Origin of the sequence: Methanoregula sp., from assembly GCF_052325125.1 — an archaeon.
Classification (GTDB): Archaea; Halobacteriota; Methanomicrobia; order Methanomicrobiales; family Methanospirillaceae; genus Methanoregula.
On the sequence record NZ_JBKQWO010000020.1, the window covers coordinates 1 to 55,397 of the forward strand.

Consider the following 55,397-nt stretch of genomic DNA (forward strand, 5'->3'; position numbering starts at 1 on the left):
CGGCTCGCTAATCTTTTAGTTGTCTCCTTGCTTTTTGGACTCACAATCGAATGTAAGGAGACAATGTACCTTAGATCTTTCGGTCATTGGTACCGTCTGTTTTGGATAGGATTTCTACAGAGCAGAAGAAGATTGTCTTGGCAACAGGCACATCGGTAGATTCCTATCCACCATATAACGAGCCCTCCCCGCCTTAGGGCCCCCTCACGGGGCACGGCAGGGCGAGGGACTGCGTGCGGCAATTTTAACGTCCCTAATCCGCCGCGGGGGCGCCCCGTCGGGGGCGGCGGCGTCCATCGCAAGGGGGTATGGGGGCGAAAGTCCCCATCTGCATGTCCCGCTAAAACTTACCCAACCGGTTCCCCTCGGTACCCGCGCACCACAAGAATCCCCCGGACCCGCTCCACCCACGCGGGATCGCTCGCGGGGGTCGCCGGGCAGGGCAGGAGCCTGACCTCATCGTTCCAGATCCGGGCGAGCACGGGATCGGTAGTCTGGATATCCGCTCTCCCCACCATCCGGCCCGCGATCTCCCCTCGGGAGTCAAAGATGATCATGTGGTAGCACCGGAATTCCCGGCAGATCTGCGGAAGGGTCGGGTAGATTGCACATACCGTGCCCGGTCCTTCCGGATTTTTGCGCATGAAGATGCACCCTTTGGGGGGACCTGCGGCCTCCCGTTGGCCCGAGGTAAATTCCTCATCGATCGCATCGGCAAACTCCGGGCCTACGTGCACCGGGAAGACCTCTCCTGTGAGGGTATTTTTGCAGTAATAGTCCTGGTCCGAAAGCTGCCGCTCAATCCGGATATACGCGCCAAGGCTGGTGCAGCACTTCCCGCAGTGATCGCAAACAAAAGATACCATAGGCATCGGAACCGTGCCGCCCGTAAGAATACCAGCGGCAAAAAAAGCGGAGTGGAGGGGTTATTCTCCTTCCACGCTTTTTGCCCGCTTTACGCGTTCCTTGGTGGAGAATCCTGTCGCAGCGTCCAGGAATTTTCTGAACCGCCGGTTCGTGTCGATAATGACGTCATCGCTTGCCGATGTGTCAGACTCAGTATTCACGCGAAGGGTCTTTCCCCCGGCACCGCAGGTCGCCTCCAGCCGTTTGAGGGCACCGAACCGGATCCGGTAGGAATGTCCGTTTTTTTCCGGCTCCACCCCGAAACAGTTCCTGAGTTCAGCAGCAATTCTTGGTTCGAGATCTTTGGTCAGGCCTCTCTTAATGGGGTACTCCTGCATACACTACTTTTTTAGGTAGTGCGTGTATGTTAATTTAATGACGACAGATTCATCGCATGATCTCCAGATCTTCTCTAAACCGCTTCCCAGCGAAGGCGCTGCGGTGCTGATGGGGTTTCCCGGGAGCGGACTGGTCGGTACTATTGCACTCCAGTACCTCGTCGACCAGCTCGAGTTTGAGCTGACGGGCACCATGACCTCCCGGTACTTTCCCCCACTTGCCATGATGAACAAGGGCGTGATAAACGACCCGGTGCGGATGTACACGAAAAATGATATCACAGCCATCGTGGCCGACATCCCCATCCACCCCATGATCTGCTACGAGATCTCAAACGGTATCCTTGACTGGCTCGCTCCTTACAAGCCAAAAGAAGTGCTTACCATTGCCGGGATCGTGACCAACGAATCGGAGAAACGCGTATTTGGCGTCGCGACAACCGCCGAGGCCTTGAAAAGGATAGAGGATCACACGCTAGTGCTTCCTATCGGGAGCATCTCGGGTATCGCATCCAGTATTCTCACGGGATGCAAGATCCGGGGCATCCCGGCGTTTGGCCTCCTTGGTGAGACGGTCAACGCCCCGGATCCGCGCTCCTCCGCGGCAACCATCGAAGTGCTCAATAAAATGTATAATCTCGGCCTCGATGTCAAGCCGCTCCTGGAACAGGCAGAGGAGATCGAGCAGAGCATGCACAGGATTTCCGAAGAAGTCCAGCAGTCAGCAGATACGTCACCGAAAAAAGATCTGCCGATGTATGGGTGACCTGACATGAGGTGCGCTGCATTAACCGGTATATCGCCTGAAGTGATCCGGGACCTCCGGACGGGAAGACCCCGCACTATCGAGCTTCAGAGTACCCATAATGTTGTAACGATTTCCGGCGTCGAGCCCGGGTCAGAGGTACAGATCTTCATGACCTCGACCGACATCGAAGACCTGGGCCCGGGAGACACCGGGATCTGTGTGGATCTTCTCTCTTCGGTGATTTCCATGAAACGGATCGTGGAGTACTCCCAGGGAGTATATTACGAGGAACGGGAACGGATGTCGGCCCGGGTGCAGGTGAAATACTGCTTCTCGTCCGTGGTAAAGGAGGTTTTCCACGAAAGTCTCTGTGCCCCCACCAAGGTGGAAACGCTCAAGTCTTCGTGTTATCATGCTGGGTAAAGAGAGGATCCGGGAGGATTTTCCCCGGGTACTTTTTTTTTTAATAATTTTTACGAAGGATAAGGATTCCAACACCAACCGCTCCGATAACGACGAAAGGTTCCTCCGGGGACTTGGCGGGAGTATTCGTCGGCCAGGGAGTAATCGGTGTATACGTGGATTGTTTTGTGGTGCCGACCGTCTTCGGTGTTGTTGTCGGCACAGTTGTTGCGGAGGTCACGTCCGTTGCAACCGCCTTCAGGGTGGCGTATTCGTAAGTAGTGTTCCCGGATGTTACCGTGACCGTGTCCGACCAGGTGCTGTATCCCGATAATAACAGGTTGATGGTATGTGATCCCGGGGTGACGTTATACAACGTTGTTGCGGTTTTCCCCAGGTTCACCGAATCCACATAGACAGATGCACCAGAAGGGCTGGACTGGACATAGAGGGTGCCGTTGACCGTGCCGGGCGTGTTTATTACAAATGAGAGCCCGCAAACATACGTGGCTGCATCATTTGAGACACATATCTGGTAGGTACCGGGGGTCTGGCTGTTCAGGTTAAATGTTCCGGTAAGCTGGGTTGCGGAGTATGAGGTGATAGTGCCGGGTATATCGTTGTAACCGGTCCGGGAAAGCTTCATGGTTGCTGTATTTAAAAAGTTGGTCCCTGAAAGGCTGGTGATGGATATGGTAGTGTTGACCAGTCCGGAATTCGGTGTTACCGATGACAGGGTTATGGTGGACCCTGCATTGTTGATGGTAAATCCGGACGTGGCGGACTGTCCGTCCGGATTGGTAACAATGACAGTCCAGACTCCGGCAGGTTTTCCTGTGAGGGGAAACTGGCACGAGATCGATGTCGTTCCCGTTACTGATACGGATGTTGCGGTGATATTTGTCTGTCCGGATTGTGCCAGAACGACTGAGGGAGAAGCTGAAAAGCCGGTTCCGGTAATCGTGATGGTGATGATGCTTGAGTTATAGCCACTCGTTGGGGAAATCCCGGAAATAGTAGGAGCGGAAACAACAGCGGTCAGCGATGCTGAAACGACACTGGTCTGGTTATCGATAACCGTGACGGCTTGGGAATAGTCCTGATACCCCGAGAGCCGTAACAGGATCGTATGGGATCCGGATGCGGCATCGATCACCGCAGATGTCGTTATCCCGGTGCCGGCACCATCCAGATAAATGGTTGCCCCTCCGGGTGTTGAAGTCACCGAAATATTACCGTCCGCGGAAACCCCGGCTGGCAGGAGAAGAATCATCGAAAACAGGAATAACAGGAGAAACATTCTTTTCATCAGGAGGCTCCATCTTGTCAAAGAGAATGAAAAATATCTTCAAACTGTCATGAGATATATTTTTTTAAATGATATTTGGATCGAAAATGAAAATTACCCGATATCTGGGATCACCTTCAATTTTTCGGATATTTGTCACACCATGCCATCGTTCTCAAGAGGTATTTGGCTCCGTTAAAAGAAAACCGGATCTTTTTATCCAGAACAGGCCGCCAGCACATAACACAGATTAATTAGCCCGGAACACGAACCTAAGAGGCATCACGAGGGCTTGTGGCTTAGCTTGGACATAGCGCCGGGCTTCTAACCCGGATGTCGGGGGTTCAAATCCCCCCAGGCCCGTAGGATTCCCTTTTTCATCCCTAGGAAGAGGTGGTCACACGGCTGATCCCTGTACCGTCAACACCGGGTTTGTCGAAAAAGGGATACGGATCTGCAAAAAAGAGAGAAAATAGATAATAGTTACTGGACTGCAGCTGACTCAGCTTCATCCGCCGGTTTTTGGAGGATCTGCACATCCACGATGTTGTGCTGCCGCAATGCCAGTTTCTTTGCCTTGAAGATATTCTTGCCGTCTTTTCCGATTGCAATGCCCCGGTCCTCATCGCGGACATCGACCGTGGCCGACTGCGCACCGGTTTCGCCGGTAAAGATAATGCTCGTTACCTGCGCGGGCAGGAAACAGTTCTTTAAGAACTGCTCGGGGTTGCTGTTGTATTCCACAACCTCAATCTTCTTGCCCATCACTTCGGAGGCCTTCTTGATGGAAGCTCCCTTTTTGCCGATTGCAAGCCCCATGTCCCCGGGGTTTACAACAAATATGAGTCTCCCGTTGCGCTCGTCAACGACGCAGTCGCGGCTTCCCGCGCCCGTTAGTGACTCGAACTGGGAGATCAGGCGCATGCAGTCTTCGGTCAGCTTGACTTCGACCATATCATGCCGCCCTCTTCAGGGAGAGTATGTCTGACTCGCCAGGTGAAACAATAGCAAGAGTGCTCACCATAAAGGGCTTGCCGCATGCCTTGCCGAGTGCGACGCTCGAACCCTCAAATGTGTGGATGAAGAGGTTCTCATACCCGCCAAGCTGGTTTTTAAAGTTCTCCGGGCAGTTTGCCGCGACGACGACCATCTGGGCCTTGCCCTCTTTAATGCATTTTTCCGTGTTGTTCTGACCGAGAATGACGTTTCCGGTCTTGATCGCTCTTCTCAATGAAGCATTAAAATCCATCTGCAATTCTCCTGAAATGTTGTTGGTTTTTCCGGGTTGGTTTTTTAGTTATCTAGTTGTTTGACGGCCACAAGTCTTACATCGCCGGTGCCAAGCTGGATCGGCTGGCCGACGATGACATTTTCGGTGACACCGCTCAGTTCATCGGTCTCGTTTGCTACTGCGGCATCAAGCAGGTGGTTAACCGTTACTTCGAATGCTGCACGGGAAAGGACGCTCTCCTTCTCCCCGGCAATACCGTGCCGGCCGATCTGCTTGACTTCGCCTTCCATACACATCATGTCAGCGACAAGCATGATGTGACGGACATCGACAAGGATACCCTGTTCATTGAGGGTTGACTGGGCCTCGTGGATGATCGCATTTCTTGCCGCTTCAATACCGAGTACCTGGGCGATCTCACTGATGTTGTTGGTGCGGGTCCGTGTGGTATCCACGCCGGCAACGTCAAATACATCTTTTAGGTTGGATCCTTCAGTATAAAGTATATACTCCCCGGTCTCTTTCCTGACGACGACCCGGAGAATGTCGTCAATGCCCTGCACGATCACGTTTCGCACGTGTTCGGCCAGCTGGAAGAGGTTCTGGTAGCTCTCCCGGTCCTTGGGTGTAAAGATAAGGGTCGCCTTTGCCTCATCGATATCATGCTCGAAATCGCGGTAGTGCCGGCGGTCGCGGATCTTCTTGGGCGCAACATCCATGATCTCTGCAGGAGAAATCTTGCGCTTCTCGCAGACCTTGGTGTTGAGGTGGACGACTACCTGCATGTTCTCCATGTCCGTAGTAATATCCCCGAATTCATGGAGCGGGGCCGCCTCGATCTGCCAGCTGACTTCACGTGCCTTGTCGCGGTCGACTCCATACTCGGTTTCGAGATATACCGTCATTGTCGGCGTGCTTGGCTCTTTTCGCGCATCCATGATCTCGATAAGCCGGGGAAGACCCAGCGTTACGTTAATCTCCGCGACACCTGCGTAGTGGAAGGTACGCATCGTCATCTGGGTACCCGGTTCGCCGATCGATTGCGCGGCGATCACGCCGACCGCCTCGCAGGCCTCGATGCGGGTCGAAAGGTACTCCTTTACGACACGGTCCAGGATTTCTTTAAACTGCGCATCGCTGAGCTCTTTTCCGTCAAGGAAGGTACGCAGCTGATCCTTGGTCTTCTGCGGGAGATCTGCAGTCCCGATCTTTTTTTCGTACTTATCCGGTATCATGATCTTTCAGACCTCCTCTTTTAACACGGCCTCGACAATACCTTTGACATCGACCGGATCGCCGAATGCACTCTTCGTCGGGTCGGTGCTGTCTTCGCCGTACTGGAACTGGATGATCCGTCCCCCGGTAGTCCTCACGGTGCCATCGTAGGCAACCTTGAGATCCTGCAGCGCGTTGATCATGCGGCGCTGGAGGTATCCGCTCTGGGACGTCCGGACTGCGGTATCCACAAGCCCTTCACGGCCACCGATGGCATGGAAGAAGAACTCGGTCGGGTTTAAGCCACCTTTGTAACTGTGCGCGATGAACCCATGGGCATCAGCACCCCGTTCGCCCTTTCTGAAATGCGGGAGCGTACGGTCGTCATAGCCTCTGACGATCCGTTCACCGCGGACAGACTGCTGGCCGATACAACCGGCCATCTGGGTCAGGTTCAGCATCGACCCGCGGGCGCCGGAAACGGCCATGACGACCGCGCTGTTCCCGAGACCGAGGTGGCGGCCAGCGATCTGACCGGTCTGGTCACGGGCTTTTCCGAGCACCTGCATGATCTGCATCTCGAGTGTTTCTTCGACGGTGCGCCCGGGCATCGGCTCCAGCTGGCCATCTTCATAAATCTTGATCCGGCGGGTAACATCAATTGTCGCATTGTTGAGGACATCCTCGATCTGGCCGTACTCGGTCTTGGAGAGATCTTCATCATCAATGCCGAACGAGAATCCGTCAATCATGATGCCGCGGATGGAGAGTTTTGTCACCTGGTCGATGAACTCTGTCGCCCGTTTCATCCCGTACTGACGGATGATACGGTTGACGATCTGCCCATCGAATGCTCCGATTGCTTTCTTGTCGATGGTGCCAGATTCCAGTTTTCCTTCGATAATACGGACATATGCATCACGTTCGCAGAGTTCTTTCTTGCACGTGTCGCAGTTCTGGCAGGAACTGGCTTTAAAAACCATGTTGAGCGCAGTGGGGAGGATTTGTGAGAAGACCTGCTTGTTGCTCCAGTACTCGATGCCGTCCTCTGTTTTTCCGGCCAGGGGCATGTGCTCAATCTTTACCGGCTTTAAGAGATAGAGCGCCTCTTCCTTGGTAAACCAGCGCATATCATGGGTCAGCATGAAGATGCCCGAGATATGGTCATGGATACCCCCGATGATCGGGCCGCCGAAACGGGGCGACAGGATATTCTCCTGCACAGAGCAAAGGATAAATGCTTCCGCCCGGGCTTCCTCGGTCTGGGGAACGTGGAGATTCATCTCATCGCCGTCAAAGTCGGCATTGTATGGCGGGCATACCGCCGGGTTAAGGCGGAAGGTCCTGCCTTCCATGACTTTTATCCGGTGAGCCATGATGCTCATCCGGTGCAGGGAGGGCTGCCGGTTGAAGAGCACGATGTCGCCATCGCGGAGCTGCCGTTCGACAGTCCAGCCGGCTTCGATCATGTCGGCGACCGTGTCCAGGTTATCCGCACCCAGCCGGAGACGACGGTTGTCCGGCCTGATTACGTAATTTGCGCCGCAGGGCGCGTTGACATCGGGCCGGATCGGGCCGTTTCTTGCGATCTGCTTGAGCTCTTCGATATTGTATGACGTAACCCTCACGGGAACTGTCATCTCATTTGCGACAGCACGTGGGATTCCTACTTCGGCGACCGAGAGGTTGGGGTCAGGGGAAATGACCGTACGCGAGGAAAAATTCACACGCTTACCGGACAATGAGCCACGGAACCGGCCGTCCTTACCTTTAAGCCGCTGCGAAAGGGTCTTGAGCGGCCTTCCGCTGCGGTGGCGGGCCGGCGGGCAGCCGGCGACTTCGTTATCGAGATAGGTCGTCACGTGGTACTGAAGCAGTTCCCAGAGGTCTTCGATGATCAGCTGGGGTGCCCCGGCATCCTGGTTCTCTTTGAACCTCTGGTTGATACGGATAATGTCCACGAGCTTGTGGGTGAGGTCATCTTCCGACCGCTGCCCGTTCTCAAGGATAATGGACGGGCGCATAGTGACGGGCGGGACCGGGAGCACGGTGAGGATTGTCCACTCGGGCCGGGCGACTTTCGGGTTGATCCCAAGGGAAACCAGATCCTCATCCGGGATCTTTTCGAGACGTGCCCTGATATCTGCAGGTGTGAGCTTGTGCTCGACCTTCTTCCCTTCCTCAACAACCACTTCGGAGAATGTGGTCGGCTTCTCGAAGTTTATCTTAAGCTGCTGTTCGCCGCAGTGCGGGCAGATGCGCTCCTTTTTCACATCTTTTTCAGAGATCTGGTCTCCGGTCAGATCTTCATCGGTCCCGACAACCTTTTCCACCTCATCCGGTGACAGGAGCACCCTGCCACACGATCGGCAGGTAACACGCAGAAGTTTCCGGATCAGCCGCGTGTAGCCGACATGAATGACAGGTTTTGCAAGCTCGATGTGCCCAAAATGCCCGGGGCAGTCGCTTGCTTTCTGGTCGCAGGTCTTGCACCGCAGCCCCGGGTCAATAACCCCGAGATTGAGGTCCATAAGTCCCTGCGGGTAGGGGAAGCCGTCATCATCATAGGTGTCCGCCCAGATGATCTTCCTGACACTCATCTCCCGGATCTCTTTGGGAGACAGCAATCCAAATTCAATTTTTCCAATTCTCTTTGGGCTTGGCATGACGCACCTCCTATACGACGTCCTCTAATCTCAGGCGGGGTGCTATCCCCATGCTCTTCATCTCATCCAGCAGGAGCTTGAATGCGTAACTCATCTCGACGGGGTAGATATCGGTCTCGTTGCCGCAGGCCAGGCACCGGGTCATGTTGCGCTTGCGGTCAAGCATCGCCACCATCCCGCAGTGGGCGCAAACATATTCCTGCACCTTGTCCGACTCGTCGAGCAGACGCTCTTTTAATGCCATGGCGGCGCCGTGGCCGATCATGACATCGCGCTCCATTTCACCGAACCGGAGACCACCTTCACGGGCACGACCTTCGGTTGGCTGGCGGGTGAGCACCTGGACCGGGCCGCGGGACCGGGCGTGCATCTTGGAGCTGACCATGTGGTACAGTTTCTGGTAGTAGATTACACCGATGTAGATATCGGCCTTAAATGCCTTGCCGGTGATACCGTCATACATCACTTCACGGCCGGTATGAGAATACCCGAGGCTCTTGAGCGATGCACGGAGGTCGGCCTCGCTCTCACCGGAAAATGCAGTACCATTGATGCGGCGGCCTTCCAGCGCGCCGACCTTGCCGCCGATCATCTCGAGCATATGCCCGATAGTCATGCGACTCGGGATCGCGTGGGGGTTGATGACGAGGTCGGGTGAGAGCCCGCTCTCGGTAAAGGGCATATCTTCCTGACTCGCAATCAGGCCGATGACCCCTTTCTGCCCGTGCCGGGATGCAAACTTGTCGCCGATCTCGGGCACACGCAGGTCGCGGGTCCTCACCTTGACAAGACGTGAGCTGTTCTCACCTTCGGTAATAATGACCGTATCGACAATGCCATGCTCGTTGCTGCGCATCGTAACCGAGGTGTCGCGGCGCTTCTCCACCGCGATGAGCTCCCCGGATGGCTCCTCCAGGAACCGTGGCGGGGAAGTCTTCCCGATGAGGACATCCTTTTCCGCCACAATTGTCTCGGGGTTGATAACGCCGTCTTCATCGAGGTTCTTGTACGACTCCGCACCGTGGGCACCGCTTACGTCCTCGTCAGGTACCTCGATCCGGTCGATCTGGCCACCCGGGTACCGGCGCTCTTCCCCTTCGTAGGTCCTGAAGAAATGTGAACGACCGAGACCCCGGTCAATTGAGGCCTTGTTGAAGATGAGCGCATCTTCAATGTTGTAGCCTTCATAAGACAGGATAGCTACCACGAAGTTCTGCCCGGCAGGCCGGTCGTCCGACCCGATCAGCTCGGAGGTCTGGGTGTGGGTGAGCGGCTTCTGGACGTAGTGGAGCAGGTGGCCCCGGGTATCGGGGCGGAGCTTCATGTTCGCTGAGCCAAACCCGAGTGCCTGCTTGACCATCCCGGCACCCATCGTAACACGAGGGCTTGCGTTATGTTCCGGGAACGGGACATGCGCAGCACCGATCCCGAGGATTAGGGAGGGGTCGATCTCCAGATGCGTGTGCTCGGGTGTAATGTCAGCAGGGTTCATCGCAATGTAAAGATCTTCTTCTTCCTCTGCATCGACGAACTCGATCAGTCCGCGCTGCACGAAGTACGAGAAGTCGATCTCCTTCTTGGCGAGTTTTTTGATGTCCTCATCGGAAATAAGGCTCTTGCCGTCTTTTAAGACGATCAGGGGGCGGCGTGCACGGCCGCGGTCGGTGAGGAGGATGACATCGCCATTAAAGTCCTTGAACGAGACATTTACCTCGGGCGAAATGGCACCCTGCCGGCGCATAGAACGGATGTTTGCCACAAGGGCTTTGGGGTCATCAACAAGACCGATCAATGCCCCGTCAACAAATACGCGTGACTTCTTCATCTGACCTCACCCCTGATGTGCTCGACATCAAGCGTATGCAGGAGGCGCATGATCTCCTCTTCATCATTGACGCCCTTGCTGATCTCGACCATCTGTGCAAAGTTTTTCACCAGACCACAGTTCGGCCCTTCAGGGGTCTCGCTCGGACAGATCCGGCCCCACTGGGTCGGGTGAAGATCACGGGCCTCGAAATGAGGTTGTGAACGTGAGAGCGGGGAGATGACACGGCGCAGGTGGGAAAGCACGGCCATGTGATCGACACGGTCGAGGAGCTGGGACACACCGGTCCTTCCACCCACCCAGTTACCGGTGGCAAGCGGGTGCAACAGTCTCTCGGTGAGCACATCTGCCCTGACTGCTGTTGCAATCGACAGGTCGCGGTGCCGCATGCTTGCCCGTTCGAGCTGGTACTTGATATCCCGGGTCAGGCGGTTGAGCGAGATACGGAACAGATCCTCCATAAGGTCACCGGCCAGTTTGAGCCGTTTGTTTGAGTAATGATCCTTGTCATCGATCCTGCGCTTGTTTAAGACAAGGTCAAAACAGGCTTCGGCCATACGGCCCAGGAAGTGGGCCTTTGCCAGCCGTATGGACGCAACTGCCTCGGCATATCCCTCATCGCCTTCCTTTAGGGTGGCAGGCAGCGCATAGTTAAGGTGAGGGAGCAGGTAATTATCCAGAACGAACTCGGCGCGTTTCTTCTGATAGTCCTTGGTCTGGTTAGGTGCGAGTTTCTTACCCACGTACATGACGCCGCCCTCCACCGAGTCGCACTCGCTCTCTTCGAGGTTCTGCATCATGAAGGTGAGGATATCCTCATCGGTCGAAACTGCATTGACGACTTCCTGGTCGTTGGTCATGCCAAGTGCGCGCATCAGGTCGACGAATTTCAGGTGCCCCGCAACGGACGGGAACGAGACCTCTAACAGATTCTTCTTGTTGCGTTCGACCACCACGAGCGCACGGTAGCCCCGGAACTGCGAGAACACTTTTGCGACGTAGATCCGTTCGTTGTACCGCTCGGTAAACTCGGTCATGATCTTGTTGGAGGCAAGATCCTCTAATGTCATGAGCACGCGCTCGGTACCGTTAACGATGAAATATGCACCCGGATCGAAGGCATCTTCCCCATGGGAGACACGCTCGTCATCGCTCATGCCGTACAGGTTGCATGCGACAGAACCGACCATGATGGGCAGCTGTCCGATCGTCGTGACAATGGGTTCCTGCCGGTCCTCTCCGTGTACGAGTGTCAGCCCGAGCTGGATGGGTGCCGCGTAGGTAAGGTTGCGCAGGCGCGCTTCGCTTGGGTATAATTCACCCTGCGAACCATCGGCTTCCCGGACAAGCGGTTTTTTAACTTCGATGGTTCCGAGTTCGACCCAGACCGGGTCGTTGTTCTTGCCCCGGTTCTCGATGTCGGTTTCGATGATCTTTTGTTCATTGACCACTTTCTGGAGATTTTCTGTCAGGAAATAGTTAAAGGAGTCAAGCTGGTGGCGCGCAACATGCTCCCGTGCAAAGTATGCCCTCGATAAAACACTTCTGTCAATCAGATAGACCACCCCCGGCCTTTATTTTTTGGGTCTCCTGATCACAAGTCGGTACGCTTCGGCCCTGCCAGCGGTATGACTCTTCCGGATAATCCGTATAACATCATCGACTTTTGCGTCGATTGCCTTCACAGCAGGATCGTCATGGTAAATTTTTGGTAATTGTTCCGTAGTAATATGGTAGCGGGAGAGCAGTGCTGAAACCTCCTCCTCGCTCATGAGCTGGTGATCCGGCACCATTACGTGGCTCAACACATTCAGTTTGGTGCTCAATGAAAAACCCCCTTAAAGATGAAACGATTGCCTCTCAGATGCATCACCGCAAAAAATCCACGATTGGATCGTGGTAACGGGCCCGGAGGGATTTGAACCCCCGACCACCTGGTTAAAAGCCAGGCGCTCTACCGAACTGAGCTACGAACCCCGGGGAATAAGATGTACAGCATTATAACAATGCCAGAAAACTATATAAATATTACCTCATTAATAATCAGGATTCAGTATCCGATACCGGTTCATGCAGTTTTTACCAGCAGGTCATCAATCTCCCGCAGCCGTCGTTCAGACCGGTAAATTTTATCTTCGAGATTGCGGATTGCATCCACATCTTCACGGGGAACCTCGCGCCCGGGGATATCCAACCCGCTTGAGGCCTTCAGAACCACCAGAAGGTTCCTGTCTACTTCCACATTTTTGCGGAGTGCGCGGTATTCATCGATCACCGCAGGGTCAATTCCCTTATTCTGTGCAGCGAGGGTTTGCAGGGTTATATCATTTCTACGGGAAAATATCCGCTGGATCGAGTCCAGAAGCTGCGAGGGGCTCACGGGCTTTGAGACGAAATCATCGATATTCATGCTGTGCTCCTGAGCTTCCGCAGGCGTGATCTTCTTTGCCGAGAACATAAGTACCGGGATCTCTTTTGTCACGGGATTTTCCCTGATCTTTTCCAGTGTTTCCCATCCGTCCATCGGTTCCATCATAATATCAAGGAGGATAAGATCGGGTATTATGGTCCGGAGTATTTTGAGGCATTCATCACCGCCAAGGGAGGAGACAGGTGTGTATCCTTTACGGGAAAGAATAGTTGCAAGTCCTTCAACGATAAAAGGACTGTCATCAACAACCAGAATAGTTTCATCCATGAGGAATCACCATGATCCGGGGACAGCGTGGCAGGATACGCCGGTGATTGCCGTCGCAGGGCAATAGTTTTGCATCCTCATTAATAGGCCGCAGTACTATTCAAATGTTTATACGATCGGACGTTCACGAAAGTGTACTTTTACGGGATTTTCCCGGCAAGTTCTCCTTTGATTTCCTGGAGGCGGGCTTCCTGAAACCTGATGTTGGTATCCATGGTCTTTAAGGCCCGGGAGATATCATCGCTGACCCTGACTTTCGAATCATTGAAATTGTACGTGGTTTTGAGGATCTTCATCAGGCGCTTGTTGACATCGATGCTTTTCGAGAGCAGGGCGTATTCATTGACAATATCAAAATCAACTCCGGACTGCCTGGCCCGGTCCATGTCGGTCCGAAGAGTCTGTCGACGGCCGAGCACATGCTCGATTGCATCGTAGAGCTCGCGGTGGGTGATGGGCTTGAGTACATAATCTTCGATAAAGATACCATATTCCTCAGCCTCGGTGGGCGTCAACTGTTTTGCCGTGAGCATAAGCACCGGGATTTCTTTTGTAGATGGATTTTCCTTGATCTTTTCCAGAGTCTCCCACCCATCCATGGGCTCCATCATAATATCGAGAAGGATGAGATCCGGTGTGACTGTTTTCAGGATGTCTAGGCATTCTTCACCGCCATACGCAGCAACCGAGCGGTATCCTCCGCGTTCAAGCATTGTCACAAATACATCGACAATAAAGGGACTGTCATCCACTACAAGAATTGTGTACACTACATCACCTGCCCTATCTCTGAAGCAACAACACCGATACGTGAGCATGCATCTTCCTGCTTTGCAGTACCTTTGAGGAGTGCGGCGATGAGAAAATGATCGCCTGCACCCATAACAAGAATAGATGAATCAGCAGCCAGTATCGTAACTGTCGCAACAGATTTCATTCCGACAAGATTTCCTGCTGATTCCGCAGATGCAAGAATGGTGGCGGCCAGAGCCCCAAACCAGGGTTCATTGAGATCCCGGTCAAAATATTTACCGGCAATAATACCATCCCGCGACACAAGGGCGCATGCGGTCACTCCATCGACTGCCCGTATTTCTTCAATAAATGCTGCAATTTTATCCTTTAACATGGCCGTGGCTCCTGTGTTACACTATCCGCTGTAATTCATAATACCTGATGACACCTTATATACATATCTTTTTTTCTGGCATAATTCATCCGTTAAAGAGGGGAAGGGAGTAATTGCAATCCTGCATACGCGGGGATATTTACTCCCACCCAGAACCGGTAAAATAAAGGGATAAAAAATGGGTCCGGTGAAATTATACAAGCTCCTTCTTTCGATCTTTTGGGCTACGGCAATAATCATCTTTCGCTTTTGCACGTATGATACAATTCCCGGGAGAGTAAGAGTTCCCCTTAAGATCTCTAAAAATTTCCGGGACGCAACATTACTGGCAAGCTCTTTTGGATACCGAAGGATACCTTGAGGGGAGCCAGGGATCGGCTTCTCTCTTTTTTAAAACAACAAGGTACATATGGAATATGAGCGAATAGTATGACCGCGGGGCCATAGGGTAGCCTGGCCATCCTAGGAGACTGGGGGTCTTCTGACTCGCGTTCAAATCGCGATGGCCCCATTCCAGATTGTTGTTTTTTGGAGTGTTTGGCCGTGAAGTTTACGGAATCATGCATTGACTGCCTGATCACCCGCGTGGAGCTCGAATGCAAGCTGGTCGGCGCAGATGCCCGGACAACACAGCAGACAACAGAGTCCTGCAGCAATCTTCTTTTATCACTGAAAGGTGCGCACTTAAGCCATCCCCAGATTGCCAGCCGCCTCCACCATCAGGCCTATGACCTGCTCAAAAACTCCGATCCGTTCAAGGATCTCAAAAATCAGGGAAATGCTGAATCGATTGCAGTCTGCAAAGATGTCCGTACAAGCCTCGTCACCTTCCGGGATTATGTCCTTGCCTCCGTTATCGGGAACACTTTTGACTACGGGGTCAAGGGGCATACGGTCACCAGCAACTTTGCCGGGTTTTTCCGCGAGGAATTTAAAAAAGGGCTGGTCATCGATGATACAGACCGGATCCTCCCGCGGGTATCGCGGGTCGTCTATTTGAGCGACAACTGCGGTGAGATCGTCTTTGACCGGCTCCTGATCCAGTACCTGAAATCCCACGGATCCCATGTCACGCTCGCGGTGAAAGCCCAACCGATGCTCAACGACGCGACCCTTGCGGATGCAAAAATGCTCGGGCTGGATCACATTGTTGACTGCCTTACCACAAACTGCGACGGGGCCGAGATCGGGCTCTGTCCGGAAGAGGCCACTCCCGTCCTTTCCGAGGCTATCTCCCGCTGCACACTGATCATAGCAAAGGGTATGGCAAATTTTGAATCTCTCTTCGATAGAGATGACCTCCCTCCGGTGGCATACCTGATGGCAGCAAAATGCCAGCCGGTTGCAAACGAAGCAGGTGTCCCGGTCGGATCCAAGATTGCCCTGCTCCGAGCATGAGTACCACGGGGCTGCCCTGATCCTCCGTAAGACCTTTGGTTCTCCCTGGAGTTTTATCTGCACATGCCACGGTCGGTTCATGAAGATCCCTGAATGGATTCCCCTGAATGGATCCGTATCGTCCTTGGAGTGGTTCTTCTCTTTGTTGACGCAGTCCGGGTTTGTTGCCATAGTAACGGTGACAGTTCTCATCATGCGGGGCGTACTGCCCTGCCGGGGTTTGTCATCAATGTGGCTGCGGCCCTGTCGCCACCGGGATAATAATCTGGAGGTACATCAGGATAACACCGGAGAGCAGTCCGATAACAATCAGCCGGGATTCGCTTATCGGTAACGAGGGGCAGGGTATTGCAGACTTCGATGCAATAACGATCAAAGAAAAAAACCGGCGTTGGTGAACAGGAGTCCCCCGTACAACAATGAGACATCCGGTACAACTCATTTTCTTTTCCCCCGTTTACTCTCCCGGAAATAATTCTACGGTGGTATTCCGGGTCGAAAACAATCAAAATATCCGGCTGATGATCACGAAAGCGCCCGTGCTTTTTACCGGGCCTGTTCAGGTCGATCCAGTACGCCCGGATACAAAACCTCATTATCTATCTGGGACGATATTCCCACGCAGTAAGGTTCCAAGGGGGAGAGGTGTTGGTCGGTTATTCCGTCGTCAGAGTGGGGTGTTCATCAGGTTTGCCTCTGTCAGAAAATCCAAGAAATGCGCCGGGCCGGGGGATCAGCTTCAGGAACTTACCGATGCTTCCCGGGAACAAGCTGACTGCATATTCACCCCATGATCCCAAAACCGGGAGGGAGGTCCACCTATGACAGCGAAGATAGGCGTTCTTACCGGAGGGGGAGACTGCTCCGGACTCAATGCTGCGATCCGGGCAGTCGTGCGCAGCGGGATTGCGAAGGGATATCAGGTAATCGGGATCCAGAACGGATGGCAGGGACTTATCAGGAGCGATACCATCCCGCTCACGGATCATTCCGTCTCCGGGATCATATCCCGGGGAGGGACGATCCTTGGGACGTCCCGTACAGACCCGGTGAAAAATTCCGCGGATATCAGCGAGATTAAACGCGTCCTTGAAGATCTCGGTATCAGTGCTCTTGTTGTTATCGGCGGTGACGGAACTCTCCGCGCAGCCCATGAGGTGTCCCTTTTGGGCATTCCTCTTGTAGGCATCCCAAAGACTATCGATAATGATGTTTTCGGAACCGATATCACGATCGGGTTTGATACAGCGGTCTTTATTGTCACCGAAGCAATCGACCGGCTTCACACGACCGCAGAATCCCATCACCGGATTATGGTCCTTGAAGTGATGGGGCGCAGGTCCGGCCGGATTGCACTTGCCGCCGGAATCGCCGGTGGGGCAGACGAAATCCTGGTCCCGGAAGTGCAGGTATCCATGGATGAAATCTGCCGCTCCCTGAATGCACGGTACCGTGCGGGAAAGAAATTCTCGATTGTAGTCGTTGCCGAAGGTATACGCCACGAGGATATCGCCAGCACATCGGTACCGGAAGGCGACAGGGACGAATGCGGACACGAAAAATTTGTCGGCATCGGGAATTACCTCGGTAAAGAGCTGGAGTGCAGGCTGGGGATCGAGACACGGGTAACAGTGCTCGGCCATGTCCAGCGCGGTGGGAGTCCGACCGCATATGACCGGGTCCTTGCCACACGCCTTGGGATTGCGGCAGTCGACCAGGTCTTTGCAGGAAATTTCGGCTGCATGGTCGGGGTGCAGGGAAACCGGATTGCTGCCGTGCCCCTTGAATCGGTGGTGCAGCAGTCAAAAGGGATTGACCCTGCCGAGTATGCACGCGCAAAACTGGTAGCCGGGATCCACGTGTAGAAATATCAGGCACGTGCTCTATTGCCGGGCCCCTTCACATATGCAGGAGGTACGGCAGTGCGAGGAGAGATATCAGGACAACGATCATCACGTAGCTGACCGCCCCGACAACGTACCCGGAATATTTAATGAGCCCGCGCCGGTCGAGCAGCCGGTCGACGCCCTCCTTGAAGATGTACCCGCCATCCAGCGGCACCATAGGGATTGCGTTGAAGATCCCTACGTTGATATTGATCCACGCACACCAGAAAAGGAGGTGGATTGCATCCCAGAAACCGGCAAAAGGCTCCAGGTAATACGACGTATCCGGAGTATCGAAGGCGAGGATGCGAAGATATTGCGCACCATCCCCGCTTGCAAAGGGGACGATCAAAAACTCGAAGAACCCGAGCGGCGAAATCATCGTCCCGACCGCCGTCTTTACCGCCATGCCGTCATAGTACTCGACACCCATGAACCCGCTCGTCTGGTTATTGTTGTACTCCGCCGGCCACGCCGCGAGCGTGAGCTTGTAATCTGCAGCGGTACCGTTTATCGATGTCGTCAGGATGACCGTCTCTCCCGGTTTTGTCGTATTGAGGATCGCGGACACATCCGCCCGGCTGGCTACCGGCTGCCCGTTGATTGCTGTTACGACGGAACCCTGGGGCACGCTTGCATTATCCGCAGGATACCCTTTGTAGATCCCGTGGATCGCCGGCTGGGATACCGGCACTACGAGGCCGAAGAGCAGGATCAGCAGCACGAAGCAGGAAAAACCGATCACCAGGTTGTTCGTGATGCCGGCACCGAACATCCGTATCTTGGGCATGCCTTTTTTCTGTTCGAGTTCCTCATCGTCCGGTTCGACAAAGAACCCGATCGGGATTACGGCAAGGAGCACCCCCATGCCTTTAACCCTGATGTCTTCTACCCGGCAGAGGATCGCATGCCCGAACTCATGAATCACAATGGTTAAAAAGAACGCAAACCAGACCGCAAATGTGGATGGGACATAATCGTTGATGCCGGGCAGCAGCAGGATGTTCTGGGGCTCGTAGATCCCGGTCGGTTCAGGCCTGACCATCAGGGTATACCGGATCGAAAGAAAAAGCATGACCGTCATGAAGACAGAGACAATGATAACTGCTATGACTCCGATCGTCCCGTAGATTTTAAAAAATGTGCGCAATGCGGTGAATTTATCGAAAAATCCGACCCGGCTGGTCTTGATCGCCATGATCGGACCATAGAAAATAATATGATCGGTCCAGAGTTTCCTGGTGTAAATATAATACGCAGCGATGGCGTAAAGTGCCACCAGGACCACCAGGATGAAGATCCAGTCCATCTGTACTTCATGGACAGGATAACCTCATAAAGGAATGGTGGAGACACATAAACAAAATTACAAGAAAGCGGACAGGCTGCTCTGGGATTTTTTCGCAAGCATCACGATCACTGTTTTCCAGCTCTTCCGTGCGATGGGGGGAGGCGCCCGGTGTTCGTCAATGTAGGTAGAGAGGTACGAGATGGTGATCGGATCCGACGGGTACCCACTTCCGATCTCCCCGAATTTTTTTGAGATTTTTGTTATTTCGCGGTCACGGGTGACTTTCGCCACGATGCTTGCCGCCGAAACGACCGGGTAGGTGCTGTCTGCGTGGTGCTCTGATACAAGTTCACAAGGTACGGTAAGATGGCTCCGGACAGTTTGTGCATACCTGAAGGGGTTGACATCGCACGCATCGATGTACGCGGTAGCGGGAGCAAGTTTCTCAATTACCTGTGCGTGGGCCCTCGCGACACAGGCGTTCATTGTCATCTCGCGCCTGATGGCGTCGATCTCCTCTGCAGGGATGACAACCATTGCAATCCGGCAACGTTTTTTTATGAGTGAAAACAACCGTTCCCGTTCTTTTTGCGTGAGATCCTTGGAGTCCTTCACGCCAAGATCTGAAAAGACATCAGCAGATTGCGCCCCTACCGCAGCGACCACCATCGGCCCCAGCACCGAACCTTTCCCGGCTTCGTCGACCCCGCAGATCACAGGATACAGGTTTATGCGCAAATTATTTCAATGGCGATGATGGTAACCGGTAGTCATGTATATTGTCATCGTGGGGCTTGGTGGCATCGGAAGAAGCCTTGTCAGGCAGGCGGTCGACCATGGCAACAACGTTGTGGTTATCGACCAGGATGAGTCCCGGTGCAGTGAGATTCTCGAGCACTACGATATTCTTGCAATCACCGGTAATGCTACCGATAAGTCTACGCTTGAGGAAGCAGGCATCGACCGGACCGATGCATTCGTCGCTACGACAAGCGACGACGCAGTCAACCTCATGACCTGCTGGCTCGCAAAACGTTTCCACGTGCCAAACGTGGTCGCGATCGTCAACCAGACAGCCCATTCAGAATTTTTCAAGGAAGTCGGCGTCAGGATCAGCGAGAACCCGGATGATCTGGTGGCCTCGCGTCTCTATTACTGGACAGAAAACCCAAAACTCCAGCAGCTTGCCTCAATCCCCGGCGGCAGCATCTTTGAGATTGTAGCAGAGGATAATGCTCCCATTGTCGGCCACGAGATCCGCGAACTCAAGGTCAAGGACTTTGTCTTTATTGCCATACGAAGGACAGATGGTACGCTGATTATTCCAAGCGGAAACGTACGGATCCAGCCAGGCGACATTTTCACGGTTTTTACCAAAAAAGAGGCAGAAGAAGACTGCCTGCGGCTCCTCAACAAACAACTGAAAAAATCAGCGGATTGAGGCGGCCAGCGCCCCGAGTTCCACAAGCAGTTTCGGATTGGCTTTCAACAACTCTTTTATTAAGGTGAGCGTGGAGAACTCTTTTAAGTCCAGCTTCGAGACAGAATGAATGATGGCGTTGAGTTTCTCATCAGGCTGTTTGATTAAATATTCCTTGATGTGGTAATTGCGCTCGATGCTTTTGCCCATTTTCGAAGCACGCCATTCCCTGTCGTACGCCATCAGCGCTTTCTTTGAGAGATCACCTTTTGCGATATAGTCTGCCGCTATTTGTGCCGCGAGCCTGCCGGTATACATCGCGTTATAAATGCCACCACCCGTGAGCGGGTCGACAACCCGTGCTGCATCACCGACCAGCATCAGGTGATCGGCAACGGTGCATTCCAAGGGCCGGCAGACCGAGACTCCGCCGATAATACATTCGATGGTCTTGCCATGCGGGAATTTCTTTTTCACAAACCGGTCCAGATAATCCTTTGCCCGGTGCCCCTTGCCGCTTTTCCTGCCGGAGATTCCAATACCAACGTTTGCGGCTCGTTTCCCTTTCGGGAACACCCACAGGTACCCCTCAGGCGCGACTTCATTACCGAGATAGAAGATGGTTGCATCCGGGTTGATGTCGATATCGGTCATGACGTACTGCACCGAACTCATAATCTCCCGGACCGGCACGGTTGTATCAATCCCGCACCATTTGCCAAACTTCGACTCGACCCCGTCCGCTGCAATCACCACATCTGCCATGACTTTTGTGACATTGCCACAGGACTCGAGCTGGGCACCTTTAATCCGCCCTTCCTGTATCACAGGCGCGGATGCGCGGGTCTTGACAAAGACATCCGCCCCGGCATCTGCTGCCTGCCAGACCAGTTCACGGTCGAACACCTTGCGATCGAGGATATAGCCAACTTTTCCCCCGGCCATGGAAGACTCGAGGGTCATCTCAAAGCCATCAGGCGCCACGATGCCCGCACCGGTCATCTCGGCTGATATCCAGCAGGGGTCGGGATCAATAAATTCGGCGAGAGCCTCCTTGCCGATACCCTCAGCACAGCGGACCGGGGCGCCGATCGCGGGACGCTTCTCGACAAGGCAGGCCGAGAGCCCTTTTTCGACTGCCGTCTTTGCGGCAAGTGCTCCGGCCGGACCGCCGCCGATAACCAGCACGTCATACTTACTTTTCATGCACGACCTCCAGCGCACCAAGCGGACAGACCTTGGCGCAGATACCGCAGCTCGTACAGTTCTCTTCAACAGAAAGGTATGCGTCGATCAGTTCAAGTGCACCTTCAGGGCAAACTGACACACAGCATCCGCAATACCCGCAGATATCCCGGTGTACGTTGAGCATTCTATCTGATATGTTGGAGGCCGGTTTCATTAATCTTTACGGAACGAATATGGGCGGGTCGACCGGTCTGGCCAGATACAATGGATCGGAACAGCATTTTCCGGACGGGCGGTCAATTTCCCTTTGGGTTGGGAAGAGATAGAGAACGGCAATATGACATCTTTATTAATTATTAACAGTAGAAAAGTACTTCTTAGGGACGCTTCTCTGCCTGCTGACGTCAAGGAGCCCTCCCATTCCTTTTCGGAGATCCATGCGTTCTGCCATATCAGCAAGTTATTCACTCTTTACCTTCGTTTTTTCTGTGGCAAAAGTATCTTTTAAATACTATAACTAGGAAATAATCTTCCTATTACCTATGGGTATTCGACGGATTCCCTGTGATTTCCCGGATCTTCAAGCATGCTTGAAAATGCCTGTCGGTATGAAAAGGTGACTTAATGGTTCAAAAGAGCAAGAGCACCACGATGACGAGCGTGACAAAAGAGCAGATCAGCTCGATCAATTCTCTTATAAAAAAGAAGGAGATCAAGATCGTCGATTTGAAATTCAACGATCTGCCCGGCCTCTGGCAGCACTTCTCCATCCCTGCCTCAGAGCTGGTCAAAGATTCCCAGCCGGATGCCGGCATCTGGGCCGAAGGGATCGGGTTTGACGGTTCATCCATCCGTGGTTTCCAGAAGATCCAGGAATCGGACATGATCCTGTACCTGGATGCTTCTACAGCAGTTGCAGACCCGGTATGCGAAGTACCTACGCTCTCGATCATCTGCAACGTTTTTGATCCGATAACCAAGGAAGCGTACACAAGGGACCCGAGGTTTATTGCCCAGAAGGCAGAGCAGTACCTCAAGTCCACCGGCATCGCCGACGAAAGTTTCTGGGGGCCGGAGTACGAGTTCTTCCTTTTCAATGACGTCAGGTACTCCCAGACCGTCAACGAGGGGTTCTACTCGGTGGATTCAGTTGAGGGTATCTGGAACTCGGGCAGGGACGAACAGCCCAACCTCGGGTACAAACCCCGCCATAAGGAAGGCTATTTCCCGGTACCGCCACACGACTCGCTCCAAGATGTAAGGAGTCGCATCATCAACAGGATGATTGAGACAGGAATTCCCGTAGAAGTGCACCACCATGAAGTGGCAACCGCGGGCCAGAATGAGATAGATATGCGGTATAGTCCTCTGGTCAAAATGGCGGACAATTGCATGATGTACAAATATATAGTCAAGAACATGGCACGGGAATTCGGTATGGTCGCGACGTTCATGCCCAAGCCTCTCTTCGGGGACAATGGTTCCGGTATGCATACCCACCAGTCGATCTGGAAGGATGGCAGGAACCTGTTCTTCGATGCCAAGGGCTACGGAATGATCAGCCAGGCCGCGAAGTATTACATCGGGGGTCTCCTCAAGCATGCCAATGCACTCATGGCGTTCTGCGCCCCATCGACCAATTCTTACAAACGGCTTGTTCCGGGATACGAGGCACCGGTCAACCTCGTATATTCCCTCAGGAACCGGTCCGCCGCAGTCCGGATCCCGATGTACTCGGAGAACCCCAAATCAAAAAGGATCGAGTTCAGGCCCCCGGACCCAATGTGCAACCCGTATCTCTCGTTCTCAGCCCTGCTGATGGCGGGTATCGATGGTATCAAAAAGAAGATCGATCCCGGCCAGCCATTCGAAGGAAATACCTACGAACTCGAAGGCAAGGCAGCAAAGAAGCTCCCGACCGTCCCCGGCTCACTTGAACAGGCAATTGACGCATTAGAAGCAGACCACAAGTTCCTCTTGGAAGGAGGCGTCTTCACCCAAGACGTCATTGATGTCTGGATCGAGTATAAACGGGCTGAGATAGACGCTATTCGTCTCCGCCCCCACCCGTGGGAGTTTCACCTTTACTTCGATATGTAAGGGTTAGAAAAATTCCCTTTTTTAAAGTTCCTAAAAAAGCCACAAGCCAAAACCGGTGAATTGCGGATGGAAGTGCCGCACTGCTCACCTGATTCCATGGATTATACAAGGGAAAAAGTGCCGTACTTCCCTCCACCTCCGGGATGAAGGATCACGCGATTTTCTCTCAAGGCTGCAATGGCATCCGCAACCTTCGGGCGGATTGCCCGTATCTCCGGTTCCGGGATCGCAATGAGCACATCGATCTCGTTTCCAAACGCCGAGATGAATGCGTCGTAGATTGCGCGGCATTTTTTTGTTCCGGGCGATGAAACTCCTTCAACAGTCTGGATGACCTGCCCGAGCGGGACAATGTGGAGGTACGGCGGGCGTGACCCGGGTGGGCTGCGTGAAAGTTCACGGGCGCGGTCGAACACGCCCTTCTTGATCAGCCCGCCATCAGCAGGGCAGCGCCAGTTATGCTGCTGGGCCTGTCCCAGGGAATACTGGGTAAAACAACGGACACATGCGGTACGGTTGTACTTCCCTTCCTCCGGGAAGAATCCGGCATTCATCGTGATGGCGCCGGCCCTGATGCAGTCAAGCACGCCCCGTACGGAGAGACTGCCATTAATCTGGATCCGGTTGAACTCACGGCCGATCTTCTCCGGCTGCGGACTGTGGGCATCCGAGTTCGAGAGAAAGGGGACATGAGAGAGATCCGGGATACCCGCACCGTACGAACTATCCGCCGAGAGCCCGAGTTCCAGCAGATCGATCGGCTCACTACCATAACAGCCTGCGACGGAATCATGGTATGCAAAGAGCGCCGTCCATGGTGTGAACGCATGCGCCGGGCCGATGAGGGCCCCGACATCGTGCACCCGCTCTGCAATGGTTTCCCCGGAGAGAGAGACGTGGGGCCTGCCGTTCGTACTGATGCTTTTACTTTTTGATACGAAGAGATCACGGAGCTGATCGAACTGACCGAAATCCTCGGCAAGGATCAAGTGGTGAACCCGGTGTTCGTCCTCGACCTCACCAGTCGGGATGACGCAGATCCCCTGTTTGTTCGCTAAGAAAGGTTTCCATTCCCTTTGCCAGGCCGGGTGCAGGGCATCACCGGTGCCCAAAACGTGAAGTCCCTTTATCGTACATGCAGCGAGAAGTTTTTCCGGGTGCATCGCGCGCGATACTGCCATTGAAAATGGTGAGTGGATATGCAAATCGGCATTTGCAAACATGAGTACCTTCCTGATTACATCTTACAACAATATAAGCGCATGAGAGCACGCGTAATCACTATAAAAGGGCCTATCCGTAATATCCGTATCCTCACAGGCACTCGCTACGTTTTCTGGGGATGGGCGTATCTTTTTTCCAGAACTTGATATCCCGGGCCCGGTCAAAATAAAACTTTGAGACTCCTCGAGTGTTCCTAGTTCTTTTAAACAGATGCCGATATAATTCCATGAATCCATGTTGTTGGGCAGGACGTTGACCATCATTTTGAATGCCTCGATTGCTCCCTCGAGATACTTGGTGTTCATCTGTATGGCACCCATCGATACGCATTTCTGGCGTCTGCCAAAAAGGGGCTCTGCATAAACGAAATCTCCTTTGTCGAGTAATGTTTGCGAAGAAACACCGGTCAATTGCTCCATGGCCGTGTTCCAGGCATGCACATTCCCTTCAGGATCAATGACAAATCCGGCATTGGGAGAGAAGTTGATCAGGTCAAAAACAATCTTCCGGGACAGGCCCTTCGCTTTTCCCACGAACCGCTGATCGACTGCGTGTCATATCATCTGCTGCAACACTACAAAGGGCATCTCCGTATTTTCGCCTTTTTTTAAGAAGAAGTTTGCACCATTGTTGAGTGCGGCGATCGCAGTATGTTCCCGGCCGATACCGGTGAAAATAATTACCGGTGTTACGTCGCTTCTCCCCCATATGATCTTTAAAAATTCGATACCGTTGATCTCCCGGCAGATCGTAATCAAGAACGATGACATCGAAATTGCTTTTCTGGAGTACTTCGAGTGCTTCCCGGGAAGGGCCAACCGGTTTGACCGAGATCTCGTGAGATCTCTCCAGTACCAGCTGCGTTACCTCCAGAATCGCCGGATCATCATCAACAACCATCACAGAGAGCATACAGTTTGCCAGCGCACGCATATTTATGTAATGTATATTCATGAGGGAATAGACCTATAACACAAATGGATATGCATTGCAAACGGATCTGAAGCGGATCTGGCATTCTCATCCGCAGAAATCTGGAAAATTCAATTCATTACAGAAAAGGTTGAAGAGATACCACTGCATTTATAGAGGATTTCCCCGGAATCTTTTACGGAAAAATCGAAAAGAAAGGATCGTCAGCCGATATAACTCAGCTCTTCATCGCGCTGCATCTTCTCACTTTCAAGGAGACCCTGCACTACTTTCTCCATCTCGGCTGCACGGGCGTTAAGCTGTGTGGGATCAACCGGCACCGCAATAAGTTTCGAGAGAGCTGATAAAACACTGGCCGCGCTCATCGGGTCGACAACATAACCGCTTGTCTCGCCCATCAGGCAGACCGCATCGATTCCCCGAAGGCCCCCCATCCCGAGGAGGAGACCTGCAGCGCCCACGATCCCCCCGCCCGGTTCGTCACGGTCAAACGTCACGCCCGCCATCTCAATCTCCGCTTTAAGGTCCTCTCGGTTTGTAGCGCCAAGGACCCGGGGTGCGTTGACCAGGTGCCCGACACCGAACCCCCCGAGAGTATAAATGCGTTTTACCCCAAGTTCTACAGCGATATCGAGATATGCATCTGCCATAAGGTAGTGTCCCTCGTTTGAGGTGCTCTGGAAATCACCAACAAGGAAAACGACATGCCGGTCCTCTGTCCGATAAAGATAGATCTCGTTTCGCGGCAACCGGGCAACACCGGTTTCTTCTATAATGACCTGAGGGGGAAGGTAAATTGAGTGGATCTCTCCTATTTTTTCCGCGCCCAGTACGTGAATCATATATTCGGCAACGAGTTTTCCCACCTGCCCGATACCGGGCAATCCGCCGATAAGGACCGGGTTTGTGAGGTTTTTATCCGTAAAAGTATCCTCGTACCGGATGCTGATGTCATCGATCATGGTGAGGCTCCTTCCTTTGCCATCCTTCGGTATGCACCGAAACGATCCTGTACCGAAAAGCGCGCCGGGTGGGCAATCATTGTCGGCCTGCCACACAGGGGGCATGTATGAGAAAGAGTATAGGTATGATCTGCGCCGCAGCGACGGATTCTCCCGCTCATTGACTTTTCCCGGACTTGGGTTTTTTTACGAGTTTGCCTTCGCCGCCTGCTTTTTCAAGAACAGCAATTGCGGCGTTGGCGGCTTTCTCAAGCGCTTTTTCTGCTTTCTTGTAATCGGGTGCTGTCACCTTGATCCGGTAGATCGGTGCACCCAGATACAGCAGCTCGATGTCTGCACCTGCAGTCTTTGCTTCGCTGGCCTTTTTTAAGGCAGTCCGTATGACGGTCACACCATCTGACTCTGCGGACATGAGCACAAGCTGGCCGGTCACTTCGACTCTGGGGATCTTTACGCTCTCGTGGGCGATATGCACCAGCGCTTCGCCTGCCTTTTTGGAGAGTCCCAGTTTTTTGATCGTTGCATCGCTGTCGGTGACGATATCCTCAAACACCGCATACAACTCGCCATATTTATCGAGAATTACATCTTCAATAGCTGTTGCGGGTTCGCCGGATTTCTCTGCGACAAAACCGATCCACTTGCGCGCCTTTGACTCGTTTTTCCACTCGCGGATCTTTTCGCGGCGCTGGTGTTCGTTGACATCCTTTAAAGAAAGGTCGATGTGACCACGGTTCCGGTCAACGTTGAGAACCTTACAGACGATCTTCTGGCCCTCCCGGATATGGTCACGGATATACTTGATCCAGCCGGTTGCGATTTCAGAGATGGGGATAAGCCCCTGCCTGCCACCGTACTCGTCAAGCGATACGAACGCAACGAAATCCTTGACATTTTCTACGGTACAGACTACCAGTTCCGATTCCTGTGGCCAATCTCTGTCCGGCATGTGTGGCTCACTTGAACTCTGAGATGATCTCAGCCTTTAAGTTCGCCTTTCCGCCCGCGGGGGTCGCAAGATCGCGTCCGCAGACAACACACTTGACTGTCGTGCTCGCCTTGGAAAAGACAGTCTGCTCATTATCGCAATCCGGGCATTTTACCTTCAAAAAACTGCTCCGGTTCGCTCGTGCTTCTCGTACCATGTTTTTCACTCCGTCAACTCGAACTTGGCAACCCGGTAGCCTTTCCGCAGGTGGGCTTTCCCACAGGTTGTGCAGCGGTACCTGACGTTAATCTTCTTTGTGGGCTTATCGCCACCAGGGACCTTCGAGAACTTGCCCATGTTGCCCACTTTACCTCTCCGTCCCTTCTGGCGGTCGATCCAGTGGAGGCCGGTCGTCTTGCTCTTCTTGACCTTCTCCACCTCATGGATCTGGTGACTCCTGCAAAAAGGACAGTATGTTTTGAATTTCACTGGCATCTTCATGTTGTTTTCACCGAATTGACTGGATATTGAATCCCAGTATTATTTACTAAGGTTCATATTTAAGATATGGGTTCACCGGAAGTTCAGGATACTACTAACATCCCGATTTTATGCAATTCTCATCGTGGCGAAGAGTGGTATGATTTTGGCGCTGGGATATTAAAAAGATTAGGATAGTGTGGATCTTCCCGTCGCATCAGGACAGAAAATATCACCCCACAATAACGGCAGCTCCCCGGTAGATTGCTCTGCAAAGAATTCCTCTGAAAGATTTCGTCTATTTACAAGAGGGAAGGGTAATGCCAATAACAATGTTCCGGTCACTGAGCACGGATGCATTCCGCTCGGGCAGGGTTACGATATCACCTTTTGCAAGAGAGTAGATCCTCCCATCTACACCCATAAATGTATCCATATCCTGCAGCACCCGCACGAGCATATAGGGTGGCGTGAGGGGAGGTGCAGCGGACGATGAAACGGGAGATTGAGGTTCCGCATCTTCCGGTGCCGCGGGAACTTCTGTATATACCGTATCCCCTTCATCTTCTGCAGATTCGATGCCGCGGAGAACTGCAGGGAGTGGCGGCACAAGAGGCTGTTTTGCATTATTAAGCAGGATTCCCTGGCATTCTTCAAGGCCGGACGCAACCCGGTCAAACATCTCATGCTCTGCCGGGAGCATCCGTTTTACCTCCTCACGATCATAGTAATTGCCCTCAGCGTGCATGATCGCGAGGGCAAGAATCTTGCGAGATCGGATGGAGAACAGTTCATGCATGGTCTCTTTTATCGCGATCGTTTCTTCTATAAGTGCCCGCGCTTCATCGGAAAGCGGATCCTCAATCGCATAGACCTTCTTTAAGAGTGCTGCGATCTCTGCATGGGTGCGGTCAAAGATATCCGGCGATATCTGAAGCAGTTTGCCGGTTTCGCGTTCGGAGAGCAGAATGCTGCGCAGATCATCAAATCCCATAGCAGACCCTCGAAAGGAGATTATTTTTCAGGCTATTTCCGCGATGCCGCGGCAGCAAAGGAAGACTGCCACAGCCTCAGGTACTGTAGAGATCCCTTTTTGGATCTGATAAGTGCTTCCAAGCATCGGCATGGCAAGCGGGAATCGCGCGTCCACCCTGACATCGCGGGAAGAAAAGACCACAGCATCAATAAGAGGATCAAATTCGAAAAGATCCCGTACCTCAAGCGGCTGCACCCGCATCCCGCTGCCGCCATGAAGGGAGGTCGGCATCCGGATCAGGCGCTTGATGTCGGTTGTGACCGGCTCATCCGCAAGGGCCGCCTTCTCGTTCAGCCGCTTTCGGAATTCCCCATCGGTTTCGTTTATGACCGCTTTTATGACCCGGTCTTTGAGGAGTGTCGGATCGAACTCCCCACGGAGTCCGTTAATCATATCTACGCCCTTTTTTAAGAACCCGGCCGCAGACTCCTTCCCCACACCATCAAGTGCGGTAAGATACCCCGTCGCCTCATCCCCACTCAAGGTGCCAAGCCATGCAATGTAATCAATAAGCGCCTCACGGAACCGGGCAGGCCACCCGGACGATGGAGATCCCCCGGAGAGCAGGATGAAAGGATCGATCCCGATACCACAGATGTAATCGACCACTTCACGCCGCTCGGCGCTCCCCCACCCGCGGAATGCCAGATCCCGCACGTGTACATGGTACCCCCGCCCACCGGAAAAAACCAGATCAATCTTCTTTGGATCAATCCCGAGTTCACCGGTGAGCATGGCCAGCAGTTTTTCTGTCTCGGCCTTTACCCGGGAAAGCATCTGGTCATAGGGTCCTTTTACAATGTGATCCGCGTCCAGATCGAAGATAAGATCTGCCCCGCACCAGCCTTTTTCGCCCATGGTGGGCGCATCGGGTTTCTCGTAGTACGCGCTTGAGTAATAGAGATGGGAGGGGACGAGGTTTTGGATATAATCAAAGAGCTCCCTGCGATCGGTGAAAGCGATGTGGCGGCGCATCCGCATCTCGGCAGCACCGGGAGCAAAGAGTACAAAACCCCATTCCCGCTGCGCAAGCGATGGAGGTGAGACCAGCATTGCCTTTTGGTAGTACTCAGTGAACCGCTGCCGTACAAACTCCGTAGTTGCCGGGTTCATGACATCTCCTTTACCATATAGGGCCCCCTGCGCTCATATCCCTGTCTCCGGTAATAGGGCCGGACACCGATACCGCTCATGATCGCGACCCGCGCAAACCCTGCTGCTTTTGCGATCTCCTCGGCACGGGAAAGAAGCAGTCTCCCGAAGTTCCGGTGCTGCCATTCCTCTTCCTCCGCCGCTTCAAGACCTATCGGGACGAGACTTCCATAGACATGAAGCTCGCGCACAAGGGCGGCTCCCTGAAGCTCGGGGCGGAACTCCGATGAAGGAAAACGGAGCCGGGCAAAGCCGATGAGGGAGTCTCCTGATACCGCAGAGACAAAATGTTCCGTCCCGTCACAGCACTCGTACCGGGTCACCCTTATGTCAGGCTCCACGTCAGAGGGAAGTCTCCCGATCTCCCGGCACCGGATGCAGCGGCAGTGACGGCCCTGTGCAGCAAGGCGGCATTGGGCAAGCTGCCGGAAATTGGAGTGCCGCGACCCGGCCACAATCAGTTTTGCCGGGATATCGCGCTGTACCCGGGACAGCCGCGTATACTCCGGGATAAGCGTTTTTGCATAGGCAATGAGATCGATGAGCTGATCTTCATTATACGGGGCATACCTCCTGAGTTCCCAGAGTTCTTCGATCTCGGAGCCGGGGGTGACGAGCGTCGGGTAGATTTTTAAGAAATCCGGCTTGAACCGGGAATCGGAGAAGATCGTCTCGAACATCTCCTTATCCGCAGCAATCGTCGAGTGCGGCAGGTTGGGCATCACATGGAAGCCCACCTTGAGCCCGGCATCCCGCAGGAGCCAGTTTGCCTCGGCAGTATCGGCCACCGTGCACCCCCTGCGGTTGAAGGCAAGGATAGCGTCGTCTACATGCTGGACGCCCAGCTCAACCTTGGTGACACCGAGGTCGAGCATCCGGTTGATGTGCTCTTTTTTGCACCAGTCCGGGCGGGTCTCGAACGTGATGGCGACGCACCGTACATCTGCACTTTCGTTTGCTGCTTCGACTGATGCAACAGAAGGTACCGCTGCCGCCGGTATCTCCCCGGGATACGCATTCATTGCTTCGATGCACCGGGCGACAAATTCGTTCTGGTACTCCACAGGACGGGCGGTCATCGTCCCGCCCATGACGATCAGTTCCACCTTCTCGACCCGGTGGCCCAGCGTCTCGAACTGACCGAGCCGGGCATGAACCTGGGTAAAGGGATCGTAATTGTGCTCACGGGCCCGTTTTGCCGCCGGCTCCTCACCGGTGTAGCTCTGCGGTGATCCAAACGGATGGGCCGGTCCGCCCGGGCAGGGCAGGCATTTGCCATGCGGGCAGGGATGTGGCGAGGTCATTACCGCAACCGGTGCAACGCCCGAAAGGGTACGGGTGGGCTTGACAAGCAGGATCCTGCGCAGGATCTCCCGCTCCCCCGGAGTCGCAGCCGCAAGGATCGCGGAGTTCTTGGGAACGGCACTCAGCCGGTACTTCCGGCAGATGTCAATTTTTACGGCGACGATCCCGCTGTCACCGGCCGGCAAGGAGAGGATGCGGGAGATTATCTCCCGTAAAGCCAGAGCCTCATCCATGACGCTTAATGTTCGACTGCGACCTGTTGAGTCGATGCTGTCGCAGTCTCAGGAGAATAGTTCACCACATGCACGCGGTGGTGTCCATTAATATGGGATACTACTTCATCGCCAAGTGTGAGAAGAGCATCCTTATGGGCTTTTTTATCCTTGTGAATATGTACCGGCGATATCTCGAGCGCATCATAGCGTTCGGTAACTATTTCCTCACTCGTAGTATTCTCGTAATACTTCCTGATGTGAACCATCAGCATATGCAGATGCAGTAACTCTTCCTTTTGCACACTATCGCCTTCTCTCTGAAAAGTTAATTTTTCTGTACGACAGATATACCTTATTGGTGAAATTTATAAGAGAATACATTCACCCAAGGGGATTACTTGCAGGACTCGCAATTGGGGACGCGTTGGGTGCGCCTTTTGAAGGATCTCCCCCTCCTGAAGCGTGGGAGACAAATATGCGGCCCGGAGGGCGCCATTTCCGGAAGGCCGGCCAGTACACAGATGATACGCTGCAGGCATGTGCGGTCGCTGAATCGCTTCTCGTATCTAAAGGGTTTGAACCGTCTGACCTTATTGGGCGTTTGCTTTCCGGGTACGAAAAGCGTCCGGAATGGTACGGCCCCACCTCATCAGCATTCTTTAATCTCGTGCGTTCCGGCACCCCGCCGCAGCGTGCCGCATGGCTCGTGCACCGGCGCCATCACGGGAGCCGGAGCAACGGGAGTGTGATGCGGGGGTTCCCGCTTGGAATCTTTTACCCCCCCGACAAGGTGTATGAGGTGAGCATCATGTGCTCCCGGCTCACCCACCACGATCCAGTAGCCGCCCACTGCTCTGCGTGGCTCAATATAATGGCGAGCGAGATGTGCCGGGGTGTCCAAAAAAAACGGGCGTTTGTTTACGCCCGCTCACGGTGCAGAGATGCAGAGGTGCTGGATAAACTCGGAAGTTACGAGAGATATCGGCCCGAGCCCTCGCTTGACGCCGTGCTCTGTTCACATGCGGCTCTCTTCTGTTTTATGAATGCCCGTACGTTTGAGAATGCCGTGCTCTCAGCCATTAATCTCGGCGGCGATGCGGACACCGTTGGTGCCTGCTGCGGGGCGCTTGCCGGGGCATACTGGGGGATCGGTGCGGTGCCGGAGCGGTGGAGCCGGGTGGCCGAAAGGTATGACGAACTGATCCGTATTGCGGGGGCTTTGTGGGAGATGCGGAAGGACCGGGGATAAGCTAATACACTGCCCGACTCCCTCCACCTCTCTCCCACATTTCCAGCGCGCAATTCGCATACCCGGACATGATGCCGGCATCGCATTTTCACGTCGCTATTGTTCCGGAAAACCGGGTCGCAGGTTCCATCAAGTCCACCAGTGTTTGTGCGGCCGTTTTTCAATTTGTACCCATCTGACCCCCTCCATCACGCTTCAGAAAAGGGAATGTTTTTAGGGCAATTTTACGATGATAAATTCGGGAAATTTTCAAGAAAAAATTCATCGGGGGGTCAGTGGGGGTATTTTCACCGGATCGGCGGGGGATCTGCTGATATCGTACGAGATCCCCGTGATCCCTCTCAACAAATATCAACACATTAAATTATGCAATCTTATCCAACACGTTCAGAGTATTATACCGGAGATCCCACCTCCTGATAATGCGGTGCTCCTGACATATCTGCGCAATAATGCAGCAAAAGGGGCATACCGGGTCACAAATATCGGAAGATTAATAAAACACGTATTATGCGGGTTTAATCTCAACCAGCTTGAGCGCCCGGCCTTTGCCGCATATGTCGGACGCATTGCCCAGCACCTCGACAATAACATATTTTTCGCCTTCTACCACGCCGTCCGGCCTGCAGAGCGGGTAGCTCTTGCAATCCGCCTTATTGCAGGAAAACTCTATTTTTATCCTCGAGTTGACGATCGCCATATCCGCGCCGATAAGCATGGTCACCGGGGCATCCATCACTTCGACAGCAGTTGCACCGTTGAAATGAACCGCACATTCATGATGGGTGCTCCTGACCGTCACGATCCTGTACCGGTGGCCCTTATTGAGGTTGTTGCATGCCTTTTTGACCTTGCAGGTTCCACATTCCGGGGACTCTCCCTCGTAGATAAACTCGACACCGGGTTTTGCCAGCACCGTTCCCACAAGCGTCACTTTGGTTTTTGTATCAGCCATGGTAAAATTCCTGTACTTTTTACCGTGTTGCGCCGGATTACTCCGAATAGAGCATCTGCACCAGTTTCTCTGCCGATTCTCTGGTGATGCCCATATCAAAGATTGTAAAGCGTTCCGGGCGGATAGTCTTTGCCATCAGGAGTGCCTCGACGGCGACCTCATCAGAGATGCCAAGATCCGCAGGTGTCACCGGCGCGCCAATAGTCCGGAGCGACTCACGTATCCCCCGCCAGTCGCCACCATGGAGGTACATCGAGATAATTGTACCAATCCCGCAGCTTTCTCCGTGCAGGGCCTTTCCCGGGGCAAGCCGGTCAATGGCGTGAGAGAATTTATGCTCCCCGCCGCTTGCAGGTCGTGACGATCCGGCGATGCTCATCGCGACCCCGCTCGATACCAGTGCTTTTGTTACAAACCATGCAGACTGTTCCTGGTGCGGTTTTATGAGATCGGCATTTTTGACGAGAATTTCTGCAGTCATTTTAGAGAGTGCAACCGCGTATTCGCTCATTGGCTCACCCTTGATCCGGTGAGCCATCTCCCAGTCAAGGATGGCGGTATAATTGGAGATCACGTCCGCACAGCCGGCCGCGAGGAGCCGGTGCGGGGCGGACGCAATAATACCGGTGTCCGCAATGATGGCAACTGGCGGATGCGCCTCGAGGGAGACATTGCCCTCTCCCGTGGGTACCGATGCCCGGGCAGAAGCGATGCCATCATGTGATGCCGCTGTCGGAACAGAAACAAACTGAAGGTCGAGGTTATACGATACTATCTTTGCCGTATCGATTACCCGGCCTCCCCCCACACCGATCACAAAATCCGAGCCCTGTGCTTCCTGCTCTGCTTTCCTGATAATCGTCGGGCTGATCTCTTCTGCGATAAAAATGTTCACGGCACCTGTTCCGGAAAGCAGATCTGCGACGGTTTTACCTGCCCGTTCCATGGTACTTTTTCCCGAGATCAGGAGTGCAGACCTGCCCAGTTTGAGGTCTTCGCAGACCGGGATGATCTGGTTAAGGACCTCATGGCCGATTACCACATCCCGGGGTAACTGCATCCACTTGGACTTGTCAAAGACCTTCTCCTTAAGTAATTTTATAGTATCTGGGCTCATCCGGATTATGAATGATTAGTGATTTCATATACAAATACTACATCGATCCGGTGAAGTACGGCGAGCCCTATAATATTGTCGAGACACTCACCTACGCGATCATCCTCATCATCGGTGTGTATTTATTGTACCGCTGGTTCTCGAATTCTTCCTGGCTTTCAGAGCATGGCATAAAACTTGATTCCTCATTTATTCTTGCCACTCTGCCCTACGTGGTGCTTGGCGGCGTTCTCCGGGTGATCCAGGATGCCGGGATGATCACAGGTGACTGGCAGTACCTGATCGTTACCCCCCCGATCTATTTTGTGCTGTTTTTCTTTACGCTCGGGATGATCTTTATCGGGGGCATACTCAAGAAAAACGGGCTGATCAAAAATTTCCTGTCATTCTACGCATTGGTCGGCTGTATGGCGGTTTTTGTTATCTCGCTTATTCTTTTCTCCTGGGGCATGGCCCATTCCCATGTCGATCTTTTCATCCTTGTAGTGATCCTGCTCATGGCCGTCACCGCAACAGTGCTTGTCTGGGCCTGCATGAGATATGTTCTTTCCTGGGAATATGTCAGGGATCCGCTCTACATCGCACTCATCTTCGGGCAGCTGTTGGACGCCAGTGCCACCAGTTACGGGCTTACCTTCCACCCGGCAGTCCATTATATCGAACAGCATGTGGTCGGGTCGGGCCTGATCCAGATGACCGGTACTGCGTTTGTCATGTACCCGCTCAAGCTCATCGTCCTTTTCCCGGCTATTTACATCATGCAGCTCTATCGCAAAGAGGCAAATCCGGCCTTCTGGTACCTGGTGCTTCTTGCGATGATCGTGGTCGGCCTTGCTCCGGGTGTCCGTGATATGATCCGGATGGTTCTCTATGTCTGAGCCCGGTGCGTTGATCAATCCGGATCGTTCTTCGCTGGGTAATGCTATCACGGTCACCATTCTTCTTTTTCTCGTTGCAATGATTATCGGATGGGTCGGAACTGCACGCGACCCGACGATAGGAAATGACTTGCTCGTGATGTTCCAGAAAGAGATTGCCGGCCAGATTACCATCGGGAATTCCATCGATATGTGCATCAAGCTTTTTGCCAACAACCTCGAAGCCTGTATCCTGCTCTTTCTGGGGGGAGCCTCCTTTGGCATTTTGACGGTGCTGATTTTGAGCTTGAACGGCATTGTGATCGGTGCAATCACCGAGATCATCAGCCACGGTCACTCGGCGATCTTTATCGCCGCCGCTATCCTTCCCCACGGGATCTTCGAGATTCCCGCATTTATCCTCGCGGCTGCGCTTGGATTTCTTATGGCGCAGTCACTTATCGCTGAATGGTACGGGGCCGCTGATACGGCTGCCGATGCAGCTCAGTCCGCCCGGCTCTTCATCTTCTGCGTGGTGCCCCTTATCGCCATGGCAGCAGTGGTCGAGGCTTTTATTACGCCGGCAGTCATACAAATAGTAGCTTAAGAGGTTTTTATGGACGAGGATGCGGGCGCCCTGCCAAAAAAACAGGATTTTTCTGAATGGTACAACGATCTTCTGTGGCGTGCGGAGATCATGGACGTCCGTTACCCGGTAAAAGGGCTCTATGTGTGGTTCCCGTACGGGTTTGCAGTCCGCACATATGTCTACCGGCGCCTGCGCGAACTGCTTGACCGGGACCATAACGAGACGCTTTTTCCCCTGCTTATCCCGGAGCAGGAATTCATGAAGGAAGCAGAGCACATCAAGGGTTTCGAGAATGAGGTATACTGGGTGACTCACGGCGGCACAACACCTCTTGAGATAAAACTGGCACTCCGGCCGACGAGTGAGACGGCAATCTACCCGATGTTTGCCCTCTGGGTACGTTCTCATGCGGATCTCCCCCTCCGGATTTATCAGGTGGTCAACACCTTCCGGTACGAGACCAAGCAAACCCGCCCGATGATCCGTGCCCGCGAGATCACCTCGTTCATGGAATCGCATACCGTCCACGCGACATGGAATGAGGCAGAGGCACAGGTCGAATCTGAGATTGCACTCACCCGCGAGTTTTACCGGAGTCTCTGCATCCCGATCATTATCTCGAAACGCCCTGACTGGGACAAATTCCCCGGCGCGGACTATACCATTGCGGTTGATACTATCATGCCCAATGGTAAGACCCTCCAGATCGGCACCGTCCACCATCTCGGCGACCACTTCTCCCGCACGTTCTCGATCCTGTACGAGGACAAAAACGGGGAACAGAAAGTCGCTTACCAGACCTGCTACGGGATATCGGAGCGCTGTATCGCGGCACTGATCTCCGTTCACGGCGATGACAAAGGCCTGATCCTTCCCCCGGCTGTTGCCACTCTTCAGGTAGTGATCGTACCGATCACCATCGGGAATCATCACGAGGATGTAATAGCCGCTGCAGAAAAACTCAAAGCAGACCTGGAAACCGCCGGTTTCCGGGTGAAACTTGATGACCGGGATATGCGGCCCGGTGCAAAGTATTACTGGTGGGAACTCCGGGGCGTCCCGCTCAGGCTTGAACTGGGGCCACGGGATCTCGATGCCGGAAAGGCCATGGCAGTCAAACGGAGCGGAGGAAAAACCACAATTTCCCTTGCAATGGCATCTGGTGACGTCTCGCGGGTACTTGGCGAAATCACAGATGCGATCCGGACAAAAGCAGAAGAGAACGCAAAATTACATCTCAGTACCGCTGATTCGATGGATGCGCTGAATTCTGCTCTCAATGAGGGAAACGTTGCGGTCGTCCGCTGGTGCCGGGAGCGGGGATGCGGGAATACTATCGAAGAGAAGGCAAACTCAAGCCTGCTCGGAACCGAAGTCCGGTCTGAGTATATCGAGGCCACGGACGGACCCTGCATTATCTGCGGGAAGCCAGGCAAGGCAACCCTCGTTGGCAGGACATACTGATTTTTTTTTAATTACCCTGCCTCCGGCCTTAAACGGAGATTATCTGTTCTGGTGTTAAGACAGATAATGCATGGTACATCAGTCCCTGACGATCAGGCCGTTTGATTCAAGAGTCATTTTACCCGTACCTTATCATTCCGGTACCTGGGATGTGGAAGAGATCCGGGCCCCCAATCTGTGTTTCGGTAATCAGATGAACAGGATCTGGGCGTTAAGGTTATGAGAGAATACCACACCTATTAAGACAAGCGATTCGCGTGCTCGGTGGTACAACCCGGGAAAATAGAGAGAGATCAAGATGAAATCAAGGACCACTGCTGTCACCCTGCTTATACTGCTGGTAGTGTTCGGTCTGCCGGCATCTGCCGCGCTTACCGCAGTGACCAGCAGTCCGCAGACCATTGTGAAGGCGGATACGGTAACCCTCATGGGTACCGGTGCACAGAATGGTTCGGTAACCCTCTGGATTGTTGGACGGGATTACTTTGCAACCCAAACGGCAAAACCGGATAAAGCGGGAAATTTCACCTTCACTATCAAACCTGAAGTGACCAACCGGTTTTCTCCCGGAGAATATGCATTTTTGATGCAGGATCCGGGTGCCGACAGGAGTTTTGAGATCGGTCCACTATTCTGGAACGATGGTATCCGCATTGCAGATCAGGGAAAAATTATCGCCAGCATCGGGCAAATATCATCGTTCCCCACCGATATCGATTCAATAGCCGACACTATTCTCAATGCATCGGTGCAGCCGAACGTCGATGATATATTTACTCCCTATTACTTCTATGTAGATGAGCCGTCCATGCATTTCAACCGGGCGAGCAATTCCGGCAAACTACCCGACCAGACAACAGGAGAAGCCATTCTTATTACCGGTACAACGAACGTCGGGCCCGAAAACCTCCTCCATGTAGAGATCAGAAATGCGAGCTCCAGTGATCTGGTAACATCAGAAAATATTCCGGTTGAAAGAGGTACCAATACCAATCAGTGGACCTATTCGCTCGATGAGCCCGGACTGCCGGCAGGTTCGTATATCGTCTCGGTCGGCGAGCACAAATACACCACGTCGGGCAATGCAACGGCACAGCTTACTATTCTCCAATACCGGATTGCAGGTAACTCCTCTTTTCCGCTGCAACCGGAGTTGCCGGCGGGGATAACCCCCTATGGAGTTATCCTCCCCCTGCTCATCAGTTTTGCAGCCCTTGTGATCATCGGGATTATCATACTGGTATCACTACGGAAATGATCCGATGCCACGGTGCATCAGGAAAATTATACCTGCCGGCATGATTATGATTCATCAGGCATGGAGACATTAAAAGATACTAAAAAAACGGCACCTATCAAAGATACGCCTCATGTATAATAAAAATCCGGTTTTTGCGGAAACCTTCATTTTCAGCACGTTGCAAAAACTACAGCAATTGCGGGAAAACACCTGTCTTCCTGAACTGAATCCCTGTACGATGATGGTGCAGTACCGTTTCGGGGTTATCGCACTGGGAGGGAAGTCATACCGGAGGAGAGATACGGCGTACTGAAAGCCGCCATGAGCATTAAAGTGATATTTTGGGGTTTACTCTGGAGAGCCCCCCAATAAAACCGCTGACGGGGGTGTATGTCAGCACCGGTTGCAAACGTACTGGATATCCACCGAAGTGTGACGCATGTCACCGGTGATCTGTTTTCGTCCGCCCCGCACAAAGAGACGGTTGCACTTCGCGCATCGCTTGGGCCGGATCCTGTCGAAAGTCCCCATAGGGAGTTCCAGGGAGAACTCCGTTTTCGTCCACTCTTCCGCGGGTTTATCCGCATTCTGCTCGTAGCTGGACACAAATTCCATGATCTGCGATGGCGGAACCCCAAGATCGACAAATTTCTTGAAAACAAAATAATTGAAGATGAGCCACGAAAGATCCGAACGATCGAGAATGCCGTCATACTCCCCGATGGACTCTTCGAAGTCTTCCAGCGAACAACCGCACAGCGGGCATTTGCCCCCCACGAGCTCATCAAGAAAAACTTCTTCCTGGCAGCCCGGGCAGGTGGTGTGGGGGGCATGCATGCGTGACGTCATGGGTATCTCCGGTCTGATCTATCGCGTATTCAGAATGAAAGAAGAAAGAATTATTCTCGGGATCCTGTTTTTTATCAGATCATACATGTGCCGGGAGGGCACTTATAGGTATCATCCATGCACATTCACCCCGATAATATCTTTTTGGTACTGACAATAATCAGGAGGCGTCAGGCTCCGGCGGCTCCATGACGAGCGTGCCAAAGATTACTTTCTCCAGTACCTGCGAGACATAGCGGATATGCATAGCCTTCTCCAGATCCTCGTTCCGGTGGATATCCGCATAAATCTGGAGGCGCAGGAGGGCAAAGCGGAACTGATCGAGCGTTTCATCGTCGAGTTTCATGGCTTCGCGGTACACCGGTTCAAGGAGATCGGGAAATGCCTGAGGGTTATCAAGGCAGGTGATGACCGGTTCATATATGGGGAGGGGCGCCGCTTTTCCGGAAAGTATCCGCAGGTAGTCCATACCAGTTTATCCCTCGACGATTTTTATGAGCGCTTCCATGACCTTGTCCACGCTCGCCCACGTGGGGCTGTCACCGCGCCGGATAATGAATGGCCGGCCTTCATCCCCGGCCTTGCGCATATCTATATCAATGGGAATGGCGCCAAGGAACGGCACCGAAAGTTCTTCAGCGATCTTCCTGCCGCCACCCTTGCCGAAGAGATCAATTTCCTGGCCACAGTGAGGGCAGAGCATCCCGCTCATATTCTCAATGACGCCGAGGACCGGCAGGCCAAGTTTCTCTACGAATTTTATGGCCTTTTTCGAGTCAAGCGTCGCAACATCCTGGGGGGTTGTCACGATTACCGCACCGCGCACGTTGGGTGCAAGCTGGGCGATCGTGAGAGCTTCATCACCTGTGCCCGGGGGCAGGTCTACGACAAGGTAGTCCAGAGATCCCCAGTTGACCTCGGAGAGGAACTGCTGGATTGCCACCATCTTCATGGGCCCGCGCCAGATAACCGGTGAGCTCTTGTCAGGCAGCAGGAATGCCATGGATATGACTGAGAGAGCCCCGGTGACATGGACCGGTTCGATCCTGTTCCCGATCGTCGAAAGCTGGTGATCCTCGATCCCCAGCATCTTGGGAATGTTGGGTCCGTGTATGTCGAGATCCAGAAGCCCGACTTTATAACCGTGGCCGGAGAGTGCATAGGCAAGGTTCACGGATACGGTCGATTTTCCCACTCCGCCTTTTCCCGAAAGAACCAGGATAACGTGTTTTACATCGATGTCTGCTTTAGGGGGGAGGCCGGGTTTTGCATCGGAGCAGGTTCCCGCTGCCGCACAGCTGGAACACTCGTGGGAGCAGGAATCTTTTTCGGGTTTGGCCGGTAGGGTGCCGTCAGGTTTCTTTGCCATGGGTTGCCTCTGGAGTACAACAGGGTACTACTATCCTCTACCATTCTCTTTTTTAGACATTAAAGGTGTGGAAATCGCATCTGTTCCTTTGCGGCAGGATGGTGAGTTATTCCGGTATACAGTCAATTCCGGGGGAATAACATTTTATATCCACCAGCGGTGTATTGTCCAGCGCGTCCAGCCCGCGCACGATCAGCCGGTTATCGTCCCGCCGGACAAGATCAGCTACCGAGAGCCCTACCGGGTTAGGCCGGTGAGGCGACCGGGTAGCAAAAACTCCCTTTTCGATACCGGTATGCGGGGGTGTGGCGACAAGGGCTGAACGATCCGCCCGGTCAAGCCAGTAGAGGACAACAAGATGTTTCTCGCGTTCAATATCCCGGAGGCCAGGCTCAAAGGGTTCATAGATCTCAATGACAGATTCTGATTCTGAAAACCGGCCCTGGTGCGGTGCCTCACCTGGCGTTTTATACGGAGAGTGAATGACACCGATAGGCAGTATTTCAAACGTGTCGTGACAGGTCATATGGGATCATTCCTGTGTTTGTTTGTGCAGCCGGTTCCTATAAGACCCTGCCGATGACTCTTTTCCGGATCCGGTCGGGTAGTACCGTTCGGATCCCTCACGCGGCGGGAAAACAGGTTCTCTTTTCAACGCCCATGTGCCTCACGCAAACCGGAGCACTCCGGCTGAATCACTACATCGGGCTTATCTTTTTCCCGTACAGCAGTGAGATAAGCATGATGACACCACTTCAGGTTTCACTGGGCTTTCTGGAATTCCCTCCGACCTATACCTGTGACGGCGGCAACCATTCGCCGCGTATTACCCTTGAGGATCTGGACCCGAGTACTGCCTCCATTGCCGTCATGGTCTTTAACCCGTTTATTAAAAGCTGCTGTTCGTTTACCCCGTGGATCATCTGGAACCTGCTCCCGGACCATGTGATTCCTGAAGGAATTCCCCACGAGGGTACGGTTAACGTGCCGGTTGCTGCGGTACAAGGGACGACTGATTATGGGATCACCGGCTACACCGGTCCCTGCCCCCCACCGGGCGAGACTCACCGCTACCAGTTCAAGGTATATGGGCTCGATGCAATGCTGGCACTTCCGGCCGGATCGGACAAGCACGCGCTCGTGGCTGCGATGAAAGACCACGTGCTCCAGTTTGGGGAAACCGTTGCGCTCTCAACCCGGTAAAACTCCCCAGGTAAGGGCGCCCCGATATTCTTCGTTCACAGGCGGATGAGTTACCTTTATGAGACCGGCTGTGAATGATGCGAGTACCGGATGTGAACAACCTATGGAGACCTTAAGCGTAAGCATTTCTGTCAGGAACCTTCCCCCCGCCTATACCTGTGACGGGGAGGACAAGTCGCCGGAGATTGACGTCGGCGGTGTGAATATCCAGCACTCAAAATGCCTTGCTATCATCTGCAACGATCCCGATGCTCCCGGGGGCGGTGGTTTTGTTCACTGGCTGGCATGGAATGTGGAACTGGTAAAACTTATACCGGAAAAAGTCCCAAAAACCCCAACGGTTACCTTCCCTATAACCGCAGTACAGGGAGCTAACAGCTTTGGTACAATCGGGTATTCCGGCCCCTGCCCGCCCCGCGGACAGACGCACCGTTACTTCTTCAAGGTATACGGACTGGACGCCGAACTCGATCTTGCACCCGGTGCAACAAAAGAGGAGCTTTTGCATGCCATGGGCGGGCATGTCGTCCAGTATGGTGAGACCTACGTGACGTACGGGAGATAACCGGCATGCCGGCCCGGGATAAATACTGGCACACTCACGATTAACACCGACCATCCTTTGCCGGTGGATATCCTTTTGCTGCACCGGTCCGGGGTCCCCTTTTTCCTTTAAGTTCCGTTGTACGGGGCCGGTCCGTTAAGGGCGTCAGCCTTAATGCCCCCCGCTTCCCAGATTGACGTAGAGCATGAGATCAAAAGGAGCATGCGGCGCCCCAGATAACAGGCGGGATTTGCAGATTTACCGGTATACGCACCAGCGCGAAGCCCTGCTCTCGCCCCATGCCGCACGGAGCGATCAGGCGCTGCGGAGGAAGAACCGGAAACCGGAAGATATCCGGACGCCCTATTCACGGGATGCGGACCGGATCATCCATACCCGGGCTTATACCCGGTATATCGACAAGACACAGGTTTTTTACCTGATTGAGAACGATCACATCACCCACCGGGTGATCCATGTCCAGCTTGTCTCGAAGATCGCCCGTACTATTGGCCGGTGCCTGCGCCTCAATGAGGATCTAATCGAAGCGATCGCACTCGGGCATGACATCGGTCACATCCCGTACGGACACTTCGGCGAGTCCTGCCTCTCGGCACTCTGCGAAGAACACGGGATCGGAAAATTTTTCCACAACGTCAAGAGCGTCAGATTCCTTGACCAGATAGAGGATCAGGACCTGACCATGCAAGTGCTAGATGGTATCCTCTGCCATAACGGGGAGACCGACGATGTCCGTATCTCCCCGGAACCCTGCTCCGGATGGCCGGCGTTCGACCGGAAAACAGAGGCCAATGCAGAGGGAACCCGGTCCGGGGCTCCGATGACCCTGGAGGGCTGCGTCGTGAAATTTGCCGACACGATTGCCTATATCGGGCGCGATCTCCAGGATGCGCAGGAGGTCGGCCTGATACATGACATGAACAACATTCCCCCGGAGTGCAAAGAGATATTCGGGACCGACAACCGTGCGATCATCGATACCCTGATTCACGACCTGCTTGACAACAGCGATGCAGATGAGGAGGGTTTTATTACCTACAGCCCGTCGGTGGAACACGCTCTTGCGACCCTCCGGGCATTCTCCCGCGAACGGATATACGACAACCCGAAACTGACCGCGGAACGGGAAAAGATCAGGACCATGTACCGCATCCTTTTTTCAACGTATCTTTCGGATGTTGAGGCAGATCACCGGGGCTCGAAAATATTTACGGAATTTGCCGGTTCGCCGTGGGTGAACCGGGACTACGTCCAATCGACACCACCAGCCGGCCTCGTCCGCGACTTTATCGCCGGTATGACCGACCGGTATTTCCTGAAACGTTTCGAGGAATGCGTGATCCCCCACCGGGTTGAGGGCTCATTCCCGTAAACGGCACATCAATCGTATTTGCCCTTCGGGTGCGCCCAGCCGGTAAACCCGCAATAGATACACCCGACCCCCTCGCACTCCGGACAGGCCTTCTTTGGCGCCCGGACGAGGACAGTTCCTGTTTTGTCGCAGTAGGTGCACCCGATCCCGCCACAGTGCCCGCAGGTCGCGGGCTCATAAGTTTTCTGTTCGTCCGCCATGCCGATCCGCCCGATTATTCATCGTCTTCATCAAGGTACCGCGAGAGTGCATCCAGCAACTCGCCTGAAGATTGGTACCGGTCTGTGGGATTTTTCGCCAGGCATTTTAAGATGATCTTCTCCACGGCCTCGGCATCAGGATTATATTCGGTCGGGGGTATCGGTTCGTCCCTGACAATCGCATTGCCGACTTCAACGATGCTCTCCCCCCCGAACGGTATCGACCCGGTGACCAGTTCGTAGAAGAGCGCACCCAGCTGGTAGAGGTCAGTGCGGACATCCGTCCTGCCAAATTCCGCAGGAGAGACCTGCTCCGGCGCTGCATACGAGAGCGAAAACCCGGCAACGCTTGACTTCTCCATCGTGGTCGCGATGACCTTGCTCATCCCCCAGTCAGTAATTTTCGGGACAAAATCGTTGGTCACCAGAATGTTGTGCGGCTTGATGTCACGGTGGATGATACCATGGGCATGAGCGTACGCAAGCCCGTCCGCGATACCATGGACGAGATGCACGGCCTTCCAGACCGGCAGGGGTTTTGCCACGGCCTCGAGCGATCCCGGGACGTACTCCATCTCGACATAGGGGACCGGCAGGATGTTCACCTCAAGCACTTCGACGATATTTTTGTGCCGGAGCGTCTGCCATGCGGCAATCTCGTTCAAAAAACACTTGCCGGTCACTTCGTCAAAACTGATGGGGATCTTGACTGCGACCAGCCGGTTGTCCGATTTGCGGTGTGCAGCAAAGACGTGCGCGACGCCCCCCCGGCCGACATGCCTGATATCCACGTACCGGCCTTCAAGTTCCGGGGGAAAATAAAATTTTGGCCCGGCTGGCGGCGGGGTTTCCCGGGGGGCCGATGCAATCTCGGTCTCGGGAGCGGGTATTGTGGCCTCTGGTCCTGCATCCGGATGATGGCGATTATTTCCCTGTACCGCATCCTGCCCGGGTAAATCCAGTACAGGCCGCGGATGCGTATCTCCTGATAAAGCCGGATGCGCCCTCATGTGTCCCGGGCGGTTTTTACGGGATCTGATGAAGAGTACCCCGCCGGCACCGATGATACACACCAGCAGTACCAGTACGAAAAGAGCGACGAGCGGCCTCACGGTCCGGTCCCCGGTTGTTGCAGGCATGGTTTCCACCGGTAAGGCTTCCCCTTCGGATGTCCCCGTTACCTGGACTTTCACCGGTGCCGGTGTCAGGTCTGCCCCGGATGCGGCCGGCTTGATCTGTGAATAATACTCGATGGGATCCATCAGCGGGGCAGGGTCGACCTCATTCTGGATGGCGGCCACTCCGGGATTGCGGTTCAGGCCTGACCCCACCACATACGGCGTATCTCCGATGCCATCGGAATTCTCGTCAGTCCCCCGGTAATCGCTCCAGTAATTCCCCAGCCTGCCCGTCAATGTCCTTCCCAGATATACATAGGACATGACCGACGGTGATTCCCATTGGAGACCGGTGCCTTTTGACAGGACATTTTCGGTATTGGAAAACGTGTTAAAGGTGATCGTATTCGCGGCAGATTGTTCATCAATGGTTATTCCAAGGGTGTTTTTGGTTATCCGGTTTCCTTCAATGAGGTTGTTTTTTGCATTTTTGAGCACGATGCCTGCACGGCTGCTGCCCGTAACCGCATTTCCGGTGATGGAATTGTCGCCTGCTGATTCAAGTTGTATACCTGCTGCATTCCCCGTCAGGGTATTGTTTTCGATCGTATTTCCGCTGGAGATAACGAGGATACCACTCGCCGTTGCGCTGTTCTGGATAACAAAGCCCTCAACAGTACAACCGTCTGCATCGATTTCAAGGGCGGTTCCCCTTTTTCCCGGGTCAATGACCGGTAATCCCCCGCCGGTATCTACACCTATAAGCGTGATCTTCTTGTCGATTTTTACCGTTCCCGGATAAGTCCCGCTCCAGACCGTGATTGTATCGAGGGGGGATGCCCAGGTGACCGCATCCTGGATGCTAGTAAATCCGCCTCCAGAGGGGGCAACGGTATACTGGGCCCCGGCTGCCGGGGGTACACAGACCGCGCTCACGAGCAGCACTGCTGCGCAGCAGAAAAGGACAAGCCCTAGATGGCGCATCATGAACGGTGTACCGGTATTTTGGATCATATTTTATTCATCTGTCAGTATCAGGAACAGAGAGCTGCACCTGCTCCTGCACACTCATCCGGGTATACGATCTATGGATTTTTGGGGATGATTAATAACAGCCTTGCCCCACCGGCCCCTTTCGCCAGTTCGAGAAGATCGCCATCGTGAACCGGTGTGGGCACATGGCGTTCCAGCCGTGCATTATTCAGCACTGTTCCGCCGGTGCTCCCGCAGTCTTCAAAATACCATCCATCCTTTTTGAAGAGAAATTTCCCGTGAGGTTTCGATATCCGGGTCACTGCGGTATAGGCACCGGAGATTTCGACATCTGCATCCCCGGTCGCATCGGCAGGACGTTCCGGGTCGCTCCTCCCGACCCGCACGGTATCAGTTCTCAAAAGAAAGGTTCTACCATCGTCATGTCCGCCAAGGACGATGGCAGCAGGCACGTTTCCCAGCACTTCCTGAGAGAGCGTGCTCTTGACCGATTCCAGCCTCCTTGAGATCTCCCCCCCGATAATCTGGACACGTGTGTTGGAGAACAGCCCGAGGTTCCGGATTATGGATTCAAGGCCTCCTGGCACGACAGAATACTGCCAGACGGGATGAATTCCCTTGGATGTGGGGGCGCCAAGACCTGCTTCTTTTTTTATCACCCCGATACTCATGAGTTTGTCAAGGTGTTTTTTGGTATTCTCATAGCTGGTCTCGATCTCATGGGAGATCGCCCGCGCATCACGGGGTTTCTTCTCGAGAAATTTCACGATCCTGAGCCGGGCGCTGCTGGAAAGCACATCCAGATATTCCGAGAGTTCGTCGAGAGATTCCGCTGTATCCTCAACGACAATCGTAGGAGACTTGTCTGCCGGGTCCATGTTTTTCCTGAGAGGTACGTCACCTTGTCGTCCCATAACCCTATGCACGTACAAAGGATTCATGTATGCGGTTTCCTGTGATGTACCTGCTGTGACCATCGTGTAACCCGCAGGTTCAACGGTCTAACCTGCATCATGGGGGCAATATATCTGGCGTTGCATGCAACGTTGGGATCAGGTGATACACGGGAAACAGTCCGGTGTGTCACCGATCCATGAAAAAACAAACGGAGGCACTCGCATGGACACCGGTAAGATCCTGATGGGAACGGCAATGATCCTGATCACGATCGGTCTCCTGGTACATCCAGCGGGTGCTGCAGAAACCGGTGGCATTTTCCCGGTTGGGCAGGGAAATGCCATCGGATTTGCAGGACAGGTTCCGGTGGGCAGTGACATATCCTGCGTAACCGGGTCCGAATCCTCCGGCTCCGCCACGCACCCGTACGAACGACTGACCGCAACACCTGTATCCGTTTTCTTCGGTGTCCCCGTGACTCACTCACGAGGGATATGATGGACAGGCATGACAGGTGATCAAGCAGGTATATCCACACCCCCGGCAATGGTGCGAAAGCACGAAACATCCTGCCGGGAAAAACCCTGATTTATATCCTCCAGGCTTCACAGGAAAAGCCACCCCATACTCCTTTTTTTGGGGTTTCCCTCGTACTACCCGGAATTCACCGGGATTTCAGTATCCCTGCCTGTATCCCGGATTTTCAGGAAAATAAGGAACCTGGACGAACGCGCTAACCACGTATAGGGGTCGGCTCTCGAAGGGAGGGGCCGTGGGTCAATATACAGATTGCGGTAAAAAGGGGGGGATACCCCCTCCTGCAGGGGGTCATCTTTATCTTTTCTTGTTCATCGTCTTTGCTACCGTGCAGGCTCCGATGATCCCGAGGGCGACGATGGCAACCATTCCCGAAGAGGGAGACTTTTTTGTTGTTGTTGGAATCGGTGTAAATACTACGTGCGTGGTCACTTTCGTTGACGGCGTAATGACATACGTTGGCAGGGGCGTTGTGGGCTGCGTGGTAGGGGTTATGGATGCAGACGGAATCGTGGCCGTCAGGCGTACGTTATCGATCCACCCCTCGGCAAACAGGCCCATCGTGCCATAATCACCAACATTGCCAAGATAGATCCGGTTCATATTCTTGAGGGGGTCCTGGGTAGTTGTAAAGTAACTCCAAAGCTGCTGACCGGTTTGCTTGTTGGTGACCGTTTCGGTAATAATCCCCGTATCGTTATTATAGTTTACGGCAACGTGATAGGTGGTATTGAGCTGATACGTGACGGTCTGACCTCCATACGAGGATATAGCGCTGGTGACTTCATTCTGTATTGCACTCTGGGTGACAGAATGAAGCACCATGATCTGGCCGTCTTTTGAAGTCGTAAATGCGGTAATGATGTTCGGGCCCTTGTTGAAGTCCATGTCGTCCCCAGTGAAGCCCAGCCGGAACGTTGCGCCGGGGTCTACCCGGTCAAGCAGGACATCGTACTCGAGGGTAAACGATCCGCTGTTGTAGTTGATCGATGGGGAGTACGCATAGTTACCGGTACTTGGCTGAATCCCGAAATGGTACATCTCCGCCGACGGGTCCCAGTAATCTGTTGATGGGTTGTTGGTTGTCCAGTGGGGATCAGCGGTAAACGTACTCTGATAGAGTACCGCCTGTGTCCCTGAATCTGCCTGGACCGGGCATGCAAGGACAATGAGCGCCGCAGCCAGCATAAGCATGAGGAAAATTCGTGGATGTTTCATGGAAAAGACTCCCGTGTACCAAACGATGGTTATGCTCATGTTCCCGAACGTCCCGGCACCTGGCCCGGATATACGAACAGGAACATGTCGTGTATTGTTATTATGCTGCACCGCCGTTCATAAAAATATCGACCAGCCGGCCGGATAAACCGGACCGAAGCAAACACTATATTTATCTTCGAAATAAGGCAATATCATAGAGCAGAATGAAAATGCGATAGTAGTCTAGCGGCAGGACAGGAGCTTCCCAAGCTTCTAACCCGGGTTCGATCCCCGGCTATCGCATCAGTTGTTATGGACACCGAACCTGAACGCTGTGCAATGCGGATCATAGCCGAGAACACCCGGGGCGTGCTGCGGGATATCGCGACGGTGATTGCCGACCACGGGGCGAACATCCTCATGATAAATCAGGAGATCTTCGATTCCGGCCCCCACGCGGGAATGGGAGAGCTCTACTTGGAATACGAACCGGGGCCCAATCGCGAGCAGCTGGTCCGCGACCTTGAGGCGATAGGGTCAGTCAGGGACGTAAAAAACTTCCAGCCCTTTGGCGACATTTTCGGTTCCCGTGTGATCATCATCGGGGGCGGCGCACAGGTCGCCCAGGTTGCACTCGGTGCGGTCAACGAGGCCGACCGGCATAATATCCGGGGCGAGCGGATATCTGTAGACACCATTCCCCTTGTCGGCGAACGGACGCTCGCACTTGCCGTTGACGCGGTCTCGCGCCTCCCCCGGGCATCCATCCTCGTGCTTGCCGGGTCGATCATGGGCGGGGATATCTCAAAGGCGGTCGACCGGGTCCGGGAGGCCGGTATCCCGGTCATCGCGCTCAGGATGGCGGGAACGGTGCCCCAGCATGCCGATCTGGTCGTCACCGATCCGATCCAGGCCGGAGTATTTGCCGTCATGCACGTGAGCAGCAAGGCAGTATTCGATATCACCCGGATCCGCGGCAGGGAATTTTAAATGGATATCATCGAACGGGCCGTGTCGGTGCTGATGCATGACGGCCTTATCGTGTACCCGACCGATACCCTCTATGGTCTAGGGGCAGATGCTTTTTCAGAAGAGGCCATCGAGAAAGTCTATGAGGCAAAGAAACGGGATTTCGCAAAGCCGATCTCCATTGCGGTTTCCGATTTCGAGATGCTCGCTGCAGTCTCGCATATCGACCGCCCTATGGGGGAATTTATTGAAAAATTCCTGCCCGGACCGGTGACCGTGGTGGTGCCGGCACGGAGGACGATTCCCGGGATCCTGACCGGGGGCACCGGGATGATCGGGATCCGTATCCCGGCGCATGGCATTGCCCTGCAGATCATCGAACGGTTTGATGCACCCATAACCGCCACGAGCGCAAACCTCTCGGGAGGAAAAGACCCGCAGACCCCGGAGGAGTGCACGGTGCCCCGGGATCTTCTTATCGATGGCGGAATGCTCCCGGGGACACCGAGCACGGTTGTCGATCTCACCACAAGAACCATCGTCCGCCGCGGGGCGGACGCCGATGCAATCGAAACATTCCTCCGATCCTGCTGATACCGGGACTGTCCTTATGCTGCCGATCCGCCTGCGTGACTTTGTTGAAGATCCCGATGGCTGGCTCTATGCGGTGTCCACCTACGACAACGAAAAGGACGTCGGGTGCCTGCTCCGGTATGTGCCGGATAAGGAGGGCGGGAGAACCGGCCCATCCGGCCAGCGGTACCGAAAATACGATTTTGAGGACGCGTACAGGAAGATCGCACACGAAAAACCGGCATACGCGGGGCTGGTCCAGCGCATTCCTGTCGGCGATCTGCGCCGGGTATTAAGACCGGATCAGGAGATCTCCCGTATTGCAGCGTCTCATTCGGGGGTCCGTAAACTGCTCGACCTGTTCCGGCTGCCACCGGCTACTATCGGCTGTACCGGTTCGCTCCTGTGCGGGCTCCAGAACGAAAGTTCGGATATCGACATGGTCGTGTACGGGAAGCACTGGTTTACTGCACAGGCGCTCGTGAAACAGGGCATCGCTGACGGAAGGATCGAAGGTATGTCCCTGGCAATGTGGCGCAAGGTGTACGAGAAACGCCAGCCTGCGATTCCCTACGACGTCTTTGTGGCCCACGAGCAGCGGAAGTGGAACCGGGGCCAGATTGACGGCACCTATTTTGATATCCTCTACACGCGGTCCACCGATAACCTTGCGGGCGTACCTTCGGGAAAAGGGGAGGTCTGCGGCAGACAGACAATCCTCGCAACAGTGACCGATGCCTCACTTGCGTTTGACAACCCGGCAGTCTACGTAGTTGAGCACGAGTCAGTAACGAAAGTCCTCTCCTTTACCCATACGTACAGCGGACAGGCACTCGCAGGGGAGACCATCGAGGCCTGCGGAGTCCTGGAGCGGCATGGCACGGAACACTGGCTCATCGTCGGGACAACCCGTGAGGCAAAAGGGGAATATATTGTATCAAAGACGCTGATCGGGGAATGACGGTTTTTCCCTCATATTACAATCCACGATTTTACCCTTAAATGCAGGTATCCGGAGGGGGAACACGCGATCCGGCGGGAACGTAAAACGAAAAAATCACCGCCCGATATAACGAACGGTTATTTATCCATACTTCCTGATGAACGGTTCCGGTGAGTAGTTTTCCCGCTTCCAGCTCCGGAGGAGCCGGACTGCAGCCATGCTTTTAGCTGTGCCAGCACTCAACGATCCCTTCGTACCATTCCGGAAGGGTCTCCATGGAGGGAACAAACTGCAGTTTTTTGAGGATGTGCTGCATGACGGGGCGGGGCATCACCACCCGGACATCATATCCCTGTGCAAGCCACTGCCGTAGTAAAGCCTGTGTGTTACCCTTGTTTTTGTTTCGGGATATGATGAAATGGAGGTAAAGCCGGTGGTTCTCCCTGATTTCCAGCCAGCCGGAGTAGAGCGATTCAAAAAATCCCAGTGCATCGCCATCTGGGGTGCCGGACTCGATTCGTTGCGTATTCATGCGTTTCCCTTCCTGATCCTCGCGATCCGTACCCTATACAGGAACTTCCATAAAAGGAGCTGGATTGTGCATGGTGAAAGTAATACATCTATATCCAGAGAGAGGCAGCAGGAAACCGCTTCCCACCCGGAGGTTCCATGCGAAATACCGGCCGGTGCCATGCAGAAAAGGGGGGGGTTCACGGCACAAAGGGAGGAGGAGGGTAATCCCCCTCCCCCCTCACTCTTTTTTTCGGAGGGGATCATCCCCCACCCATCTGCCGGGCCAGCAGGGGGCCACCCCCTCCCTTCGTACATATTGCGGTACCCATGAGTCCAGTCCGGGCCGTTGAATCGCAGAGGGTATGAGCTGATACTTCGCAGCCGTTGGGCAGGGATCCCGGGGGATACTTCCCTGATTAAAATTCAGCGCGAAACCACTGGTACTGATACCTTTATAAACAAAGCCATAAACGAATAACTGGAATATGACAGGCGGCACTGCAGGGTCCCATAGGGAACAGGCTCTTTCTGAAGTGATCGGGTTTGTGCTTATCCTCGGGATTGTTATGGCCGCTTTCTCCCTGTACCTTATCTATGGTGTCCCGGTGCAGGGCCGCGAGAACGAGATCAATCATATGAGTGACATCAACGATCAGTTCGTCAGTTACAAGATCGGCGTCGATTCACTCTGGACGAACCAGCAGACGGGTCTCGCCATGAGCACCACATTCCCGCTGGGCACCGCAGGCCAGACTGCGCAGGGGAGTACCAGCATCATCCCGGTCCTGCAGCCCGTGGGGTCGACCGGTGTAATAGCGATCAACCAGAGGACGACGACACCGGAGATCTTCACCATTTCATCCAACTCCTATATCAGCAATAAAACCGCGATTCTCTCCGGTACTCCGCTGTCGATTACCCCATCACCCTACACTCAGGTCTACCTGAACCCGCTTTCAGGCCTGCAGGTCAATATCACGGCTTCCACAGTCAGTCAGAATGAAAATCCGGCGCGGAGCGTCATAATCAACGGAAATACGTGGAACGCGACGATCAACATTACGCCACAGATGACCTATTATCTGACCTATGCCCTTACCGGTCAGGGCACGAACCAGAACCTTACCTCGGCTCCAGCGTATAATTACAACAGGACGGATATTACGATTACGGTCCTGAAAAATGGCATCAAATCTCTGGATGGCGTCACAATATATTCCAATATCCAGCAGGGGACCACCTATTCAGTCAACCTGCTGGATCCTGCCTATGGATTAAACAGTATCATAGCGTACCCTGCAGCAATTACCTATTCCGTTTACAATCCGAATTCCGATGTAGCTGCAATCGCCACAGCACAGTATGCATACACTTACCAGCCGAATTACACCTATTCTGTGCCCCTCGGTTCCCTCGCGTACAGTACCAACAACAACTACTGGATCCCCCAGACCTATTATTACCAGATGGGCGGGGTGTTCCTCTCCCAGATCGACGGGATCACGTATAAACTTCCGCCTGAGATAACCTTTGCGAACAACGGGAATGGGAACATTACCGTGAACATTGTCGCGCTCGCATACGATCCTGCCGACGCGGGCACAATCGGCGGCAGCAGCCCGGCACAGATATCGACATACCTGAAACCCGATGCCGGCAGCCTTCCGTATGCGCCGGTCAGTCCCAATACCTGGAACGCAAGCATCAATATCACCACGCCGGATCCGAATGCAGCCGTCATGTGGGCATCCTACCTGAACGCAGCGGCAAACCAGACCGGCGGGATCCCGACCACGTATTATACCGCGGGCAACACCACCACCGGCGGTTATATTTATCTGTACGGGATAAACGATGGTAATCCGCATATCACCCTCACCGGGAAGACGGCAAACCTTTCGGTCAGTGTCCAGAGCGTGGGGAGTACATGAAATTTTCCGTCAGGAGACAAGACGATGCAGTGTCCGAGATTATCGGGACAATCCTGCTGATCTCGATAGTCGTCATTGCCGCATCGGTCATTGCCGTCGCCGTGTTTTCACAGCCCCAGCCCCAGAAGATCCCGTCACTGAGTGCAGTCATTTCAAATCAGAGCCAGATCGTCTATATTAAGCACAATGGCGGGGATGCATTGCCAAACGGGACTTTTAAGGTCCTGGTGGATGGGATTGACGTTACGTCCAGCGTCATCATCCCTACTACGTGGTCCATCGGAGAAATGCTTACCTATTCCAAACCGGGAACCACCCCGCCATCGAGTGTGGCAATCGTGTACACCGGATCAGGCTCTGCAGGTGTCGTTTTATCCTCCGCGTACTTCGTGCAGTATGCTGGGGGAGGATCACCCACGGGGACGATGACTGCAACCGCTACTCCGACTCCCACTCCGACCCCGTCGGTCACCGGCATTTCACCGACAGCTGGACCGACAGCTGGCGGAACCTCGGTAACCATCACCGGCACGAGCTTTACCGGGGCGACTTCGGTATCCTTTGGCGGCACCGCGGCAACCTCGTATACGGTAAACAGCGCTACTTCGATCACCGCGACCAGCCCGGCCGATTCCGCCGGAACCGTTGACATTACCGTCACTACAGCGAAAGGTACTTCCGCAACTTCGGCAGCCGACCACTACACCTATGCAGCACCCCCGGCCGTCAC

General features: G+C 53.9%; 61 protein-coding genes, 4 tRNA genes and 1 pseudogene (1 of these 66 running past the window's edge). 24 read left to right on the plus strand and 42 right to left on the minus strand.

Annotated elements, in window-relative coordinates; all coding sequences use genetic code 11:
- Positions 1-347: 347 nt before the first annotated feature.
- Both ACLQMU_RS04705 and ACLQMU_RS04710 read right to left on the minus strand, forming a co-directional pair.
- Positions 348-866, minus strand: a complete 519-nt coding sequence (locus tag ACLQMU_RS04705; protein WP_422149555.1) for a YkgJ family cysteine cluster protein — start codon at positions 864-866, stop codon at positions 348-350.
- 60 nt (positions 867-926) lie between these two features.
- Positions 927-1,244, minus strand: coding sequence for a DUF5611 family protein (locus ACLQMU_RS04710; protein WP_422149554.1), 318 nt, complete (start codon positions 1,242-1,244; stop codon positions 927-929).
- Positions 1,245-1,281: 37 nt separating this feature from the next.
- Between ACLQMU_RS04710 and ACLQMU_RS04715 the strand changes: the two genes are divergently transcribed.
- A complete protein-coding gene (locus ACLQMU_RS04715; protein WP_422149553.1) occupies positions 1,282-2,010 on the plus strand; it encodes a proteasome assembly chaperone family protein in 729 nt (242 codons plus the stop codon).
- Positions 2,011-2,016: 6 nt separating this feature from the next.
- Positions 2,017-2,415, plus strand: a complete 399-nt coding sequence (locus tag ACLQMU_RS04720) for a DUF473 domain-containing protein (RefSeq protein WP_424040704.1) — start codon at positions 2,017-2,019, stop codon at positions 2,413-2,415.
- A 40-nt stretch (positions 2,416-2,455) separates the two neighbouring features.
- On the opposite strand, the gene ACLQMU_RS04725 is transcribed toward ACLQMU_RS04720, so the two are convergent.
- Entirely contained in the window at positions 2,456-3,703 is a 1,248-nt protein-coding gene (locus tag ACLQMU_RS04725) for a PEGA domain-containing protein (protein WP_424040706.1), read from the minus strand.
- Positions 3,704-3,970: 267 nt separating this feature from the next.
- Here ACLQMU_RS04725 and ACLQMU_RS04730 point away from each other — a divergent pair.
- Positions 3,971-4,045: transfer RNA gene (locus tag ACLQMU_RS04730), tRNA-Arg, on the plus strand.
- Between the two features lie 120 nt (positions 4,046-4,165).
- Here the strand turns inward: ACLQMU_RS04730 and ACLQMU_RS04735 are convergent.
- The 11 genes from ACLQMU_RS04735 to ACLQMU_RS04785 all read right to left on the minus strand — a co-directional run bounded on the left by ACLQMU_RS04735 (position 4,166) and on the right by ACLQMU_RS04785 (position 14,446).
- Positions 4,166-4,636 carry a NusA-like transcription termination signal-binding factor gene (locus tag ACLQMU_RS04735; RefSeq protein ID WP_422149550.1) on the minus strand — a complete coding sequence of 157 codons (471 nt, stop codon included), beginning with the start codon at positions 4,634-4,636 and terminating at the stop codon, positions 4,166-4,168.
- Position 4,637: 1 nt separating this feature from the next.
- Positions 4,638-4,931: a 50S ribosomal protein L30e gene (locus ACLQMU_RS04740; protein WP_422149549.1), complete on the minus strand. Its 294-nt coding sequence runs from the start codon at positions 4,929-4,931 to the stop codon at positions 4,638-4,640.
- Positions 4,932-4,975: 44 nt separating this feature from the next.
- Positions 4,976-6,148: a DNA-directed RNA polymerase subunit A'' gene (rpoA2, locus tag ACLQMU_RS04745; RefSeq protein WP_422149548.1), complete on the minus strand. Its 1,173-nt coding sequence runs from the start codon at positions 6,146-6,148 to the stop codon at positions 4,976-4,978.
- A gap of 6 nt (positions 6,149-6,154) precedes the next feature.
- Complete coding sequence (locus tag ACLQMU_RS04750) at positions 6,155-8,794, minus strand: DNA-directed RNA polymerase subunit A' (RefSeq protein ID WP_424040741.1); 2,640 nt, start codon at positions 8,792-8,794, stop codon at positions 6,155-6,157.
- 10 nt (positions 8,795-8,804) lie between these two features.
- Positions 8,805-10,619, minus strand: coding sequence for a DNA-directed RNA polymerase subunit B (gene rpoB, locus ACLQMU_RS04755; RefSeq protein ID WP_424040743.1), 1,815 nt, complete (start codon positions 10,617-10,619; stop codon positions 8,805-8,807).
- On the minus strand, positions 10,616-12,184 hold the full coding sequence (locus tag ACLQMU_RS04760; RefSeq protein ID WP_422149545.1) for a DNA-directed RNA polymerase subunit B'': 1,569 nt from the start codon (positions 12,182-12,184) through the stop codon (positions 10,616-10,618). The genes rpoB and ACLQMU_RS04760 overlap by 4 nt, the downstream gene beginning before the upstream one ends.
- Before the next feature lie 9 nt (positions 12,185-12,193).
- A complete protein-coding gene (locus ACLQMU_RS04765) occupies positions 12,194-12,445 on the minus strand; it encodes a DNA-directed RNA polymerase subunit H (protein WP_012107505.1) in 252 nt (83 codons plus the stop codon).
- A gap of 77 nt (positions 12,446-12,522) precedes the next feature.
- Positions 12,523-12,596, minus strand: a tRNA-Lys gene (locus ACLQMU_RS04770).
- Between the two features lie 91 nt (positions 12,597-12,687).
- Complete coding sequence (locus ACLQMU_RS04775) at positions 12,688-13,317, minus strand: response regulator (RefSeq protein ID WP_422149544.1); 630 nt, start codon at positions 13,315-13,317, stop codon at positions 12,688-12,690.
- 140 nt (positions 13,318-13,457) lie between these two features.
- The gene (locus tag ACLQMU_RS04780) at positions 13,458-14,087 is read right to left on the minus strand and encodes a response regulator (RefSeq protein ID WP_422149543.1); all 630 of its coding nucleotides are present in this window, start codon (positions 14,085-14,087) and stop codon (positions 13,458-13,460) included.
- Positions 14,087-14,446 (minus strand): roadblock/LC7 domain-containing protein, encoded by a 360-nt coding sequence (locus ACLQMU_RS04785; RefSeq protein ID WP_422149542.1) that lies wholly within the window; start codon positions 14,444-14,446, stop codon positions 14,087-14,089. The genes ACLQMU_RS04780 and ACLQMU_RS04785 overlap by 1 nt, the downstream gene beginning before the upstream one ends.
- Before the next feature lie 437 nt (positions 14,447-14,883).
- Here ACLQMU_RS04785 and ACLQMU_RS04790 point away from each other — a divergent pair.
- From ACLQMU_RS04790 to ACLQMU_RS04805, 4 genes are all read left to right on the plus strand, one after another.
- Positions 14,884-14,957: transfer RNA gene (locus tag ACLQMU_RS04790), tRNA-Pro, on the plus strand.
- Positions 14,958-14,989: 32 nt separating this feature from the next.
- The gene (locus ACLQMU_RS04795) at positions 14,990-15,844 is read left to right on the plus strand and encodes a damage-control phosphatase ARMT1 family protein (RefSeq protein ID WP_422149541.1); all 855 of its coding nucleotides are present in this window, start codon (positions 14,990-14,992) and stop codon (positions 15,842-15,844) included.
- A 93-nt stretch (positions 15,845-15,937) separates the two neighbouring features.
- Complete coding sequence (locus tag ACLQMU_RS04800; protein WP_422149540.1) at positions 15,938-16,105, plus strand: hypothetical protein; 168 nt, start codon at positions 15,938-15,940, stop codon at positions 16,103-16,105.
- A 560-nt stretch (positions 16,106-16,665) separates the two neighbouring features.
- A complete protein-coding gene (locus ACLQMU_RS04805; RefSeq protein ID WP_424040745.1) occupies positions 16,666-17,709 on the plus strand; it encodes a 6-phosphofructokinase in 1,044 nt (347 codons plus the stop codon).
- Between the two features lie 34 nt (positions 17,710-17,743).
- On the opposite strand, the gene ACLQMU_RS04810 is transcribed toward ACLQMU_RS04805, so the two are convergent.
- Together ACLQMU_RS04810 and rnhB are read right to left on the minus strand one after the other, a co-directional pair.
- Positions 17,744-19,039 carry a site-2 protease family protein gene (locus ACLQMU_RS04810; RefSeq protein ID WP_422149538.1) on the minus strand — a complete coding sequence of 432 codons (1,296 nt, stop codon included), beginning with the start codon at positions 19,037-19,039 and terminating at the stop codon, positions 17,744-17,746.
- 57 nt (positions 19,040-19,096) lie between these two features.
- Positions 19,097-19,738, minus strand: a complete 642-nt coding sequence (gene rnhB, locus ACLQMU_RS04815; protein WP_424040746.1) for a ribonuclease HII — start codon at positions 19,736-19,738, stop codon at positions 19,097-19,099.
- Between the two features lie 55 nt (positions 19,739-19,793).
- On the opposite strand from rnhB, the gene ACLQMU_RS04820 reads away from it, so the two are divergent.
- Positions 19,794-20,462, plus strand: coding sequence for a potassium channel family protein (locus ACLQMU_RS04820; protein WP_422149536.1), 669 nt, complete (start codon positions 19,794-19,796; stop codon positions 20,460-20,462).
- Here the strand turns inward: ACLQMU_RS04820 and ACLQMU_RS04825 are convergent.
- Together ACLQMU_RS04825 and ACLQMU_RS04830 are read right to left on the minus strand one after the other, a co-directional pair.
- Entirely contained in the window at positions 20,451-21,647 is a 1,197-nt protein-coding gene (locus ACLQMU_RS04825; protein WP_422149535.1) for an NAD(P)/FAD-dependent oxidoreductase, read from the minus strand. The genes ACLQMU_RS04820 and ACLQMU_RS04825 overlap by 12 nt on opposite strands.
- Positions 21,637-21,813, minus strand: coding sequence for a 4Fe-4S binding protein (locus tag ACLQMU_RS04830; RefSeq protein WP_012107516.1), 177 nt, complete (start codon positions 21,811-21,813; stop codon positions 21,637-21,639). Before ACLQMU_RS04830 ends, ACLQMU_RS04825 begins: the two co-directional genes overlap by 11 nt.
- Positions 21,814-22,253: 440 nt before the next feature.
- Here ACLQMU_RS04830 and glnA point away from each other — a divergent pair, with 440 nt between their 5' ends.
- A complete protein-coding gene (glnA, locus tag ACLQMU_RS04835) occupies positions 22,254-23,729 on the plus strand; it encodes a type I glutamate--ammonia ligase (RefSeq protein WP_443673576.1) in 1,476 nt (491 codons plus the stop codon).
- 101 nt (positions 23,730-23,830) lie between these two features.
- Here the strand turns inward: glnA and ACLQMU_RS04840 are convergent, their stop codons facing one another.
- From ACLQMU_RS04840 to ACLQMU_RS04900, 13 genes and pseudogenes are all read right to left on the minus strand, one after another.
- Positions 23,831-24,910: an endonuclease Q family protein gene (locus ACLQMU_RS04840; RefSeq protein WP_443673577.1), complete on the minus strand. Its 1,080-nt coding sequence runs from the start codon at positions 24,908-24,910 to the stop codon at positions 23,831-23,833.
- 63 nt (positions 24,911-24,973) lie between these two features.
- Positions 24,974-25,486: a tetratricopeptide repeat protein gene (locus ACLQMU_RS04845; protein ID WP_422149533.1), complete on the minus strand. Its 513-nt coding sequence runs from the start codon at positions 25,484-25,486 to the stop codon at positions 24,974-24,976.
- A gap of 21 nt (positions 25,487-25,507) precedes the next feature.
- On the minus strand, positions 25,508-25,723 hold the full coding sequence (locus ACLQMU_RS04850) for a hypothetical protein (protein ID WP_422149557.1): 216 nt from the start codon (positions 25,721-25,723) through the stop codon (positions 25,508-25,510).
- A gap of 22 nt (positions 25,724-25,745) precedes the next feature.
- Positions 25,746-25,907 (minus strand): annotated as a pseudogene (locus ACLQMU_RS04855) (hypothetical protein); the annotation flags it as partial.
- 182 nt (positions 25,908-26,089) lie between these two features.
- Complete coding sequence (locus tag ACLQMU_RS04860) at positions 26,090-26,848, minus strand: proteasome assembly chaperone family protein (RefSeq protein WP_422149532.1); 759 nt, start codon at positions 26,846-26,848, stop codon at positions 26,090-26,092.
- Positions 26,845-27,009, minus strand: coding sequence for an RNA-protein complex protein Nop10 (locus ACLQMU_RS04865; RefSeq protein WP_424040503.1), 165 nt, complete (start codon positions 27,007-27,009; stop codon positions 26,845-26,847). Before ACLQMU_RS04865 ends, ACLQMU_RS04860 begins: the two co-directional genes overlap by 4 nt.
- Positions 27,006-27,797 carry a translation initiation factor IF-2 subunit alpha gene (locus ACLQMU_RS04870; RefSeq protein WP_422149530.1) on the minus strand — a complete coding sequence of 264 codons (792 nt, stop codon included), beginning with the start codon at positions 27,795-27,797 and terminating at the stop codon, positions 27,006-27,008. The genes ACLQMU_RS04865 and ACLQMU_RS04870 overlap by 4 nt, the downstream gene beginning before the upstream one ends.
- Positions 27,798-27,804: 7 nt before the next feature.
- Positions 27,805-27,993, minus strand: coding sequence for a 30S ribosomal protein S27e (locus tag ACLQMU_RS04875; RefSeq protein WP_325411784.1), 189 nt, complete (start codon positions 27,991-27,993; stop codon positions 27,805-27,807).
- Positions 27,994-27,998: 5 nt separating this feature from the next.
- The gene (locus ACLQMU_RS04880; RefSeq protein ID WP_422149528.1) at positions 27,999-28,277 is read right to left on the minus strand and encodes a 50S ribosomal protein L44e; all 279 of its coding nucleotides are present in this window, start codon (positions 28,275-28,277) and stop codon (positions 27,999-28,001) included.
- 277 nt (positions 28,278-28,554) lie between these two features.
- Positions 28,555-29,250: a hypothetical protein gene (locus ACLQMU_RS04885; protein WP_424040507.1), complete on the minus strand. Its 696-nt coding sequence runs from the start codon at positions 29,248-29,250 to the stop codon at positions 28,555-28,557.
- A 27-nt stretch (positions 29,251-29,277) separates the two neighbouring features.
- Positions 29,278-30,405, minus strand: coding sequence for a DNA primase small subunit domain-containing protein (locus ACLQMU_RS04890; RefSeq protein ID WP_424040508.1), 1,128 nt, complete (start codon positions 30,403-30,405; stop codon positions 29,278-29,280).
- Positions 30,402-31,982, minus strand: a complete 1,581-nt coding sequence (locus tag ACLQMU_RS04895; protein ID WP_422148524.1) for a tRNA uridine(34) 5-carboxymethylaminomethyl modification radical SAM/GNAT enzyme Elp3 — start codon at positions 31,980-31,982, stop codon at positions 30,402-30,404. The genes ACLQMU_RS04890 and ACLQMU_RS04895 overlap by 4 nt, the downstream gene beginning before the upstream one ends.
- A 5-nt stretch (positions 31,983-31,987) precedes the next feature.
- On the minus strand, positions 31,988-32,266 hold the full coding sequence (locus tag ACLQMU_RS04900; RefSeq protein ID WP_422148523.1) for a UPF0058 family protein: 279 nt from the start codon (positions 32,264-32,266) through the stop codon (positions 31,988-31,990).
- Positions 32,267-32,322: 56 nt separating this feature from the next.
- Between ACLQMU_RS04900 and ACLQMU_RS04905 the strand changes: the two genes are divergently transcribed.
- On the plus strand, positions 32,323-33,213 hold the full coding sequence (locus ACLQMU_RS04905) for an ADP-ribosylglycohydrolase family protein (RefSeq protein ID WP_422148522.1): 891 nt from the start codon (positions 32,323-32,325) through the stop codon (positions 33,211-33,213).
- Between the two features lie 508 nt (positions 33,214-33,721).
- Here the strand turns inward: ACLQMU_RS04905 and ACLQMU_RS04910 are convergent.
- Positions 33,722-34,168, minus strand: coding sequence for a UPF0179 family protein (locus ACLQMU_RS04910; protein WP_422148521.1), 447 nt, complete (start codon positions 34,166-34,168; stop codon positions 33,722-33,724).
- 37 nt (positions 34,169-34,205) lie between these two features.
- Positions 34,206-35,285 (minus strand): NAD(P)-dependent glycerol-1-phosphate dehydrogenase, encoded by a 1,080-nt coding sequence (locus ACLQMU_RS04915; protein ID WP_422148520.1) that lies wholly within the window; start codon positions 35,283-35,285, stop codon positions 34,206-34,208.
- Between the two features lie 11 nt (positions 35,286-35,296).
- On the opposite strand from ACLQMU_RS04915, the gene ACLQMU_RS04920 reads away from it, so the two are divergent.
- From ACLQMU_RS04920 to ACLQMU_RS04935, 4 genes are all read left to right on the plus strand, one after another.
- Positions 35,297-36,163, plus strand: coding sequence for a DUF63 family protein (locus ACLQMU_RS04920; protein WP_424040383.1), 867 nt, complete (start codon positions 35,297-35,299; stop codon positions 36,161-36,163).
- Positions 36,156-36,749, plus strand: a complete 594-nt coding sequence (locus ACLQMU_RS04925) for a stage II sporulation protein M (protein WP_422148518.1) — start codon at positions 36,156-36,158, stop codon at positions 36,747-36,749. Before ACLQMU_RS04920 ends, ACLQMU_RS04925 begins: the two co-directional genes overlap by 8 nt.
- Before the next feature lie 9 nt (positions 36,750-36,758).
- The gene (gene proS, locus ACLQMU_RS04930; RefSeq protein WP_422148517.1) at positions 36,759-38,195 is read left to right on the plus strand and encodes a proline--tRNA ligase; all 1,437 of its coding nucleotides are present in this window, start codon (positions 36,759-36,761) and stop codon (positions 38,193-38,195) included.
- A gap of 298 nt (positions 38,196-38,493) precedes the next feature.
- Positions 38,494-39,453, plus strand: coding sequence for a hypothetical protein (locus ACLQMU_RS04935; protein ID WP_422148516.1), 960 nt, complete (start codon positions 38,494-38,496; stop codon positions 39,451-39,453).
- Between the two features lie 375 nt (positions 39,454-39,828).
- On the opposite strand, the gene ACLQMU_RS04940 is transcribed toward ACLQMU_RS04935, so the two are convergent.
- The 4 genes from ACLQMU_RS04940 to tsaA form a co-directional block, all read right to left on the minus strand.
- Positions 39,829-40,284 carry a hypothetical protein gene (locus ACLQMU_RS04940; protein WP_422148515.1) on the minus strand — a complete coding sequence of 152 codons (456 nt, stop codon included), beginning with the start codon at positions 40,282-40,284 and terminating at the stop codon, positions 39,829-39,831.
- 160 nt (positions 40,285-40,444) lie between these two features.
- Entirely contained in the window at positions 40,445-40,753 is a 309-nt protein-coding gene (locus ACLQMU_RS04945) for a hypothetical protein (protein ID WP_422148514.1), read from the minus strand.
- Between the two features lie 6 nt (positions 40,754-40,759).
- Positions 40,760-41,653, minus strand: a complete 894-nt coding sequence (locus ACLQMU_RS04950; RefSeq protein ID WP_422148513.1) for an Mrp/NBP35 family ATP-binding protein — start codon at positions 41,651-41,653, stop codon at positions 40,760-40,762.
- Between the two features lie 106 nt (positions 41,654-41,759).
- Positions 41,760-42,179 (minus strand): tRNA (N6-threonylcarbamoyladenosine(37)-N6)-methyltransferase TrmO, encoded by a 420-nt coding sequence (tsaA, locus tag ACLQMU_RS04955; protein WP_422148512.1) that lies wholly within the window; start codon positions 42,177-42,179, stop codon positions 41,760-41,762.
- A gap of 14 nt (positions 42,180-42,193) precedes the next feature.
- Between tsaA and ACLQMU_RS04960 the strand changes: the two genes are divergently transcribed.
- From ACLQMU_RS04960 to ACLQMU_RS04970, 3 genes are all read left to right on the plus strand, one after another.
- Positions 42,194-42,856, plus strand: a complete 663-nt coding sequence (locus ACLQMU_RS04960) for a YbhB/YbcL family Raf kinase inhibitor-like protein (protein ID WP_424040380.1) — start codon at positions 42,194-42,196, stop codon at positions 42,854-42,856.
- Between the two features lie 103 nt (positions 42,857-42,959).
- Positions 42,960-43,421 (plus strand): YbhB/YbcL family Raf kinase inhibitor-like protein, encoded by a 462-nt coding sequence (locus ACLQMU_RS04965; protein ID WP_422148510.1) that lies wholly within the window; start codon positions 42,960-42,962, stop codon positions 43,419-43,421.
- A gap of 184 nt (positions 43,422-43,605) precedes the next feature.
- Positions 43,606-44,793, plus strand: a complete 1,188-nt coding sequence (locus ACLQMU_RS04970; protein ID WP_443673578.1) for a deoxyguanosinetriphosphate triphosphohydrolase family protein — start codon at positions 43,606-43,608, stop codon at positions 44,791-44,793.
- A gap of 8 nt (positions 44,794-44,801) precedes the next feature.
- On the opposite strand, the gene ACLQMU_RS04975 is transcribed toward ACLQMU_RS04970, so the two are convergent.
- From ACLQMU_RS04975 to ACLQMU_RS04985, 3 genes are all read right to left on the minus strand, one after another.
- A complete protein-coding gene (locus tag ACLQMU_RS04975; protein ID WP_422148508.1) occupies positions 44,802-44,993 on the minus strand; it encodes a hypothetical protein in 192 nt (63 codons plus the stop codon).
- A gap of 14 nt (positions 44,994-45,007) precedes the next feature.
- The gene (locus ACLQMU_RS04980) at positions 45,008-47,125 is read right to left on the minus strand and encodes a protein kinase domain-containing protein (RefSeq protein ID WP_443673579.1); all 2,118 of its coding nucleotides are present in this window, start codon (positions 47,123-47,125) and stop codon (positions 45,008-45,010) included.
- A 71-nt stretch (positions 47,126-47,196) separates the two neighbouring features.
- Entirely contained in the window at positions 47,197-48,018 is an 822-nt protein-coding gene (locus tag ACLQMU_RS04985) for an FHA domain-containing protein (RefSeq protein ID WP_422148506.1), read from the minus strand.
- Between the two features lie 205 nt (positions 48,019-48,223).
- Here ACLQMU_RS04985 and ACLQMU_RS04990 point away from each other — a divergent pair, with 205 nt between their 5' ends.
- The gene (locus ACLQMU_RS04990; RefSeq protein ID WP_424040376.1) at positions 48,224-48,499 is read left to right on the plus strand and encodes a hypothetical protein; all 276 of its coding nucleotides are present in this window, start codon (positions 48,224-48,226) and stop codon (positions 48,497-48,499) included.
- A gap of 336 nt (positions 48,500-48,835) precedes the next feature.
- Here ACLQMU_RS04990 and ACLQMU_RS04995 read toward each other — a convergent pair whose 3' ends face one another.
- Positions 48,836-49,756 (minus strand): hypothetical protein, encoded by a 921-nt coding sequence (locus tag ACLQMU_RS04995; RefSeq protein ID WP_424040375.1) that lies wholly within the window; start codon positions 49,754-49,756, stop codon positions 48,836-48,838.
- Positions 49,757-49,970: 214 nt separating this feature from the next.
- On the opposite strand from ACLQMU_RS04995, the gene ACLQMU_RS05000 reads away from it, so the two are divergent.
- From ACLQMU_RS05000 to ACLQMU_RS05015, 4 genes are all read left to right on the plus strand, one after another.
- Positions 49,971-50,041: transfer RNA gene (locus ACLQMU_RS05000), tRNA-Gly, on the plus strand.
- A gap of 9 nt (positions 50,042-50,050) precedes the next feature.
- Entirely contained in the window at positions 50,051-50,728 is a 678-nt protein-coding gene (locus ACLQMU_RS05005) for a DUF5612 domain-containing protein (protein WP_422148503.1), read from the plus strand.
- On the plus strand, positions 50,729-51,301 hold the full coding sequence (locus tag ACLQMU_RS05010) for an L-threonylcarbamoyladenylate synthase (protein WP_422148502.1): 573 nt from the start codon (positions 50,729-50,731) through the stop codon (positions 51,299-51,301). It abuts the gene before it with no gap.
- Between the two features lie 16 nt (positions 51,302-51,317).
- Positions 51,318-52,241: a nucleotidyltransferase domain-containing protein gene (locus tag ACLQMU_RS05015; protein ID WP_443673584.1), complete on the plus strand. Its 924-nt coding sequence runs from the start codon at positions 51,318-51,320 to the stop codon at positions 52,239-52,241.
- Between the two features lie 205 nt (positions 52,242-52,446).
- Here the strand turns inward: ACLQMU_RS05015 and ACLQMU_RS05020 are convergent, their stop codons facing one another.
- Positions 52,447-52,755: a hypothetical protein gene (locus tag ACLQMU_RS05020; protein WP_422149744.1), complete on the minus strand. Its 309-nt coding sequence runs from the start codon at positions 52,753-52,755 to the stop codon at positions 52,447-52,449.
- Positions 52,756-53,221: 466 nt separating this feature from the next.
- On the opposite strand from ACLQMU_RS05020, the gene ACLQMU_RS05025 reads away from it, so the two are divergent.
- A complete protein-coding gene (locus tag ACLQMU_RS05025) occupies positions 53,222-54,667 on the plus strand; it encodes a hypothetical protein (RefSeq protein WP_443673580.1) in 1,446 nt (481 codons plus the stop codon).
- Positions 54,664-55,397, plus strand: the beginning of a protein-coding gene (locus ACLQMU_RS05030; protein ID WP_422149742.1) for an IPT/TIG domain-containing protein. It continues 2,041 nt past the right edge of the window; only the first 734 of its 2,775 coding nucleotides appear in the window; it begins with the start codon at positions 54,664-54,666; its stop codon lies off the right edge, out of view. The genes ACLQMU_RS05025 and ACLQMU_RS05030 overlap by 4 nt, the downstream gene beginning before the upstream one ends.

What these genes read in the sequence shown, in the direction of transcription:
- ACLQMU_RS04705 (WP_422149555.1), bottom strand. Translation starts at nt 866, where the DNA reads ATGGTATCTTTTGTTTGCGATCACTGCGGGAAGTGCTGCACCAGCCTT.
- ACLQMU_RS04710 (WP_422149554.1), bottom strand. Translation starts at nt 1,244, where the DNA reads ATGCAGGAGTACCCCATTAAGAGAGGCCTGACCAAAGATCTCGAACCA.
- ACLQMU_RS04715 (WP_422149553.1), top strand. Translation starts at nt 1,282, where the DNA reads ATGACGACAGATTCATCGCATGATCTCCAGATCTTCTCTAAACCGCTT.
- ACLQMU_RS04720 (WP_424040704.1), top strand. Translation starts at nt 2,017, where the DNA reads ATGAGGTGCGCTGCATTAACCGGTATATCGCCTGAAGTGATCCGGGAC.
- ACLQMU_RS04725 (WP_424040706.1), bottom strand. Translation starts at nt 3,703, where the DNA reads ATGAAAAGAATGTTTCTCCTGTTATTCCTGTTTTCGATGATTCTTCTC.
- ACLQMU_RS04735 (WP_422149550.1), bottom strand. Translation starts at nt 4,636, where the DNA reads ATGGTCGAAGTCAAGCTGACCGAAGACTGCATGCGCCTGATCTCCCAG.
- ACLQMU_RS04740 (WP_422149549.1), bottom strand. Translation starts at nt 4,931, where the DNA reads ATGGATTTTAATGCTTCATTGAGAAGAGCGATCAAGACCGGAAACGTC.
- rpoA2 (WP_422149548.1), bottom strand. Translation starts at nt 6,148, where the DNA reads ATGATACCGGATAAGTACGAAAAAAAGATCGGGACTGCAGATCTCCCG.
- ACLQMU_RS04750 (WP_424040741.1), bottom strand. Translation starts at nt 8,794, where the DNA reads ATGCCAAGCCCAAAGAGAATTGGAAAAATTGAATTTGGATTGCTGTCT.
- rpoB (WP_424040743.1), bottom strand. Translation starts at nt 10,619, where the DNA reads ATGAAGAAGTCACGCGTATTTGTTGACGGGGCATTGATCGGTCTTGTT.
- ACLQMU_RS04775 (WP_422149544.1), bottom strand. Translation starts at nt 13,317, where the DNA reads ATGGATGAAACTATTCTGGTTGTTGATGACAGTCCTTTTATCGTTGAA.
- ACLQMU_RS04785 (WP_422149542.1), bottom strand. Translation starts at nt 14,446, where the DNA reads ATGTTAAAGGATAAAATTGCAGCATTTATTGAAGAAATACGGGCAGTC.
- ACLQMU_RS04800 (WP_422149540.1), top strand. Translation starts at nt 15,938, where the DNA reads ATGGATTCCCCTGAATGGATCCGTATCGTCCTTGGAGTGGTTCTTCTC.
- ACLQMU_RS04805 (WP_424040745.1), top strand. Translation starts at nt 16,666, where the DNA reads ATGACAGCGAAGATAGGCGTTCTTACCGGAGGGGGAGACTGCTCCGGA.
- ACLQMU_RS04810 (WP_422149538.1), bottom strand. Translation starts at nt 19,039, where the DNA reads ATGGACTGGATCTTCATCCTGGTGGTCCTGGTGGCACTTTACGCCATC.
- ACLQMU_RS04820 (WP_422149536.1), top strand. Translation starts at nt 19,794, where the DNA reads ATGTATATTGTCATCGTGGGGCTTGGTGGCATCGGAAGAAGCCTTGTC.
- ACLQMU_RS04825 (WP_422149535.1), bottom strand. Translation starts at nt 21,647, where the DNA reads ATGAAAAGTAAGTATGACGTGCTGGTTATCGGCGGCGGTCCGGCCGGA.
- ACLQMU_RS04830 (WP_012107516.1), bottom strand. Translation starts at nt 21,813, where the DNA reads ATGCTCAACGTACACCGGGATATCTGCGGGTATTGCGGATGCTGTGTG.
- glnA (WP_443673576.1), top strand. Translation starts at nt 22,254, where the DNA reads ATGGTTCAAAAGAGCAAGAGCACCACGATGACGAGCGTGACAAAAGAG.
- ACLQMU_RS04840 (WP_443673577.1), bottom strand. Translation starts at nt 24,910, where the DNA reads ATGGCAGTATCGCGCGCGATGCACCCGGAAAAACTTCTCGCTGCATGT.
- ACLQMU_RS04850 (WP_422149557.1), bottom strand. Translation starts at nt 25,723, where the DNA reads ATGTCATCGTTCTTGATTACGATCTGCCGGGAGATCAACGGTATCGAA.
- ACLQMU_RS04860 (WP_422149532.1), bottom strand. Translation starts at nt 26,848, where the DNA reads ATGATCGATGACATCAGCATCCGGTACGAGGATACTTTTACGGATAAA.
- ACLQMU_RS04865 (WP_424040503.1), bottom strand. Translation starts at nt 27,009, where the DNA reads ATGAGCGGGAGAATCCGTCGCTGCGGCGCAGATCATACCTATACTCTT.
- ACLQMU_RS04870 (WP_422149530.1), bottom strand. Translation starts at nt 27,797, where the DNA reads ATGCCGGACAGAGATTGGCCACAGGAATCGGAACTGGTAGTCTGTACC.
- ACLQMU_RS04875 (WP_325411784.1), bottom strand. Translation starts at nt 27,993, where the DNA reads ATGGTACGAGAAGCACGAGCGAACCGGAGCAGTTTTTTGAAGGTAAAA.
- ACLQMU_RS04880 (WP_422149528.1), bottom strand. Translation starts at nt 28,277, where the DNA reads ATGAAGATGCCAGTGAAATTCAAAACATACTGTCCTTTTTGCAGGAGT.
- ACLQMU_RS04885 (WP_424040507.1), bottom strand. Translation starts at nt 29,250, where the DNA reads ATGGGATTTGATGATCTGCGCAGCATTCTGCTCTCCGAACGCGAAACC.
- ACLQMU_RS04890 (WP_424040508.1), bottom strand. Translation starts at nt 30,405, where the DNA reads ATGAACCCGGCAACTACGGAGTTTGTACGGCAGCGGTTCACTGAGTAC.
- ACLQMU_RS04895 (WP_422148524.1), bottom strand. Translation starts at nt 31,982, where the DNA reads ATGGATGAGGCTCTGGCTTTACGGGAGATAATCTCCCGCATCCTCTCC.
- ACLQMU_RS04910 (WP_422148521.1), bottom strand. Translation starts at nt 34,168, where the DNA reads ATGGCTGATACAAAAACCAAAGTGACGCTTGTGGGAACGGTGCTGGCA.
- ACLQMU_RS04915 (WP_422148520.1), bottom strand. Translation starts at nt 35,285, where the DNA reads ATGAGCCCAGATACTATAAAATTACTTAAGGAGAAGGTCTTTGACAAG.
- ACLQMU_RS04920 (WP_424040383.1), top strand. Translation starts at nt 35,297, where the DNA reads ATGATTAGTGATTTCATATACAAATACTACATCGATCCGGTGAAGTAC.
- ACLQMU_RS04925 (WP_422148518.1), top strand. Translation starts at nt 36,156, where the DNA reads ATGTCTGAGCCCGGTGCGTTGATCAATCCGGATCGTTCTTCGCTGGGT.
- proS (WP_422148517.1), top strand. Translation starts at nt 36,759, where the DNA reads ATGGACGAGGATGCGGGCGCCCTGCCAAAAAAACAGGATTTTTCTGAA.
- ACLQMU_RS04935 (WP_422148516.1), top strand. Translation starts at nt 38,494, where the DNA reads ATGAAATCAAGGACCACTGCTGTCACCCTGCTTATACTGCTGGTAGTG.
- ACLQMU_RS04940 (WP_422148515.1), bottom strand. Translation starts at nt 40,284, where the DNA reads ATGACGTCACGCATGCATGCCCCCCACACCACCTGCCCGGGCTGCCAG.
- ACLQMU_RS04945 (WP_422148514.1), bottom strand. Translation starts at nt 40,753, where the DNA reads ATGGACTACCTGCGGATACTTTCCGGAAAAGCGGCGCCCCTCCCCATA.
- ACLQMU_RS04950 (WP_422148513.1), bottom strand. Translation starts at nt 41,653, where the DNA reads ATGGCAAAGAAACCTGACGGCACCCTACCGGCCAAACCCGAAAAAGAT.
- tsaA (WP_422148512.1), bottom strand. Translation starts at nt 42,179, where the DNA reads ATGACCTGTCACGACACGTTTGAAATACTGCCTATCGGTGTCATTCAC.
- ACLQMU_RS04965 (WP_422148510.1), top strand. Translation starts at nt 42,960, where the DNA reads ATGGAGACCTTAAGCGTAAGCATTTCTGTCAGGAACCTTCCCCCCGCC.
- ACLQMU_RS04970 (WP_443673578.1), top strand. Translation starts at nt 43,606, where the DNA reads ATGAGATCAAAAGGAGCATGCGGCGCCCCAGATAACAGGCGGGATTTG.
- ACLQMU_RS04975 (WP_422148508.1), bottom strand. Translation starts at nt 44,993, where the DNA reads ATGGCGGACGAACAGAAAACTTATGAGCCCGCGACCTGCGGGCACTGT.
- ACLQMU_RS04980 (WP_443673579.1), bottom strand. Translation starts at nt 47,125, where the DNA reads ATGATCCAAAATACCGGTACACCGTTCATGATGCGCCATCTAGGGCTT.
- ACLQMU_RS04985 (WP_422148506.1), bottom strand. Translation starts at nt 48,018, where the DNA reads ATGGGACGACAAGGTGACGTACCTCTCAGGAAAAACATGGACCCGGCA.
- ACLQMU_RS04990 (WP_424040376.1), top strand. Translation starts at nt 48,224, where the DNA reads ATGGACACCGGTAAGATCCTGATGGGAACGGCAATGATCCTGATCACG.
- ACLQMU_RS04995 (WP_424040375.1), bottom strand. Translation starts at nt 49,756, where the DNA reads ATGAAACATCCACGAATTTTCCTCATGCTTATGCTGGCTGCGGCGCTC.
- ACLQMU_RS05005 (WP_422148503.1), top strand. Translation starts at nt 50,051, where the DNA reads ATGGACACCGAACCTGAACGCTGTGCAATGCGGATCATAGCCGAGAAC.
- ACLQMU_RS05010 (WP_422148502.1), top strand. Translation starts at nt 50,729, where the DNA reads ATGGATATCATCGAACGGGCCGTGTCGGTGCTGATGCATGACGGCCTT.
- ACLQMU_RS05015 (WP_443673584.1), top strand. Translation starts at nt 51,318, where the DNA reads ATGCTGCCGATCCGCCTGCGTGACTTTGTTGAAGATCCCGATGGCTGG.
- ACLQMU_RS05020 (WP_422149744.1), bottom strand. Translation starts at nt 52,755, where the DNA reads ATGAATACGCAACGAATCGAGTCCGGCACCCCAGATGGCGATGCACTG.
- ACLQMU_RS05025 (WP_443673580.1), top strand. Translation starts at nt 53,222, where the DNA reads ATGACAGGCGGCACTGCAGGGTCCCATAGGGAACAGGCTCTTTCTGAA.